General features: G+C 71.6%; 50 protein-coding genes (2 of these 50 only partly in view). 20 read left to right on the top strand and 30 right to left on the bottom strand.

The features are described from left to right. The 5 genes from IE267_RS05995 to IE267_RS40615 form a co-directional block, all read left to right on the top strand. Positions 1-1,186: the 3' portion of an oxidoreductase gene (locus IE267_RS05995; RefSeq protein WP_167153847.1), read on the top strand. 419 nt of this gene lie to the left of the window's left edge; 1,186 of the gene's 1,605 nt are visible here — the last part of the coding sequence; the start codon falls outside the window, past its left edge; its stop codon occupies positions 1,184-1,186. A 224-nt stretch (positions 1,187-1,410) separates the two neighbouring features. Next, the gene (locus IE267_RS05990) at positions 1,411-2,448 is read left to right on the top strand and encodes a hypothetical protein (RefSeq protein WP_167153845.1); all 1,038 of its coding nucleotides are present in this window, start codon (positions 1,411-1,413) and stop codon (positions 2,446-2,448) included. 5 nt (positions 2,449-2,453) lie between these two features. After that, on the top strand, positions 2,454-3,227 hold the full coding sequence (locus IE267_RS05985; protein WP_161254750.1) for an LON peptidase substrate-binding domain-containing protein: 774 nt from the start codon (positions 2,454-2,456) through the stop codon (positions 3,225-3,227). Between the two features lie 17 nt (positions 3,228-3,244). Further along, complete coding sequence (gene ybaK / locus IE267_RS05980) at positions 3,245-3,769, top strand: Cys-tRNA(Pro) deacylase (protein WP_167153841.1); 525 nt, start codon at positions 3,245-3,247, stop codon at positions 3,767-3,769. Positions 3,770-3,793: 24 nt separating this feature from the next. Continuing rightward, positions 3,794-3,868, top strand: a complete 75-nt coding sequence (locus tag IE267_RS40615) for a hypothetical protein (RefSeq protein ID WP_465270266.1) — start codon at positions 3,794-3,796, stop codon at positions 3,866-3,868. Positions 3,869-3,952: 84 nt separating this feature from the next. Here IE267_RS40615 and IE267_RS05975 read toward each other — a convergent pair whose 3' ends face one another. The 4 genes from IE267_RS05975 to IE267_RS05960 form a co-directional block, all read right to left on the bottom strand. Next, positions 3,953-4,606, bottom strand: coding sequence for a hypothetical protein (locus IE267_RS05975; protein ID WP_189762341.1), 654 nt, complete (start codon positions 4,604-4,606; stop codon positions 3,953-3,955). Positions 4,607-4,640: 34 nt separating this feature from the next. Further along, positions 4,641-5,459 carry an ABC transporter permease gene (locus tag IE267_RS05970; RefSeq protein WP_189762502.1) on the bottom strand — a complete coding sequence of 273 codons (819 nt, stop codon included), beginning with the start codon at positions 5,457-5,459 and terminating at the stop codon, positions 4,641-4,643. A gap of 23 nt (positions 5,460-5,482) precedes the next feature. Further along, positions 5,483-6,490, bottom strand: a complete 1,008-nt coding sequence (locus IE267_RS05965) for an ABC transporter ATP-binding protein (protein WP_167153835.1) — start codon at positions 6,488-6,490, stop codon at positions 5,483-5,485. Between the two features lie 84 nt (positions 6,491-6,574). Then, positions 6,575-7,825, bottom strand: a complete 1,251-nt coding sequence (locus IE267_RS05960; protein WP_189762340.1) for an NYN domain-containing protein — start codon at positions 7,823-7,825, stop codon at positions 6,575-6,577. 264 nt (positions 7,826-8,089) lie between these two features. Here IE267_RS05960 and IE267_RS05955 point away from each other — a divergent pair, with 264 nt between their 5' ends. After that, the gene (locus IE267_RS05955; RefSeq protein ID WP_161254085.1) at positions 8,090-8,269 is read left to right on the top strand and encodes a hypothetical protein; all 180 of its coding nucleotides are present in this window, start codon (positions 8,090-8,092) and stop codon (positions 8,267-8,269) included. 82 nt (positions 8,270-8,351) lie between these two features. On the opposite strand, the gene dnaE is transcribed toward IE267_RS05955, so the two are convergent. Further along, positions 8,352-11,897, bottom strand: a complete 3,546-nt coding sequence (gene dnaE, locus IE267_RS05950; protein ID WP_189762339.1) for a DNA polymerase III subunit alpha — start codon at positions 11,895-11,897, stop codon at positions 8,352-8,354. A gap of 225 nt (positions 11,898-12,122) precedes the next feature. On the opposite strand from dnaE, the gene IE267_RS05945 reads away from it, so the two are divergent. The 3 genes from IE267_RS05945 (at position 12,123) to IE267_RS05935 (ending at position 15,107) form a co-directional block, all read left to right on the top strand. Continuing rightward, positions 12,123-13,451 (top strand): DUF2252 domain-containing protein, encoded by a 1,329-nt coding sequence (locus IE267_RS05945; RefSeq protein WP_161254088.1) that lies wholly within the window; start codon positions 12,123-12,125, stop codon positions 13,449-13,451. 113 nt (positions 13,452-13,564) lie between these two features. Continuing rightward, positions 13,565-14,239: a hypothetical protein gene (locus IE267_RS05940; RefSeq protein WP_167153833.1), complete on the top strand. Its 675-nt coding sequence runs from the start codon at positions 13,565-13,567 to the stop codon at positions 14,237-14,239. A 58-nt stretch (positions 14,240-14,297) separates the two neighbouring features. Then, positions 14,298-15,107, top strand: coding sequence for a thioredoxin domain-containing protein (locus IE267_RS05935; protein ID WP_161254095.1), 810 nt, complete (start codon positions 14,298-14,300; stop codon positions 15,105-15,107). A gap of 83 nt (positions 15,108-15,190) precedes the next feature. Here the strand turns inward: IE267_RS05935 and IE267_RS05930 are convergent, their stop codons facing one another. Continuing rightward, entirely contained in the window at positions 15,191-15,772 is a 582-nt protein-coding gene (locus IE267_RS05930) for a dienelactone hydrolase family protein (protein ID WP_189762338.1), read from the bottom strand. Positions 15,773-15,802: 30 nt separating this feature from the next. Between IE267_RS05930 and IE267_RS05925 the strand changes: the two genes are divergently transcribed. After that, entirely contained in the window at positions 15,803-16,900 is a 1,098-nt protein-coding gene (locus IE267_RS05925) for a mechanosensitive ion channel family protein (RefSeq protein WP_167153829.1), read from the top strand. A gap of 36 nt (positions 16,901-16,936) precedes the next feature. Here IE267_RS05925 and IE267_RS05920 read toward each other — a convergent pair whose 3' ends face one another. From IE267_RS05920 to IE267_RS05900, 5 genes are all read right to left on the bottom strand, one after another. Beyond that, a complete protein-coding gene (locus IE267_RS05920) occupies positions 16,937-18,523 on the bottom strand; it encodes a Na+/H+ antiporter (RefSeq protein ID WP_161254104.1) in 1,587 nt (528 codons plus the stop codon). 101 nt (positions 18,524-18,624) lie between these two features. Continuing rightward, a complete protein-coding gene (locus tag IE267_RS05915) occupies positions 18,625-19,122 on the bottom strand; it encodes a GNAT family N-acetyltransferase (RefSeq protein WP_189762337.1) in 498 nt (165 codons plus the stop codon). Further along, on the bottom strand, positions 19,119-20,060 hold the full coding sequence (locus tag IE267_RS05910; protein WP_189762336.1) for an RluA family pseudouridine synthase: 942 nt from the start codon (positions 20,058-20,060) through the stop codon (positions 19,119-19,121). Before IE267_RS05910 ends, IE267_RS05915 begins: the two co-directional genes overlap by 4 nt. A 76-nt stretch (positions 20,061-20,136) precedes the next feature. After that, positions 20,137-20,703, bottom strand: a complete 567-nt coding sequence (gene lspA / locus IE267_RS05905; protein WP_161254113.1) for a signal peptidase II — start codon at positions 20,701-20,703, stop codon at positions 20,137-20,139. 62 nt (positions 20,704-20,765) lie between these two features. Further along, positions 20,766-21,695: a TraR/DksA family transcriptional regulator gene (locus IE267_RS05900; RefSeq protein WP_189762335.1), complete on the bottom strand. Its 930-nt coding sequence runs from the start codon at positions 21,693-21,695 to the stop codon at positions 20,766-20,768. A 568-nt stretch (positions 21,696-22,263) separates the two neighbouring features. Between IE267_RS05900 and ileS the strand changes: the two genes are divergently transcribed. Next, on the top strand, positions 22,264-25,404 hold the full coding sequence (ileS, locus tag IE267_RS05895; protein WP_189762334.1) for an isoleucine--tRNA ligase: 3,141 nt from the start codon (positions 22,264-22,266) through the stop codon (positions 25,402-25,404). 452 nt (positions 25,405-25,856) lie between these two features. Here the strand turns inward: ileS and IE267_RS05890 are convergent, their stop codons facing one another. The 16 genes from IE267_RS05890 to rsmH all read right to left on the bottom strand — a co-directional run bounded on the left by IE267_RS05890 (position 25,857) and on the right by rsmH (position 43,529). Further along, positions 25,857-27,047: a DivIVA domain-containing protein gene (locus IE267_RS05890; protein WP_161254122.1), complete on the bottom strand. Its 1,191-nt coding sequence runs from the start codon at positions 27,045-27,047 to the stop codon at positions 25,857-25,859. 49 nt (positions 27,048-27,096) lie between these two features. After that, a complete protein-coding gene (locus IE267_RS05885; RefSeq protein WP_114035728.1) occupies positions 27,097-27,381 on the bottom strand; it encodes a YggT family protein in 285 nt (94 codons plus the stop codon). Between the two features lie 71 nt (positions 27,382-27,452). Continuing rightward, on the bottom strand, positions 27,453-28,070 hold the full coding sequence (locus tag IE267_RS05880; RefSeq protein ID WP_161254125.1) for a cell division protein SepF: 618 nt from the start codon (positions 28,068-28,070) through the stop codon (positions 27,453-27,455). A gap of 140 nt (positions 28,071-28,210) precedes the next feature. Continuing rightward, positions 28,211-28,930 carry a YggS family pyridoxal phosphate-dependent enzyme gene (locus IE267_RS05875; RefSeq protein WP_161254128.1) on the bottom strand — a complete coding sequence of 240 codons (720 nt, stop codon included), beginning with the start codon at positions 28,928-28,930 and terminating at the stop codon, positions 28,211-28,213. 6 nt (positions 28,931-28,936) lie between these two features. After that, a complete protein-coding gene (gene pgeF, locus IE267_RS05870) occupies positions 28,937-29,644 on the bottom strand; it encodes a peptidoglycan editing factor PgeF (RefSeq protein WP_167153820.1) in 708 nt (235 codons plus the stop codon). Positions 29,645-29,693: 49 nt separating this feature from the next. Further along, the gene (ftsZ, locus tag IE267_RS05865) at positions 29,694-30,905 is read right to left on the bottom strand and encodes a cell division protein FtsZ (protein ID WP_161254133.1); all 1,212 of its coding nucleotides are present in this window, start codon (positions 30,903-30,905) and stop codon (positions 29,694-29,696) included. 277 nt (positions 30,906-31,182) lie between these two features. Beyond that, positions 31,183-31,989, bottom strand: a complete 807-nt coding sequence (locus IE267_RS05860) for a cell division protein FtsQ/DivIB (RefSeq protein WP_167153818.1) — start codon at positions 31,987-31,989, stop codon at positions 31,183-31,185. A gap of 23 nt (positions 31,990-32,012) precedes the next feature. After that, positions 32,013-33,098 (bottom strand): undecaprenyldiphospho-muramoylpentapeptide beta-N-acetylglucosaminyltransferase, encoded by a 1,086-nt coding sequence (gene murG, locus IE267_RS05855; RefSeq protein ID WP_100574587.1) that lies wholly within the window; start codon positions 33,096-33,098, stop codon positions 32,013-32,015. 6 nt (positions 33,099-33,104) lie between these two features. Further along, positions 33,105-34,487 (bottom strand): putative lipid II flippase FtsW, encoded by a 1,383-nt coding sequence (gene ftsW / locus IE267_RS05850; protein WP_161254137.1) that lies wholly within the window; start codon positions 34,485-34,487, stop codon positions 33,105-33,107. A gap of 59 nt (positions 34,488-34,546) precedes the next feature. Continuing rightward, a complete protein-coding gene (gene murD, locus IE267_RS05845) occupies positions 34,547-35,986 on the bottom strand; it encodes a UDP-N-acetylmuramoyl-L-alanine--D-glutamate ligase (protein WP_167153816.1) in 1,440 nt (479 codons plus the stop codon). Continuing rightward, entirely contained in the window at positions 35,968-37,038 is a 1,071-nt protein-coding gene (gene mraY, locus IE267_RS05840; RefSeq protein WP_100574590.1) for a phospho-N-acetylmuramoyl-pentapeptide-transferase, read from the bottom strand. Before mraY ends, murD begins: the two co-directional genes overlap by 19 nt. Beyond that, entirely contained in the window at positions 37,035-38,456 is a 1,422-nt protein-coding gene (locus tag IE267_RS05835; protein ID WP_189762333.1) for a UDP-N-acetylmuramoyl-tripeptide--D-alanyl-D-alanine ligase, read from the bottom strand. Before IE267_RS05835 ends, mraY begins: the two co-directional genes overlap by 4 nt. Before the next feature lie 4 nt (positions 38,457-38,460). Beyond that, the gene (locus IE267_RS05830; RefSeq protein WP_167153812.1) at positions 38,461-40,128 is read right to left on the bottom strand and encodes a UDP-N-acetylmuramoyl-L-alanyl-D-glutamate--2,6-diaminopimelate ligase; all 1,668 of its coding nucleotides are present in this window, start codon (positions 40,126-40,128) and stop codon (positions 38,461-38,463) included. Positions 40,129-40,142: 14 nt separating this feature from the next. Then, positions 40,143-42,062, bottom strand: a complete 1,920-nt coding sequence (locus tag IE267_RS05825) for a peptidoglycan D,D-transpeptidase FtsI family protein (protein WP_189762332.1) — start codon at positions 42,060-42,062, stop codon at positions 40,143-40,145. 4 nt (positions 42,063-42,066) lie between these two features. Beyond that, on the bottom strand, positions 42,067-42,582 hold the full coding sequence (gene ftsL, locus IE267_RS05820) for a cell division protein FtsL (RefSeq protein ID WP_229860762.1): 516 nt from the start codon (positions 42,580-42,582) through the stop codon (positions 42,067-42,069). Further along, positions 42,579-43,529 carry a 16S rRNA (cytosine(1402)-N(4))-methyltransferase RsmH gene (gene rsmH / locus IE267_RS05815; protein ID WP_167153810.1) on the bottom strand — a complete coding sequence of 317 codons (951 nt, stop codon included), beginning with the start codon at positions 43,527-43,529 and terminating at the stop codon, positions 42,579-42,581. Before rsmH ends, ftsL begins: the two co-directional genes overlap by 4 nt. A 420-nt stretch (positions 43,530-43,949) precedes the next feature. Here rsmH and IE267_RS05810 point away from each other — a divergent pair, with 420 nt between their 5' ends. The 4 genes from IE267_RS05810 to IE267_RS05795 all read left to right on the top strand — a co-directional run bounded on the left by IE267_RS05810 (position 43,950) and on the right by IE267_RS05795 (position 49,529). Then, positions 43,950-44,516, top strand: a complete 567-nt coding sequence (locus IE267_RS05810) for a beta-class carbonic anhydrase (protein WP_167153808.1) — start codon at positions 43,950-43,952, stop codon at positions 44,514-44,516. Positions 44,517-44,716: 200 nt separating this feature from the next. Then, on the top strand, positions 44,717-45,727 hold the full coding sequence (locus IE267_RS05805) for an AAA family ATPase (RefSeq protein WP_100574596.1): 1,011 nt from the start codon (positions 44,717-44,719) through the stop codon (positions 45,725-45,727). After that, positions 45,727-47,097: a DUF58 domain-containing protein gene (locus IE267_RS05800; protein ID WP_167153806.1), complete on the top strand. Its 1,371-nt coding sequence runs from the start codon at positions 45,727-45,729 to the stop codon at positions 47,095-47,097. Before IE267_RS05805 ends, IE267_RS05800 begins: the two co-directional genes overlap by 1 nt. After that, positions 47,094-49,529 (top strand): transglutaminase TgpA family protein, encoded by a 2,436-nt coding sequence (locus IE267_RS05795; protein WP_189762331.1) that lies wholly within the window; start codon positions 47,094-47,096, stop codon positions 49,527-49,529. Before IE267_RS05800 ends, IE267_RS05795 begins: the two co-directional genes overlap by 4 nt. Positions 49,530-50,040: 511 nt before the next feature. Here IE267_RS05795 and IE267_RS05790 read toward each other — a convergent pair. The 3 genes from IE267_RS05790 to IE267_RS05780 all read right to left on the bottom strand — a co-directional run bounded on the left by IE267_RS05790 (position 50,041) and on the right by IE267_RS05780 (position 52,181). Continuing rightward, a complete protein-coding gene (locus tag IE267_RS05790) occupies positions 50,041-50,427 on the bottom strand; it encodes an SCO2097 family morphological protein (protein WP_100574598.1) in 387 nt (128 codons plus the stop codon). A 276-nt stretch (positions 50,428-50,703) separates the two neighbouring features. Beyond that, positions 50,704-51,462, bottom strand: a complete 759-nt coding sequence (locus IE267_RS05785) for a class I SAM-dependent methyltransferase (RefSeq protein WP_189762330.1) — start codon at positions 51,460-51,462, stop codon at positions 50,704-50,706. Between the two features lie 167 nt (positions 51,463-51,629). Beyond that, positions 51,630-52,181: an SAV_6107 family HEPN domain-containing protein gene (locus IE267_RS05780; protein ID WP_161255110.1), complete on the bottom strand. Its 552-nt coding sequence runs from the start codon at positions 52,179-52,181 to the stop codon at positions 51,630-51,632. A gap of 213 nt (positions 52,182-52,394) precedes the next feature. Between IE267_RS05780 and IE267_RS05775 the strand changes: the two genes are divergently transcribed. The 5 genes from IE267_RS05775 to IE267_RS05755 all read left to right on the top strand — a co-directional run. Next, positions 52,395-53,171, top strand: a complete 777-nt coding sequence (locus tag IE267_RS05775; RefSeq protein WP_167153800.1) for an ATP-binding cassette domain-containing protein — start codon at positions 52,395-52,397, stop codon at positions 53,169-53,171. Continuing rightward, entirely contained in the window at positions 53,143-55,227 is a 2,085-nt protein-coding gene (locus tag IE267_RS05770; protein WP_167153798.1) for a YhgE/Pip domain-containing protein, read from the top strand. Before IE267_RS05775 ends, IE267_RS05770 begins: the two co-directional genes overlap by 29 nt. 11 nt (positions 55,228-55,238) lie before the next feature. Next, the gene (locus IE267_RS05765; protein ID WP_100574603.1) at positions 55,239-55,847 is read left to right on the top strand and encodes a TetR/AcrR family transcriptional regulator; all 609 of its coding nucleotides are present in this window, start codon (positions 55,239-55,241) and stop codon (positions 55,845-55,847) included. 300 nt (positions 55,848-56,147) lie between these two features. Next, positions 56,148-56,762 (top strand): DUF4126 domain-containing protein, encoded by a 615-nt coding sequence (locus IE267_RS05760; protein WP_167153795.1) that lies wholly within the window; start codon positions 56,148-56,150, stop codon positions 56,760-56,762. Between the two features lie 31 nt (positions 56,763-56,793). After that, a protein-coding gene (locus IE267_RS05755; protein WP_189762329.1) for a phytoene desaturase family protein crosses the window boundary here: on the top strand, positions 56,794-57,671 show its 5' portion. It continues 634 nt past the right edge of the window; 878 of the gene's 1,512 nt are visible here — the first part of the coding sequence; its start codon is at positions 56,794-56,796; the stop codon falls past the right edge of the window.

Here is a 57,671-nt window from a genome sequence, read left to right as displayed (position 1 = left end):
CGATCTGCACCTGCCGCGCTGCCGGGTCGCGGGCGGCATCCGTCTGACCGACGCGCACATCGGCACCGACCTGCTGCTCAGCCAGGTCGTGGTGCACGCCGACCGCAACGGCCGCTCGATCGCCGCGGACGGGCTCTCGGTCGCCCAGGACCTCCAGGCCGACCTCATCGAGTCCTACGGGGAGCTGAGCCTGCGGGCCGCGAAGGTCGGGGTGACGCTGAGCCTGCGCGGCAGCCGGCTGATCAACCCGGACGGCCAGCGCGCGCTCAACGCCCCGCAGCTGACCGTGGAGCGCACCCTGTACCTGACCTCGGCGGCGGTCTACCCCGGCGGCAACCAGGCGGGCACCACTCCCCCGTACGGGACGAACTACACCAACACGCCCGTGCGGGGCACCCTGATCCAGCCGTTCGAGTGCCGGGGCGGGCTGCGCCTGGACGACGGACGGTTCGGGGACGCGGTGGACCTGGCGCAGTCCCGGGTGGTGATGACCGACACGCAGGAGCTGTCGCTGCGCCGCATCCAGACGCCGGAGCTGCGCTTCACCGGCCAGCGCCCCGAGCGCGGCAAGGTCGTCCTCTCCGGGGCCCGGGTGGTCAACCTGGTGGACATGGCGGCCAGTTGGCCCGGCCCCGGGCATCTGACGATGAACGGCTTCGCCTACGAGAACCTCATCCCGATCGGCACCTTCACGCTCGCGCAGCGCCTCGGCTGGGTGACCGCGGCGACCCCCGAGTACGCGCCCGAGCCGTACGAGCGCCTCGCCGCGGTGCTGCGGGGCAGCGGCGAGGACGCGGACGCCCGCGAGGTGCTGCTCGCCAAGCAGCGCAGGCGCCGCGAGACACTGCCGCTGGCCGCGAAGGCGTGGGGCGTGCTCCAGGACCTGACGGTGGCGTACGGGTACCGGCCGGGCCGGGCCGCGCTGTGGATGGCGGTCCTGTGGGCGGCGGGCACCCTCGCCTTCTCGCACTACGATCCCCGGCCGATCAAGGCCGACGAGCACCCGGACTGGAACGCGGCCCTCTACGCGCTCGACCTCCTCATCCCGGTGGTCAACCTGGGCCAGGACGGCTACTGGAGGCTCTCCGGCAGCTGGCAGTGGGCGGCGGCGCTGCTGATCATGCTGGGTTGGATTCTGGCGACGACCGTGGCGGCGGGCGCCTCCCGGCTGCTGCGCCGGGGCTGACCCGCACCGAAGGTGCCTTCCCCGCGGATGCGTGCCCGCGACCCGCCCCGGGGCGGGTCCGGCCGCAGCGTTTTCGCGAGCTCCGCGCGAGGTCTTCACCAGCTCCTCGCGAGGCCGTCGACGGCTGAATTTGCCGGGCCTTGACCCCGGGTCGTACAACCCTCACCACCGATACGAAAGCTTCACAGTGGACCCCCTGGCGCCGCCCCCACCTGCGGATTTCAATGGTCCACACCATGACATTCGTATCCGCGCTGATCCGCACCGCACGGCGGGCCAGGCATACGCCGCTTCTCGCCACGGGTCTGCCCGATGGCCGAGAAGTGCTGTTGGATGCCCCCGATGCCCGGCTCGCCCCCGCGCTGGTCTCGGCCGCGCTCGGCGAGTACGAAGTGGCGGCGAAACTGCTCGCCACCACCCGCGAGCTGGCCGAGTGGGAGAACCGCGACCGCTACACGGTCCGCCTCGCCGCCTTCGCGGTGAGCAGACCGGAGTGGCTCGCCAACTGGCTGGCCGCATGCCCCCGGGACCCGGACGCGCTGCTCGTCAAGGCCGAGCTGGCGATCGTGCGGGCCTGGGGTTCACCCGCCCGGGCCGAGCGGCTGCGTGAGGTGGCCCCGCTGATCCACTCGGCGGCCGAGGGCGACCCCGCCGACCCGGTGCCGTGGCGGATCGCTCTGGACCACGCCCGTGGCACCCATGCGCCGCACACCGTTTTCGAGGAGTTGTGGGGCGAGGCCATACACCGCTCCTCGCACCACTACGGGTGCCATGTGGCGGCGCTCCAGTACCTGTCCGCCCAGTGGTACGGCTCGCACCGCGAGTGCTTCGACTTCGCCGAGCGGGCCGCCGAGGACTCCCTGCCGGGCTCCCTGATCCGGGCGCTCCCGGCCCGCGCGGCCTTCGCCTACCTGGTGGGCGGCGGCGGCCACGCCATCCCCTACGAGCGGATCGACGCGGCGGCCGATCTCGGCATCGAGCTGTCCGCCGCCTACGAGCCGGGCGACCCGTGGCCGGCCGAGGTCCGCAATCTCCTGGCCTACGTGCTCGTCATGCGCCGGCGCTGGCCGGAGACGCTGGAGGAGTTCCGGCGCATCGGGCCGTACGCGACGTCCTTCCCCTGGCTGCATCTGGCCGCCGATCCGCTGGGCCAGTACCTCGAACTACGCGAGTTCGTCCGAACCGAGGTCGCCGCAGGCACCCCGTGGGGGCGCGACCGCCACAAGCCAGGCCGAGCCCGCTCCGGCGGCCATTACGCTTGAGCGTTGTGACCACCGCACGCCTCCCACTCTTCCCGCTCAACTCGGTCCTGTTCCCCGGCCTCGTCCTGCCGCTGAACATCTTCGAGGAGCGCTATCGCGCCATGATGCGCGATCTGCTGAAGACCGGCACCGACGCATCAGGCCCCTCCGAGGGCGAGGACGGCGACGAGCCGCGCCGCTTCGCCGTCGTGGCGATCCGGGACGGCCGCGAGGTCGCACCGACCGCGCCCGGCCTTCCCGACCCGACCGCCACGGCCGAGAAGGGGCCCGCGGCGGGCTTCGGCGCCGATCCCGCCCAGGCCTTCCACCGGGTGGGCTGCGTCGCGGACGCGGCCACGATCCGGGAGCGCTCGGACGGCAGCTTCGAGGTGCTGGCCACCGGCACGACCCGGATTCGCATCCTCTCGGTGGACGCGAGCGGGCCGTATCTGACGGCCGAGGTCGAGGAGATCCCGGAGGAGCCGGGCGAGGAGGCGGGCGCGCTCGCCGAGGGCGTCCTTCGCGCGTTCCGCTCGTACCAGAAGCGGCTCGCGGGTGCCCGGGAGCGCTCGCTCGCGGGCACCGCCGACCTCCCCGACGAGCCCTCGGTGGTGTCCTATCTGGTCGCCGCGGCCGCGGTCCTGGACGTCCCGGCCAAGCAGCGGTTGCTCCAGGCCCCGGACACGGCGACCCGGCTGCGCGAGGAACTGCAGCTGCTGCGTACGGAGACCGCGGTCATCCGCCATCTGCCTTCGCTGCCGGCGGTGGATCTGACGCGCTCCCCGACCAGCCCCAACTGACCGACCGGAGGGCCGCCTTGGCCAAGAAGAAGCAGCAGAGCGGGGGCACTCCGGCGACGGTGGCCCTGACGGCGGCGGGCACCGCCTTCACCGTCCACGCCTACGAGCACGACCCGGCCGCCGCCTCCTACGGCGAGGAGGCGGCGCAGGCACTCGGGGTGAGCGCGGAGCGGGTGTTCAAGACGCTGGTGGCCGACGTGGACGGCGAGCTGACGGTGGCAGTGGTTCCGGTGGCCGGATCGCTCGACCTCAAGGCGCTGGCCTCGGCGGTCGGCGGCAAGCGGGCCGCGATGGCCGACCCGGCGGCCGCCGAGCGCACCACCGGCTATGTGCGGGGCGGCATCTCACCGCTCGGCCAGCGCAAGAGGCTGCGCACGGTGCTGGACGACTCGGCGTCCGGGTACGCGACGATCTGCGTCTCGGCGGGCCGCCGGGGCCTGGAGGTCGAGCTGTCCCCCACCGACCTGGCGGCCCTCACCGGGGCCCTGCTGGCTCCGATCGGGCGTGTTCAGCACCTCGACGTACCTCCCGTACTCGACTAGAACCCGAGGGCGGGAGGTACGCCCATGTCGAAGCGGACCCGCAAGCGGAAGTGGCGCATCAAGAAGGGCCGGGCCAACCACGGAAGGCGCCCGGCCTGAGCCGTTCCCGAAAGCCCGGCCCGTCCGGTCCAGAGGCCGGACGGGCCCGGCCGAAGGAGTCTGGCCAGAGGCCGGAAGGACGGGCTAGAGGCCGGAGGAGTCCGGCTTTCCCGGTCCCGGGTCCAGTGTCGGCACCTGCCACACGGGGTCCGGGTCCCGGGGCCCGAACAGCGCCATGAGGCCCAGGTGGACGGCCATCGCGGCGATCGGCCAGGCGAGCAGCGCACCCTTGGCGTCGAGCTTCAGCGGGGCGTCGAAGGTGACGCCCTGGCCTGCCGCCTTCGCGGCGGCCACCACGTCCTGGTTCGGGCCGAGCCAGATGCCCAGGCGCCAGGCGAGCACCGAGCCCAGCAGGCTGCCGATCGCGAGCCCGGCGACCAGGGCGATGCCCCCCTTGCGGCGGAACAGGAAGACCGCGGCGGCGCAGAGCGCGCCGAGCCCGAGCGCCAGCAAGATGAACGTTCCGTCACCGCCGATCGCCTCCTCCCCCTCGGTGTCCTTGAGGAAGACGGCCTTGTCGTCGGCGATCAGCGGCACGCGCGGGGCGAGCCACAGCCACAGCAGTCCGAGCGCCACTCCGGCCACCGTCACGGCGACGGCGACGATCACCGCGTCCCGCAGGTCCTTCCGCATGGCCAACGCCCCCTCACTGGGTTCGGGGTGGGAGCCCCCGGCGTACGTCTGCCACGGGTCGTTGCCCGGGGGCTGCTCATGGGGCGGTGTCAGAGGTGCGGTCACCCTGACATCGTGCCAGGCGTGTCTGTGCCCTGCCTCACCGGACCGCCGCCCGGCGGTAGGCCCACGCCGCCACGGCCAGCGAGACGACGCCGACGGCCGCGCACACCCCGAGGTCGAGCCCGATCAGGGCCCAGTCGGGGTGGGCGTCGAAGCCCCGCGCGAAGGCCTCCACGCCGTAGGTGGAGGGCAGCAGATCACGTGCGTACGCGATCGGTTCCGGCATCCGGGACGCCGGCAGGACGCCGAGCAGCAGCGCCGCCGACATGCCCAACTGGCCGAACAGCGTGGCGAGTTCCTGCCGGGGGGCGAGGAGCCCGAGGGCCGCGCCGAGTCCGGAGAGCGCGGCGCCGGCGAGCGGGATCACCGCGGCCAGGAGCCACAGGTGCGCCATCGGGAGCCCGAACAGGACGCAGCCGAAGACCGCGGTGACGAACGTGCCGGGCACGGTGAAGGAGGCATACGCGGCGGCGGTGCCGAGGACCACGGAGGCGGGCGGCACGGGCAGCGTCGCGTAGTGGTCGAGGCCGCCGTCGGCCCGGAGCCGGCCGAAGTACTGGGCGAGCAGGTTGAGCGCGACGAAGGCGACGACGAGCACGCTGGAGCCGGCCACCACCGAACGGGCCTCGCTGCCGCCGTCCACCACGCCCCGCATCAGGATCATGATGCCGACGGACTGGAAGGTCGCGACGAAGAGGAGCGGGATGCGGGCCACCCGGGCGCGTGAGAGCTGGGCGCGGTAGACCGCGGCGAGCGCGGGCAGCAGCCGGGCGCGGGGGGCGAGCGGAGCCGCGTGAGATGCGCCCGGACGCCCGGTGGCGCCGCTCGCCGGGGCCCGGCCGGCCGCCGCTTCCACGCTGCTCTCCAGCGGAATGGCGCTCACGCCTTCACCAGCCCTTCCGTGCGGCCGCCGAGGGCGAGGTAGACGTCTTCGAGGCTCGGCGTGGCCAGGGTGAAGTCGTCGAGGGCGGCGAAGGCGGGGCCGCCGGTGACGGTGGCGACGGCGGCCCGGGCCCGCTCGGGGCTGAGCCGCAGCGTCCAGCGCCGGCCGGCCTCCTGGGCCTCGGCGCGCAGCGCCGCGACCTCGGGGACCTCGACGGGGGCGCGGTCGCGCCACACGAGCTCGACCCGCACCTCGTCGGCGACGCGGGCCTTGAGCCCCGCGGGGGTGTCGCAGGCGATGACCCGGCCGCGTTCGATGACGGCGACCCGGTCGAGCACGGTCTCGGCCTCGATGACGTTGTGGGTGACGAGCAGGACGGTCGCGCCGCGCTCGGCCCGCCTTCGGTCGACGGCGGCCCACACCGCGCGCCGGGCCACCGGGTCCATGCCGGTGGTGGGCTCGTCCAGGACGAGGACGGGGCGCTCGCCGACGAGGGCGGTGGCGAAGCAGGCCAGGCGCCGCTGTCCGCCGGAGAGCTTCTTGAGCGGGCGCCCCGCGATCTCGTCGAGGCCCAGCTCGTCGAGGACGGCGTCGCGTTCGGCACGGGCCTCGCGCAGGGGGAGCCCGCGCAGCCGGCCGGTGGTCTCGACGGCGAGCGAGACGGTGAGTTCGTCCAGCGCGGTGGACTCCTGGCCGAGGTAGGCGATGAGCCGGGCCGCCCGTTCGGGGTGGCGCACCAGGTCGTGGCCGAGGACGTCGACCGAGCCGGCGTCGGGCCGCATGAGCCCGGTCAGCTGGCGCACCAGGGTGGACTTGCCGGCGCCGTTGGGCCCGAGCAGCCCGAAGATCTCGCCGCGCTGCACATCGAGGCTGATCCCGTCGGTGGCCCGCACCTCGGGCGTACCGGGCGCACCGCGCCTGCCCCGGGTCGCGGGGTACGTCTTGACCAGGCCCCGCACCGCGCAAACGGTGCCGGCCCGCGCCGCTGCTGTGCCGGTACTCACGGGGAACGAGCCTAAGGGGTCGAAGGACCCGCCCGGCCCCTGGGGCGGCTTAGCGGACCCGCCGAGCCGCCCCGGGCCGCCGTGCTACTCGCCGGCCGGCTGGCGTTCGGCGGCGGCCCGGACGTCGATCTCGCGCCAGAAGCCGGCCCGGATCGCGTACCGGTCGTGCTCGTCGATCTGGTCGTCCTTGTGCGCGAGGAGGCCGAACCGGGCGGCGTAGCGCAGGAGTTCACCGTCGATGCGGTGCGGGATGCGCGGGTACATGGTGGACAGCTTCTGGACGTGCGAGGGCTCGGGGAGGCGTTCCATCCAGCGCCGCGCGAAGACCTGGCCCACCTCGTAGGGGTCGCCGCCGACCGTGGTGATGTCCTCCTCGCGGTCGGCCCAGCGCTGCTCGGCACTGGTGAGCTGGGCCAGTGTCGGCAGCGAGGCGGTCTCGGGCGATTCGCCGAGCGCGGACCCGGGCCGCTCCACCCAGCCCTTGTCCGAGGACCAGCGCAGGGTCGCCGAGGCCGGCGGGGCGGGGGCGGCCGGGGTGGTGCCCGGGCCGCGCAGGGACGCCAGGTCCTTCGGGGTGGGTACGCCCTTGGCGCCGGCCGGGGCGGGCACCGCTGCGCCGTTCTCGCTGGGGGCCTCCGGGGGCGCGGTGCCGTTGCGGACCGCGGCGGCCTGGGCCTCGGCGGCCCGCTCGGCGGACGCGGCGAGCGCGGACTCGGGCAGCGGCGCGGAGAGGATCGCGGCGATCTCGGGCCGGGGCGCGGGCGCGGGGGCGCAGATCCCGGTGAGGTCGCGGGCGCGGACGGCCTGGGTGATCCAGGCCCGGTCCAGCACCCGGCGCTCGTCGGCCTCGGCGACCAGGTCCTCGGACTGGTTGTAGTCGCCGTCGGCGGCCTGGACGGCCCACAGGTGGACGGCCACGCCGTGTTCCTTGGCGGACATCAGGCCCGGCAGCAGATCGCCGTCGCCGGTCACCAGGACGACGTCCGAGCAGGCGCGGTTGCGGGCCAGTTCGGTCAGCTCGGCGTGCATGGCCGCGTCCACGCCCTTCTGCGCCCAGCGGCCGTCGCTGCGGGTCAGGGCGCCCAGGCGGACCGTCACCCTGGGCATCACGCGCAACCGCCGGTGTTCGGGCTGGGGCACCCGGTCGGGGGCGCCGTCGAACCAGTAGATGCGCAGGAGGGGCTGTTGGGTATCGGCCTCAGCCCGCTCGCGGAGCCCCTGGATCAGGGCGGCGTGATCGACCGTGATGCGGGAACGGGCCGGTTCTCCGGCCAGCAGACTCGCGGCGGCACCGAGCAGGTACCCGGCATCCACCAGGACGACGCAGCGGTCCATGCGTTCCACCCTCTTTCGGGAACGGAAAAGCCGAAGAAATAAAGAAATCAGGAGCGGGGTGCGGGAGATCACCGAATGAACTTCGGGTTTCCTTCGAGTCTGCCCGACCGCGCAAGGGTTGAGCACCGGAACTCGATCATCGGCGTGGCGGATTGGCCGTCACAGCCCGCTCACACACGGTAATGATCCGAAATGCGCGCTTTGTCCTTCTGTGTGAGTCTGACAGCGGCCCTGGCCCCGAGTTCCCCCACAGGAGGCAGCACCATGGCCAAGAACAAGAACCGCAAGTCCGGCAGTCAGCAGGAGCGTTCCGAGGCCGCCGAGCGCGGCCAGGAGCAGTCGAAGTCGACCGCCTTCGAGTCCCAGGCCGTGCCCCAGTCGCAGGCCCAGGGCAGCCCGGCGGATGTTGCCCGTAAGCACCAGCGTCGCTTCGGTCATAACTAGCCGTCATTGAGAAAAAAGGGGCGCACCCGATGGGTGCGCCCCTTTCTCGTGCGATGCCGTACCGGAAAGGACTCCGCGCGGCTCAGCCGGCCAGGCAGGAGGGGCCGAGCAGCACCTTCAGGTCGCCGAAGAGGGCCGGATCCGGCTGGACCCGGTGCCGGTCGAGCCGCAGCACGGTGGTCGAGCGCGGGCCCTGGAGTTTGATCCGCACCTCGGTGTTGCCCCGGTGGTGCCCCAGGATCTCGCCGAGCCGGCTGACCATCGGCGGGGTGACCTTCACGGTGGGGATGGTCAGCACGACCGGCGCGTTGGTGCCCGCCGACGACAGGTCGGGGACCATCAGCTCCATCGCGACCAGGCGCGGGATGTCCTCGCGCTTGTCGAGCCGGCCCTTGACGAACACCACGGCGTCCTCGACGAGCTGGGTCGACACCAGCTGGTACGTCGCCGGGAAGAACATGCACTCGATGGAGCCGGCCAGGTCCTCGACGGTGGCGATCGCCCAGGCGTTGCCCTGCTTGGTCATCTTGCGCTGGAGGCCCGAGATGATGCCGCCGATGGTGACGATCGAGCCGTCCGAGTAGTCCCCGCCGGTGAGCTGGCCGATGCCCGCGTCCGCCTTGTCGGACAGGACGTGCTCCAGGCCGAACAGCGGGTGGTCGGAGACGTACAGGCCGAGCATCTCGCGCTCTTGGGCGAGCAGATAGGACTTCTCCCACTCCACGTCGCCGAACTCGACGTCGAGGCCGAAGCCCGGCTCGCTGCTGTCCTCGTCCATGCCTCCGAAGAGGTCGAACTGGCCCTCGGCCTCCTTGCGCTTGACCTGCACCACGTTGTCGATCATGGGCTCGAACTGGGCGGTCAGGCCCTTGCGGGTGTGGCCCATGGTGTCGAAGGCGCCCGCCTTGATCAGCGATTCCGTGGTGCGCTTGTTGCAGGCGGCGGCCTCGACCTTGTCGAGGTAGTCGGGGAAGGAGGCGAACTTCCCCTTGGCCTTGCGGGAGCGGATGATCGAATCGACCACGTTGGTGCCGACGTTGCGCACCGCCTCCAGGCCGAACAGGATCACGTCGTCGCCCTGCGCCGCGAAGTTGTGCACCGACTCGTTGACGTTCGGCGGCAGCACCTTGATGCGCATGCGCCGGCACTCGTTGAGGTAGATGGCCGACTTGTCCTTGTCGTCCTTCACCGAGGTGAGCAGCGCCGCCATGTACTCGGCCGGGTAGTTGGCCTTGAGGTAGGCGGTCCAGTAGGTGACCAGGCCGTACGCCGAGGAGTGCGCCTTGTTGAACGCGTATCCGGCGAACGGGACCAGGACGTCCCACAGGGCCTGGATCGCCGCGTCCGAGTAGCCCTTCTCCTTGGCGCCGCCCTGGAAGAGGACGAAGTTCTTCGCCAGCTCCTCGGGCTTCTTCTTGCCCATCACGCGGCGCAGGATGTCGGCCTCGCCCAGCGAGTAGCCCGCGATGATCTGGGCGGCCTTCTGCACCTGCTCCTGGTACACGATGAGGCCGTAGGTGAGGCCCAGGGTCTCCTTGAGCGGCTCCTCCAGCTCCGGGTGGATCGGAGTGATCTCCTGGCGGCCGTTCTTGCGCTCGGCGTAGTTCGTGTGCGAGTTCATGCCCATCGGGCCCGGCCGGTACAGGGCCGAGACGGCGGAAATGTCCTCGAAGTTGTCGGGCTGCATCTGGCGCAGCAGCGAACGCATCGGCCCGCCGTCGAACTGGAAGACGCCGAGGGTGTCACCGCGGCAGAGCAGTTCGAAGGTCTTGGGGTCGTCGAGCGGGAGCGAGAGCATCTCCAGGTCGATGCCCTTGTTGGCCTTCACCATCTTGACGGCGTCGTCCATGATGGTCAGGTTGCGCAGACCCAGGAAGTCCATCTTCAGCAGGCCGAGCGACTCGCACTGCGGGTAGTCCCACTGCGTGATGGTGACGCCGTCGGTGTGCCGGACCCAGATCGGCGCGTGGTCGACGATCGGCTCGCTGGACATGATGACGCCGGCCGCGTGCACGCCCATCTGCCGGACCAGGCCCTCGACGCCCTTGGCGGTGTCGATGACCTTCTTCACGTCCGGCTCGTTCTCGTACATCCCCCGGATCTCGCCCGCCTCGCTGTAGCGCGGGTGCTTGGGGTCGGTGATGCCGGAGAGGTCGATGCCCTTGCCGAGGACGTCGGCGGGCATCGCCTTGGTGAGACGGTCGCCCATCGCGTACGGGTAGCCGAGGACGCGCGCCGAGTCCTTGATGGCGTTCTTCGCCTTGATCTTTCCGTAGGTGCCGATCATGGCGACCTTGTCGGAGCCGTACTTCTCCGTCACGTACCGGATCACCTCGACGCGCCTGCGCTCGTCGAAGTCGATGTCGACATCGGGCATGGAGACGCGCTCGGGGTTGAGGAACCGCTCGAAGATCAGGCCGTGCGTGATCGGGTCGAGGTCGGTGATGCCCATGGCGTACGCGACGATCGAGCCGGCCGCCGATCCACGGCCGGGGCCGACCGCGATGCCGTTGTTCTTGGCCCACATGATGAAGTCGGCGACGACCAGGAAGTATCCCGGGAACCCCATCTGGATGATGATGTCCATCTCGTACTCCGCCTGCTTCTGGCGGTCGTCGGGGACACCTCCCGGATAGCGGCGCTCCATGCCGACCCGGACTTCCTCCTGGAACCAGGTGACCTCGGTGTAGCCCTCGGGGATCTCGAACTTCGGCATGAGGTTCTTGGCCTCGAACATGCCGGTCGTGTCGATCTGCTCGGCCACCAGCAGGGTGTTGGCGCAGCCCTGCTGCCAGGCGTCCGAGGAGTCGATCGCGTACATCTCGTCGGTGGACTTGAGGTAGTAGCCCGTGCCGTCGAAGCGGAAGCGGTCCGGGTCCGAGAGGTTCTTGCCGGTCTGGATGCAGAGCAGGGCGTCGTGCGCGGTCGCCTCGTGGGCGTAGGTGTAGTGCGAGTCGTTGGTGACCAGCGGCGGGATGCCGAGCTTCTTGCCGATCTCCAACAGGCCGTCGCGCACCCGGCGTTCGATCTCGATGCCGTGGTCCATCAGCTCCAGGAAGTACCGGCCCTCGCCGAAGATGTCCTTGTAGTCGGAGGCCGCCTGCACCGCCTCGTCGAACTGGCCGAGCCGCAGCCGGGTCTGGACCTCGCCGGACGGGCAGCCGGTGGAGGCGATGAGCCCCTCCGACCACTGCGAGATCGTCTCCTTGTCCATCCGGGGCCACTTCTGCAGCCAGCCCTCGGCGTACGCGTCCGAGGAGAGCCGGAAGAGGTTGTGCAGACCGGTCTTGTTGGCCGCCCAGATCGTCTTGTGCGTATAACCACCCGAACCGGACACGTCGTCGCGCTTCTGGTGCGGCTGGCCCCACTGGATCTTGCGCTTGTTGCGCCGCGACTCGGGGGCCACGTATGCCTCGATGCCGATGATCGGCGTGACGCCCGCCTTCTTCGCCGAATGGAAGAAGTCGTAGGCGCCGTGGAGGTTGCCGTGGTCGGACATGGCGATGTGCGACATGCCCATTTCATTGCAGGCATCGAACATGTCCTTGAGCCGCGCGGCACCGTCCAGCAGCGAGTACTGGGTGTGGACGTGAAGGTGCGTGAACGGTGTCTTGGACGTGCCAGTCACGGCTGTGGCCTCCAGCGGCAAGGGGGGTTCGCAGAGCGAGGGGGACAGCCTCGGAGTCTACGTCGCCCCGCTGACAGCCGACGGTGAACCGCGGCGCGGGGCGCCTTCGCGAGGGGCGGCGGGTCCGGTCGGATGGCGGGCACTCCGGGGTACCTTCGCGCGTTGGAACGGGCATACCCTGCCCTGATCGTGACGCAGGCAGTACGCACCAGGAGGCACCCAGCGATGTCGGCCCCGCAGCCCAGCGCCCAGACGCGCGGCGAAGAGATACTCGCCGTTTTCGAGACGGCGTTCGGCCGGCTCCTGGCCGCCGACCCGGCCGCCTTCCGGGTCAAGTTCCGCAAGATGGCGGCCTCCGCGTTCGCCTTCTACCGGGGCACGGCCTGCCTGTTCTACTCGGACCTGGAGAAGGAGCGGCACGGCGGTCCCTACCTGGACGAGCGCACCGGCCGCGTCTGGATCCACGGCGACCTGCACGCCGAGAACTTCGGCACGTACATGGACGCCAACGGCCGGCTGATCTTCAACGTCAACGACTTCGACGAGGCGTACGTCGGCCCCTTCACCTGGGACCTGAAGCGGCTCGCCGCCTCGCTCGCGCTGATCGGCTACACCAAGGCGTTCAGCGACGAGCAGATCACCGACCTGGTGCGCACCTACGCGGCCGCCTACCGCGAGCGCATCCACGCGCTCGCCTCCGGCGCCAAGGACGACGAGGTCCCGCCCTTCACCCTGGACACGGCCGAGGGCCCGCTGCTCGGCGCGCTGCGCGACGCCCGCGCCCGCACCCGGTTCGCGCTGCTCGACTCCATGACCGAGATCCGCGAGTACGAGCGCCGGTTCACCGAGGGCGACGGCTCGATCGAGCTGGACGCGGCGACGCGCTACAAGGTCCTCGCGGCCTTCGACGGCTATCTGGAGACGCTGCCCGAGGAGAGCCTCGTGCGGCCGGACTCCTACCGCGTGAAGGACGTGGTCGGACGGCGCGGCATCGGCATCGGCTCGGCCGGTCTGCCCTCGTACAACATCCTGCTCGAAGGGCACAGCGACGCCCTGGAGAACGACGTGGTGATCTACATCAAGCAGGCGCAGACCCCGGCCGTGTCCCGGCACATCACCGACCCGGCGGTGCGCGGCTACTTCGAGCACGAGGGGCACCGCACGGTGATCTCGCAGCGCGCGCTGCAGGCGGCCGCCGACCCGTGGCTGGGCTGGACCGAGCTGGACGGCGCGGGCCAGCTGGTCGCCGAGGTCTCGCCGTACGCGGTGGACCTGGACTGGTCGGACATCGACGACCCCGACGAGATCACGGCGGTCGTCGCCGACCTCGGCCGGGCCACCGCCACGATGCACGCGGCGGCGGACGACGAGAGCGGTCACTCGGAGCTGGTCCCGTTCTCCACCGAGCGTGCCATCGACGCGGCGATCGCGGCCGACGAGGAGGGCTTCGCCACCCTGCTCGTCGACTTCGCCCACTCCTACGGGTCGCGGGCCCGGGCCGACCACCAGATCTTCGTCGACCTGTTCCGCAACGGCCGGATTCCGGGCCTGTAGGCCTTCGGCGGCGGGCCGGGACCGGGTGTTCCGGCCACGGCCGGCCGGGCCGCTCCCGGTCTCACCGAACCTTTGGGCACGGCTGACAGCCGGACATGGCACACTCACCCGCGATGGACATATCGAGGACGCAGCTCAGGGCGGCACGCGCGGCGCTTTTCACAGCGCTCGTCGTGACGCTCTCGGCCGCGTCCCACGTGCTGCTCTCCCAGGTCCCGCTGCCGCTCTCGCTGGTGGCCGCCGCGGCCGGCGCGGTGTTCGTCATCGCGTACGCCCTCGCCGGGCGCGAGCGCGGCTTCTGGGCGATCGCGGGGGCGCTCGTCCCGCTGGAGCTGGCCGCCGACACCCTGTTCACCACCGGCCAGCACGTCTGTTACGGCCCGGCGGGCGGGCCCGTCGCGGGCGCCCTGCGCGCGGTCGGCTTCGACCTGCTGTGCGGCGGCGGCACGCTGGGGGCCGTGCACACCCCGGCCGGCGCGGCGACGCTGCTCACCCACCCGGGACCGGCCATGCCCTGGCTGCTGCTCGGCGCCCACCTGGCCGTCGGGCTGCTCGCGGCCCTGTGGCTGCGGCGCGGCGAGGCGGCGCTGGCCCGGCTGCTGCGCGCGGTCGGAGCGTTCGCCTTCCGGCCGCTGCTGATCGCGGTCGCCGTGGTCCGGGCCGCCGTCGACCACGGCCGCCCGCTCGCGCGCCCGGCGCACCCCGGGCCGGGCGGCTCGCGCACCCGCCTGCTGGTGCACTCCGTGGCACGAAGGGGACCGCCCCGCCCGGCGCTCGGTCTCCGCTGAGCTCCGAGCGCCACGGTCGCCCCCACCTTCCCCACCTGCCATCCGGAGAGAAAAGATCATGAGTTCCCGCAACAGCCAGGCCAACAAGGCTGCCGCCCGCGAGCGGCTGCGAGCGGAGCGCGAGCGCGAGGCCAAGAAGGCCAAGACCCGCCGCCAGATCATCGTGGCCGCGTCCATCGTCGGCGTCCTCGCCATCGCGGGCGGCGCGAGCTACGGGATCATGCAGGCCATGAAGCCCAGCGCGTGGGACGCCGCCAAGGACAAGGCCCTGGTGAAGCCCGCCAACTCGGGCAGCGACGGCACGACCGTCGTCATCGGCAAGGCGGACGCGAAGAAGACCCTCGAGATGTACGAGGACCCGCGCTGCCCGATCTGCTCGCAGTTCGAGCAGGCCGTCGGTCCGACGATCAAGAAGGACGTCGACGCGGGCAAGTACAAGATCCAGTTCATCGGCGCCACGTTCATCGACAAGGGCAGCCCGGGCACGGGCTCGAAGACCGCCCTGAGCGCCCTCGGCGCGGCCCTGAACGTCAGCCCCGAGGCCTTCCTGGAGTACAAGTCGGCGCTCTACTCGGCGAAGTACCACCCCGAGGAGACGACGGACAAGTTCAAGGACCGCGACTACCTGATCACGATCGCGGACACCGTGCCCGCGCTCAAGGGCAACGCGGCCTTCGACAAGGCGGTCAAGGACGGCACCTACGACAAGTGGGCGCTCGTCATGTCGGACAAGTTCGACAAGAGCGGTGTCCAGGGCACGCCCACCCTGAAGATGGACGGCAAGAAGATCACCGCGGACGGTTCGGACAACGCTCCCTCCGACCCGGCCTCCTTCACGGCCGCGATCGACAAGGCGCTCAAGGGCTGAGCCCCCGGCGGGCCGCTGCCCGGCGCCCGTGAACGGGCGGTCCGGACCTCCGGGTCCGGGCCGCCCGTTCGGTGCTCCACGGCCTACGCCCCGGCGTCGAGCCCTTCGAGGAATCCGAGCGCGGTGCGCCAGGTCAGCTCCGCCGCGGCCTCGTCGTAGTCCGGCAGGCCCGGGTCGGTGTAGAGGTGGCCGGCGCCCGGGTAGCGGTAGATCTCCACGTCCGCCCCGGCCCGCTGCATCTGCAGGTACCAGGAGTTGAGCCAGTCGCCCGACTCGAACGGGTCCGGGTCGGCGACGTGCAGCTGGACGGGGAGCTCGTCCACGGACGCGTTCTCCGCCATGTCCGAGGTGCCGTGGAGGAGCAGCAGCCCGCGCGCCTTGCTGTCGCCCAGCGCCAGGTTCTGCGCGATGGAACCGCCGAGCGAGAACCCGGCGTAGACGAGACCGCTATCCGAGTGCGGGGCGGCCGCGAGAACGGCTCGTTTCAGGAGCTCGTCGGCGCCGATCTCGTCCTTGACCTCGCTGCCCTCCTCGACGGTCTCCGCGGTGCGTCCCTCGTACAGGTCGGGGACGTGCACCTGGTGTCCTGCGGCCCGCAGCCGCTCGGCCGCCTCCTGCACGGCGGGACGCAGACCGTAGACCGAATGGAAAAGCATGATGTTCATGGGGCCATCGTGCCAGTTACGGTCGAGGGCATGGAGAACGTACTGCGTCCGTTGATCGTCATCGGCGGCTCGGTCGTGCTCACACTGGTTGTGGGGTGGCTGGCCGACCGACTGCTGCGCAGGGAGGACTCGCGTCACCGCGAGACACCGCTGTGGGGACTGCTGCGCCGGTGCCGCGTCCCACTGAACCTCGTCCTGCTCACCGCGATACTGCGCGGCTCCTTCGGCAACATCAAGTGGAAGCCGGTCCAGGAGCACGAGGCGGGCTTGGGCCAGACCCTGACGCTGGTCCTGATCGGCGCGAGTTCCTGGCTCGTGGTGCGGATCGCGACGGCCGTCGTGGAGTCCTCGTACGCCCGCTACGCCGCCTCGACGCGCGATCCCGCCCGGGTCCGCCGGGTCCGTACCCAGGTCGCGCTCATCCAGCGGGTGGTGAGCGCGATCGTCATCGTGGTGGCCGTCGCCGCGATGCTGCTGACCTTCCCCGCGATGCGGGCGGCGGGGGCGTCCCTGCTGGCCTCGGCGGGCATCGTGGGCATCGTCGCCGGTGTGGCCGCCCAGTCCACCCTCGGCAACCTCTTCGCCGGGCTCCAGATCGCCTTCGGCGACATGGTGCGGATCGGCGACACGGTCGTCGTGGACGGGGAGTGGGGCGTCGTCGAGGAGATCACGCTCACCTTCCTCGCGGTCCGCACCTGGGACGAGCGCCGCCTGACCATGCCGGTGTCGTACTTCACCAGCAAGCCGTTCCAGAACTGGTCGCGCGGCGGCGTCCAGATGACCGGCACGGTCTTCTTCCACCTGGACCACTCGGCGCCGCTCCCGCTGATGCGCGAACGGCTCGCCATGATCCTCAAGGAGTGCCCGGCCTGGGACGGCCGCGACTTCTCGCTCGCGGTCACCGACACGACCCCGTCCACGATCCAGGTCCGGGCGGTCGTCACGGCCAAGGACGCGGACGACATCTGGACGGTCCGGGTGACGGTCCGCGAACAACTGGTGGCCTGGCTGTACGAGGAGCACCCCTACGCCCTGCCGAGGATCGTCACCGGCGCGGCCCAGTCGCCGACTCCCCGCACCGGTGCGGCGATCGAGGACGAGCGCCGCGTCGAGGACGAACGCCGCTGAGCCGCGCGGGACCGGGGCGCGGTGCGGGGGCCGCGCTCACTTCAGACTGCGGACGTCCAGCTGGCGCAGCACCCGGTCGACGATCTCGGGGTCGGCCCCCGGCTCACTGCGTGCCGAGAGCACCTCGTGCCGGGCGGCCGACATCATCTCCCGCTGGATGCGCTGCACCGCCCGGATCCGCTCCACCCGCTTCGCGTAGGACTCCCTGCGCTCCTCGTCGACCATGTCGGGGCTGATCCGCGCGCCCACGTCGTAGGCCCGGCGGTGCAGCTGCTCCATGACCTCCTCGGGCAGCTCCTCGACGTCCTCGATCTCCTTCAGACGCCGCTTGGCGGCCTTGGCGGCCCGGATCGCCAGGTCCCGCTCCAGGTTGCGCTCCGCGTCCGTGTCGGCCCGTACGCCCAGCTTCCTGACCAGCCAGGGCAGGGTGAGCCCCTGGAAGACCAGGGTGGTCATGATCACGGCGAAGGCGATGAAGACGACCTCGTCGCGGCCGGGGAAGGGCGTCCCGTCGTCCGTCTTGAGCGGGATGGCGAGGGCGAGGGCCACCGAGGCCACGCCGCGCATGCCGGCCCACCACATGACGATGGTCTCCCGCCAGGACGTCGGGATCTCCTCGTCGTAGTCGCGCAGGGTGTGCAGCCGCTTGGCGAGCCACGTCGCCGGGAGCAGCCACAGCAGCCGTACGCCCACGACGACCCCCACCACGGCTCCCGCCCAGCCGAACATGTGCAGCTCCCGGCCGGTCGCGGTGCCGAAGACGTTGTGGAGTTCGAGCCCGATGAGGCCGAACGCGACGCCGGTGACCAGGGTGTCGACGATCTGCCAGAACGTGGCCCCCGCCAGGCGGCCCTGGACGTCGTCGGCGTCCATCGTGTGCTCGGCCAGGAACAGCGCCACGGTCAGTACGGCGAGGACGCCCGAGCCGTGGAACTCCTCGGCCAGCACGTAGGCCACGAACGGCACGAGGAGGGTGAGGCCGATCTGGAGGGTGGGGTCGCCCAGCAGGCTCATCAGCTTGTTCGCGGCCCAGCCGAGCGCGACGCCGACCGCGACGGCGACCACGGCCGAGAGCACCAGCTGACCGGCCGCCTCGGCCCAGGAGAAGGTGCCGCTCACGGCGGCGGCGATCGCCACGTGGTAGAGCACGATCGCGGTCACGTCGTTGAAGAGGCCCTCCCCCTCCAGGATCGACACCAGGCGGCGCGGAAGCCCGAGGGAGCCCGCGACCGCGGTGGCGGCGACCGGGTCGGGCGGGGCGACGAGCGCGCCGAGTGCGACGGCGGCGGCGAGCGGCAGGCCGGGCACGAGGGAGTTCGCGACGGCCGCCACCGCGGCCGTGGTCACGAAGACGAGCGCGACCGCGAGCAGGAAGATCGGCCGCACATTGGCCGTGAACTGCCGCCAGGAGGTGCGCTGTACGGAGGCGTAGAGCAGCGGGGGCAGGACCAGCGGCAGGATGAGCTCCGGCTCGATGTCCACGTTGGGCACGAACGGCAGCAGCGCCATCACGATCCCGCCGAGCGTCATGAGCACCGGCGCGGGCAGGCCGAGCCGCTCCCCCAACGGGACCGTCACCACCGCCCCGAGCAGGAGCACGAGCAACAGGGCGAGCTGGTCCACGGGATGCCCTCCGGGCGGTGCGGGCCTGGACGGCCTTGAGGATCAAGACCTCAAGCGTGCCACGCACCTCGCCCCAACCGCCCATCGGGGGGCAAAAGGGTTCAGTTCGAACGTTCGGGGTATCCGGCAACGGTGCTCCGGGCCAGCGCCCGTCGCATCGCCCGGTGCGGGATGCCCGCGTCCGGGAACTCCGGCCCGTACGCCACGTACCCGAGCCGCTCGTAGAAGCCCAGCGCGTGCGTCTGGGCGTGCAGGTCGACCGCGCTCAGGCCGCGCTCGCGGGCGGCCTCCTCGATCGCGCGCACCAGGGCCGCGCCGACCCCGAGCCCGCGGGCCGCCGCGGTGACGGCGAGCCGGCCGAGCGAGCCGATGTCCTCGCCGCCGGTCCTGGCCAGCGCCTCGGGGCCGTACAGGAGCCGCCCGGTGCCGAGCGGGCCCTCGGCGCCGATGGCCAGCACGTGCAGGGCGCCGGCGTCGTACGCGTCGTACTCGATCTCCTCGGGCACCAGCTGCTCGACCACGAACACCTGCTTGCGCACGGCGAAGCAGGCCGCCAGGTCGGCCTCGCCGCCGGCGACGCGAACCTGGTACCCGGTCATTCGCTCTCGGCCCGGATGGTGTCGAGGGCGTGCTGGAGGTCGGCCGGGTAGACGCTCTCGAACTCGACCCACCGGCCGTCCGAGGGGTGCTCGAAGCCGAGCTTCACCGCGTGCAGCCACTGGCGGGTGAGGCCCAGGCGCTTGGCGATGGTGGGGTCGGCGCCGTAGGTGATGTCGCCGACGCAGGGGTGGCGGTGGGCCGACATGTGGACGCGGATCTGGTGGGTGCGCCCGGTCTCCAGCTTGATGTCGAGCAGCGAGGCCGCGCGGAACGCCTCGATCAGGTCGTAGTGCGTGACCGACGGCTTGCCCTCGGCGATCACGGCCCACTTGTAGTCGTGGTTGGGGTGGCGCCCGATCGGGGCGTCGATGGTGCCGCTCATCGGGTCCGGGTGGCCCTGGACCAGGGCGTGGTAGCGCTTGTCGACGACGCGCTCGCGGAACTGCTGCTTGAGCGAGGTGTACGCCCGCTCGGACTTGGCGACGACCATCAGGCCCGAGGTGCCGACGTCGAGGCGGTGCACGATGCCCTGGCGCTCGGCGGCACCGGAGGTGGAGATGCGGTAGCCGGCCGCGGCGAGGCCGCCGATGACGGTGGTGCCGGTCCAGCCGGGGCTCGGGTGGGCGGCGACGCCCACCGGCTTCATGATCACGACGATGTCGTCGTCGTCGTGCACGATCTCCATGCCGGCGACGGGCTCGGCGACGATCTGCACGGGAGCCGGCGCCTGGGGCATCTCGACCTCCAGCCAGGCCCCGCCGTGCACCCGCTCGGACTTGCCGACCACGGCGCCGTCGACCTGGACCTTCCCCGCCGCGGCGAGCTCGGCCGCCTTGGTCCGGGAAAACCCGAACATGCGGGAGATGGCGGCGTCGACGCGCTCGCCTTCGAGGCCGTCGGGAACGGGCAGGGTGCGGATCTCGGGAATCGTGCTCACCCGTCGAGTATGCCTTGCCCCACCGACATCGCCCGCCGCGCGTCCGGCGGGGGGCCCCGGCCGCCCCCTCGCGGGCTCAGTCCTTGTGGACGGTGCCGTCCGGGTCGAGGCCGCGGAAGGAGAGGATCACGATCAGGATGCCGCCGCAGACGATCGCCGAGTCCGCGAGGTTGAAGACCGCGAAGCCCTTGGGGGCGATGAAGTCGACGACCGCGCCCTCGAAGATCCCGGGCGAGCGGAAGATCCGGTCGGTGAGGTTGCCGAGCGCGCCGCCGAGCAGCAGGCCGAGCGCGATGGCCCAGGGGAGGCTGTAGAGCTTGCGGGCGAGCCGCGCGATCACCACGATCACGGTCGCCGCGATGATCGTGAAGATCACCGTGAAGGCCTCGCCGATCCCGAAGGCGGCGCCCGCGTTGCGGATCGCGTTCAACTGGAGCAGGTCACCGATGACCTCGATGGGCTCGTGGTGCTCCAGCCTGGCCACCACGAGCATCTTGCTGCCGAGGTCGAGAAGGTAGGCGACGACCGCCACCGTGAACAGCACGGCGATCTTCCGCTTGCCCTTCGGCTGCTCGGCAGGGGCCGCCTGCTCGTCGGCCCCTTCCACATCCGGCGTACCGATGACGCTCTCCGCCTCTGCCACGTGAGTCCCTCGACCGTCTAGGTTCCTGACTGAGCACGAGAGTACGGCACACCTGTGCGGACTCAGCCCCGCCGTTCCTGCTTCTGCTTGTCCTCCACGCAGAGGGTGGCGCGCGGGAACGCCTGCATCCGGGCCTTGCCGATCGGGTTGCCGCAGATCTCGCAGTACCCGTACGTCCCGGCGTCGAGGCGCTCCAGGGCGTGCTCGGTCTGCTCCAGGGTCTCGCGGGCGTTGGCGGCGAGCGACATCTCGTGTTCCCGGGTGATGTTCTTGGTGCCGGTGTCGGCGTCGTCGTCGCCCGCGCCGTCGCCGGAGTCGCGCATCAGGCCGGCCAGGGCCGCCTCCGACGACTCGATCTCGCTGCGCAGCCGCAGCACCTCGCTCGACAGCTCGTTGCGCGCCTCGGCGACCTCCTCCGGAGTCCAGGGGTCCTCGCCCGGGCGGACCGGAAGCTCCCCCGGGGCGGCCGTGGCGACGGCACGGGCCGCCGGCACCGCCGACGCGGTCCCGGCCGCCGTCGCCCTTGCCGCGGTCTTCTTCGCAACCACCTTGTTGGCTCCCGTCTCTTCCGCGGCCGCAGCCGCCCCCTGGGCCGCGTTCGCGGCCTTCTTGGCGCGCGCCCCGGCGGATACCGCCGGAGCCGTCGTGCCGGTCGCCCTGTCCTTGTCGGTCGCCTTGTCGGACGCGGCCCGCGCCGTCCCGGTTGCCTTGCCGGCCGCGGTCTTCTTGGCGGCCGTCTTCTTCGCGGCGGCCTTCCTGGGGGTGGCCGCCTTTTTGGCCGACGCCTTCTCGCTCCCCGCGGCCTTCGCCGAGGCGGTCTTCGTGGCGGTCCCGGAAGCGGCCTCGGCCGGGGTCGTCCTCTTGGCCGCCGCCTTCTTGGCAACGGTGCTCCTCGTCGTCGCCGCCCCGCCCGCCGAGCCCGTGGTGGCACTCGTGGCATCGGGTCTCGCGGACGCCGTTGTGGTCTCTACGGCGGTCTTCTTCGCCACCATGGCCGCGGCCCCTTCACATATTGTGATCTTGCACGCGAATCGTGCTGGGACGATAAATCGACCCCAGGCCCGCGGCAACGGGGCACGCCGCCGGTTCGCCCCGCCCCGGACCGGCGGCAAGACGAACCTGCATCGGTTGTGCCCAGCTCCCGCCCCGGCGAATCCGCCGGACGGACGGCGCCCGGAGCCCGCCGGGGCCCGTATGGCCATTCGGGTCACGGACGCGCTCCGCGGGAGGGCCGCCGTAAACCGGTCGGCCGTGCTTCTTCGGGCCCCGTACACTGGCCGCAGCGAGAGGCGTGGACGGGACGAGTAGCGGCGTACGCAGCCAAGAGCGATCCGGGGACGGTGTGAGCCCGGAGGCGAGCGCGCGGTGAAGATCACCCCCGAGCCGCCGGAAGAAAGACCCCGGGGTCCCCGGGGTCCGGTAGAACCGGCTTCGCGACCCCAATGAGGGGGCGGTGTTCCGCACACCGCCAAGGAGGGTGGTACCGCGGGAAGCGCCCCACGAGGGCCGCCTCTCGTCCCTCCGACGGAACCGCACGACGATCCGCCGGAGGATGACCGGATGTCGCAGTACCGCCAGGTGCCCGCCCAGGTAGACCTGCCCGCCCTAGAGCACGCCGTGCTCGACTTCTGGGAGCAGTCCAAGGTCTTCGCCAAGAGCCTCGAACAGTCCGAGGGCCGCCCGGAGTGGGTCTTCTACGAGGGCCCGCCCACCGCCAACGGCATGCCCGGCGCCCACCACATCGAGGCCCGCGTCTTCAAGGACGTCTTCCCCCGATTCCGCACGATGCAGGGCTACCACGTGGCTCGCAAGGCCGGCTGGGACTGCCACGGCCTGCCGGTCGAGCTCGCGGTCGAGAAGGAGCTGGGCTTCAACGGCAAGAAGGACATCGAGGCGTACGGCATCGCCGAGTTCAACGCCAAGTGCCGCGAGTCCGTGACCCGGCACACCGACGCCTTCGCCGACCTCACGACCCGCATGGGCTACTGGGTCGACCTGGACGACGCGTACCGCACCATGGACCCGCAGTACGTCGAGTCCGTGTGGTGGTCCCTGAAGGAGATCTTCAACAAGGGCCTGCTCACCCAGGACCACCGCGTCGCCCCCTGGTGCCCGCGCTGCGGCACCGGTCTCTCGGACCACGAGCTGGCCCAGGGCTACGAGACGGTCGTCGACCCCTCGGTCTTCGTCCGCTTCCCGCTCACCGGCGGCCCGCTCGCGGGCGAGGCGGCCCTCCTGGTGTGGACGACGACCCCCTGGACCCTGGTGTCCAACACGGCGGTCGCGGCCCACCCCGAGGTCACCTACGTCGTGGCGACGAACGGCGAGGAGAAGCTCGTCGTCGCCGAGCCCCTCCTGGAGAAGGCCCTCGGCGAGGGCTGGGAGGCCACCGGCCGGTCGTTCACCGGCGCCGAGATGGAGCGCTGGACCTACCAGCGCCCCTTCGAGCTGGTGGAGTTCCCCGAGCCCGCGCACTACGTGGTGAACGCCGAGTACGTCACGACCGAGGACGGTACGGGTCTGGTCCACCAGTCACCCGCCTTCGGCGCCGACGACCTCCTGGTCTGCAAGGCGTACGGGCTTCCGGTCGTGAACCCGGTCCGCCCCGACGGCACCTTCGAGGAGGACGTCCCGCTGGTCGGCGGCGTCTTCTTCAAGAAGGCGGACGAGAAGCTCACGGAGAACCTCAAGGAGCGCGGCCTCCTCTTCCGGCACGTCCCCTACGAGCACAGCTACCCGCACTGCTGGCGCTGCCACACCGCGCTGCTCTACTACGCGCAGCCGTCCTGGTACATCCGCACCACCGCCGTCAAGGACGCGATGCTGCGGGAGAACGAGAAGACCAACTGGTTCCCGGAGTCGGTCAAGGAGGGCCGCTTCGGCGACTGGCTGAAGAACAACATCGACTGGGCGCTGTCCCGCAACCGCTACTGGGGCACCCCGCTGCCCATCTGGCGCTGCGAGGAGGGCCACCTGACCTGCGTGGGCTCGCGCGCCGAGCTCACCGAGCTGACCGGCACCGACCAGTCCGCCCTCGACCCGCACCGGCCGTACATCGACGAGGTGACCTTCACCTGCACCGCCGAGGGCTGCTCGCTGGAAGCGGTGCGCGTGCCCGAGGTCATCGACGCCTGGTACGACTCGGGCTCGATGCCGTTCGCGCAGTACGGCTACCCGCACCAGAACAAGGAGCTGTTCGAGAGCCGCTACCCGGCCCAGTTCATCTCCGAGGCCATCGACCAGACCCGCGGCTGGTTCTACACGCTGATGGCGGTCGGCACCCTGGTCTTCGACAAGTCGTCGTACGAGAACGTGGTCTGCCTCGGCCACATCCTCGCCGAGGACGGCCGCAAGATGTCCAAGCACCTGGGCAACACCCTGGACCCGATCCCGCTGATGGACCAGCACGGCGCGGACGCGGTGCGCTGGTTCATGGCGGCCGGCGGCTCCCCGTGGGCGGCCCGCCGGGTCGGCCACGGCACCATCCAGGAGGTGGTGCGCAAGACGCTGCTCACCTACTGGAACACCGTCGCCTTCCAGGCCCTCTACGCCCGTACGTCCGACTGGGCACCGAGCGCGGCGGACCCGGCCCCGGCCGACCGCACGATCCTGGACCGCTGGCTGCTCAGCGAGCTCAACTCGCTGGTGGCGCAGGTGACTTCGGCCCTGGAGTCGTATGACACCCAGCGGGCCGGCAAGGCACTGTCCTCGTTCGTCGACGACCTCTCCAACTGGTACGTGCGCCGCTCGCGCCGCCGCTTCTGGCAGGGTGACAAGGCGGCCCTGCGCACCCTGCACGACGTGGTCGAGACGATCACGCGCCTGATGGCGCCGCTGACGCCGTTCATCGCCGAGCGGGTCTGGCAGGACATGGTCGTGCCGGTGACCCCGGACGCCCCGGAGTCGGTGCACCTCTCGTCCTGGCCGGTAGCGGACGCCTCCGCGATCGACCCCGCGCTCTCGCAGCAGATGGCGCTGGTCCGCCGCCTGGTGGAGCTGGGCCGGGCGACGCGTGCGGAGTCGGGCGTCAAGACGCGCCAGCCGCTGTCCCGGGCGCTGGTCGCGGTGGCGGGCTTCGAGGCGCTCTCCCCCGAACTGCACGCGCAGATCACGGAGGAGCTGAACGTGTCGTCGCTCGCCTCGCTCTCCGAGGTGGGCGGCTCGCTGGTCGACACCACGGCGAAGGCCAACTTCCGGGCACTGGGCAAGCGGTTCGGCAAGGGCGTCCAGGACGTGGCGAAGGCCGTGGCCGCGGCGGACGCGGCGGCGCTCTCGGCCTCGCTGCGGGACACCGGCGCGGCGGCGGTGGAGGTGAACGGCGAGCAGGTCTCGCTGGCCCCCGACGAGGTCATCATCACCGAGACCCCGCGCGAGGGCTGGTCGGTGGCCTCCGACTCCGGTGCGACGGTCGCCCTCGACCTGGAGATCACTCCGGAGCTGCGGCTCGCGGGCCTGGCCCGGGACGCGATCCGGCTGATCCAGGAGGCGCGCAAGAACAGCGGGCTCGATGTGGCGGACCGGATCGCGGTGCGCTGGGAGTCCGCCGACCCGGAGGTCTCCTCGGCCCTGTCGGCCCACGCCTCCCTGATCGCGGACGAGGTCCTGGCCACGGACTACGCCCCGGGCGCCGCGGACGACTCCTACGGCGCGCCCTTCACGGACGAGCCCCTGTCCCTGACGTTCCGCCTCCGCAAGGTGTAATCCCGGCCAACGGTTGCGACGGCCCGCCCCCACGGTCGTGAGGGCGGGCCGTTGCTTTACCCCCACCCCGCCCCTTCCCGAGACCCTCCGGGGGAATAGTGCGTCGGCTGCGGACCGTACGTGGCTGGTCGCGCAGTTCCCCGCGGCCCTGAAAGCCTTGGCGCGGGCCCGCGTCGGGCATTTCAGCCCGTCCGGCGATTGAGGACGAGCGCCGTTCAGGCGCGATCGGGGGTCTGGGGCGGAGCCCCCGAAGACCGGCTCACCCACCCACACCCCCGGAGGCCACGCGGCGGAGCCGCGGAGTGTCACAGCAGGAAGGGGCGGGGTGGGGGATTCCGCCCGCCGCAGGCGACCCCCGCGCCGGGTACGGCGAAGGGCCGGTACCGGGGGAACCCGGTACCGGCCCTTGCAGCCTGCCGACGGCTACGCGCGGGGCACGCGCGTAGAGCCCGTCAGTTGTCGTCCTCGTCGATCAGGAAGCCCCGCATCGGAGAAGGCGCCTGCTGCATGGGCGAAGGCCCCTGCGGCCGCACCGGCGCCATCGGCTGGGTCATGGCCGGCGACATCTGCTGCTGGCCACCGTAGGACGGCCCGCTCGGCATGGACGGCTGCCCGCCCATGGACGGCTGGCCACCCATCGGGTGTCCCATCGCACCGGCACCGGCCGACGCCATGGAACCGCTCATCTGCGGAGCCGGCGGCAGCGACGCGGTCGCCGGGGTACGCGGCGGCGCGAGCGAGTCGTCGGCCTGGGTCTCCAGCTGACGCAGCTGCGACTCCAGGTAGGACTTCAGACGCGTGCGGTACTCGCGCTCGAAGCCCCGCAGGTCCTCGACCTTGCGCTCAAGGGTGGCGCGGGCGGACTCCAGGGAGCCCATCGCGACGCGGTGCTTCTCCTGCGCGTCCCGCTCCAGGGCGTCCGCCTTGGCACGGGCGTCGCGCTCCAGCCCCTCGGCGCGGGACCGGGCCTCGCCGACGATCTTGTTGGCCTCGGAACGGGCCTCCGCGATCGCCTGGTCGGCGGTCTGCTGCGCGAGGGAGAGCACACGGGCGGCGCTGTCGCCACCGGGCGCCTGGGCCGGCTGTCCCATCTGCGGACCGTGGCCGCCCATGGGGCCGCCCATCTGCTGGCCCATGGGGCCCTGGCCGAGCTGGTTCTGACCCATGGGGCCCTGACCCAGCTGGTTCTGGGGGTGGTTCTGCTGGCCCATCGGACCCTGACCCATGGGGCCCTGGCCCATCGGACCCTGACCCATCGAACCCTGGCCGTGCTGGCCCTGCGGGCCGTGGCCACCGGGTCCGGCGGGCAGCTGCGGCGCACCGCTGGGCAGCTGGGGCGGGCCCATCTGCGGCTGCTGCTGCTGGACCTGCGGCGGACCGGATATGGCGGCGGGTACGGGCGCGCCCGGGCCTCGGCCGTCCTGCGGCTCCTGCTTGCGCATGCCCTGCTGCTGCTGGTTCTGCGCGGCGGCGCGAGTGGCGGCGGCCAGCTTGGCGCGCAGATCCTCGTTCTCGCGCAGCAGTCGCGTCAGCTCCGACTCGACCTCGTCGAGGAAGGCATCGACCTCGTCCTCGTCATAGCCTTCTCGGAGGCGGACGGTCGTGAACTGCTTGTTCCGCACGTCCTCGGGGGTCAGCGGCATCTCTTCTTCACCTCTACGTAGTCGTCGGCAGTCGGCAGGACCGAATCGTTCACAACCTGACCACGATGCTGATCAGGATGTAGACGATGATCATCAGAACGAAGAAGGACAGGTCGAGTGCCACGCCCCCGAGACGCAGCGGCGGAATGAACCGCCGCAGAAGCTTGAGCGGTGGATCGGTGACAGTGTAGGTGGCCTCAAGAACGACCACCATCGCCTTGCCGGGTTGCCATGAACGGGCGAACTGGAAGACGTAGTCCATGACGAGCCGGAAGATCAGCACGATGAGGAAGCACATCAGCGCGATGTAGACCACCTGTAGTGCGACGCCCATCTCGCGCTTCCCTCTCCCCTTGCATCAAAGCTCCGGCCTGATGCGGCCGGTTCGTTCCCGGTGTCGTGTTCTCAGCTCTGGTTGAAGAATCCGCCCTCTGCGATGCGGGCCTTGTCCTCCGCCGTGACATCGACGTTAGCAGGAGACAGCAGGAACACCTTCTGCGTCACCCGTTCAATGCTGCCGTGCAGACCGAAGACCAGACCGGCGGCAAAGTCGACAAGTCGCTTCGCGTCGGTGTCGTCCATCTCGGTGAGATTCATGATCACCGGAGTGCCCTCGCGGAAGTGTTCCCCGATGGTACGGGCCTCGTTGTAGGTCCGCGGGTGCAGCGTGGTGATGCGGTACGGCTCCCGCTCGGACACAACCTTGGGCATGATCACCGGCGCGTTCTTCTCCAGGCTCGGACGTTCAGGTGTGATGGACGCCACGGGTGCAATTCGCGCCGGACGTCCGCTTTCTACCGATAGCTGAACCGGTTCTCTCGGCGCTGGAGGCTGAGTTACTCGTACCGGTTCGTCCCGTTCGTCCTGGAGCGGGGACTGGTGCGGGGGCTGGTGCCGCCGACGGTCGCGCTCCGGTTCGGGCTCGGGTTCGAAATCGTCGTCGGGGTCGAACCCCCGGCCGTCGTACCCATCGTCCTCCACGAGGCCGAGGTAGACCGCCATCTTGCGCATCGCGCCGGCCATGCTCAGATTCCTCCGCTCTGTGGTGGATCGCTCCTGTCGCCAAGTGGCAGCGTCACCAAGGGCCCACGATCCACGCGGTCTGCCCACCGAAGAGTGGGAATGACCATATTTTCTGCTGTGGTCCGACTTGCTTCGCGACGTTACCCGAGCCGGGGTCGGTCTCCGAGCACCGCCGTTCCGACGCGTACATGTGTCGCTCCGGCCGCGACGGCCTCTTCGAGGTCCGCACTCATCCCTGCTGACACCATGTTCGCAGCCGGATGGTCCGCGCGCAGGCGGGATGAGAATTCCAGCAGCCGCTCGAAAGCCGCCCGTTGCCGGCCGGCGTACTCACCGGCCAGCGGTGCCACGGTCATCAGACCGTCGAGCCGCAGCCCCGGCGCTTCGGCGACGAGCGCGGCCAACTCCCCGATCCCGTCCGGGGCGACGCCTCCGCGCTCACCCCGCTCGCCGGACTCCGCGTCGAGCGCGACCTGGATCAGACAGCCCAGCTCGCGCTCGGCCCGTACGGCGGCGGTGGAGAGCGGGCCGATCAGCCGGGCCCGGTCGACCGACTGCACGGTGTCGGCGTAACTGGCCACCGAACGCACCTTGTTCGTCTGGAGCTGGCCCACGAAGTGCCAGGTCAGATCGAGGTCGGCGCAGTCGGCGGCCTTGGGGGCGGCATCCTGGTCGCGGTTCTCCGCGACTTCGCGCACACCCAGTTCGTGCAGCAGCCGTACATCGCTCGCGGGGTAGGTCTTGGTGACCACGATGAGGGTCACGTCCGCCCGCGCGCGCCCGGCCGCGGCACAGGCGGAGGCGATTCGCTCCTCCACCCGGGCCAGGTTCTCGGCGAGTTCGGTCTTGCGATCCGTCATGAGTCGTCAGTCCAGCCAGACATATCCGGCGAGCCGCCCAGTGGTGCGGTCGCGGCGGTACGAGAAGTGGTCGAGCGATTCGAGCGTGCAGACCGGCGAGGCCTCGATGTCGGTGACGCCGAGGGCGGCGAGTTGTGCGTGCACCCCCGCGGTCACGTCCACAGCGGGTGTCCCCCAGCTGGTCTCGGACCAAGCGGCGGGCTCGGCCTCGGCGACCTCGGCCCGCATGGGCTCGGGCACTTCGTAGCAGCGGCCGCAGACGGCGGGCCCGGTGCGGGCGACGATCCGGGCCGGGTCCGCGCCGAGCGAGACCATCGCCCCGACCGCGGCGGGCACCACGCCCGCGACCATTCCGGGCCGGCCCGCGTGGGCCGCGCCGGCGACCCCCGCCACCGGATCGGCGAGCAGTACCGGGGTGCAGTCGGCGGTGAGTACGGCGAGCGCGGTTCCCCGGCGGCCCGTCACCACCGCGTCCACGGCGGCCGGGTCACCCGGTGCGAAGGGGCCGTCGACGACGGCCACCTCGCGTCCGTGCACCTGGTTCATCCAGACCACCCGGGCCGGGTCGAGCCCGAGCTTCCCGGCGGCGAGCTCACGGTTGGTGCGTACCGAGGCGGGGTCGTCGCCGACCGCACCGCCGAGGTTGAGCTCCTCGTACGGAACGGCGCTCACCCCACCCCACCGGTCGGTGAAGGCGAAGTGCGCGCCGCTCACATTGCCCTGCTCTCGTATCACTTCAAGTGGTCGCTTCGAAACGCTTCGCTCACTTGAGGAAGTCCGGAACGTCCAGCTCCTCGGCCTGGCTGTCCGGGTAGGGACGGGCCGTCGGAACGTGCGGCGGAGCCGCGGGGGCCTCGTTGACCGGGGCGGGCTCGACCGGAGCCGGCGCCGGGGCCGGGGTCTCCTCGCGGGTGCCGACGGTGCCGAGTCCGCCGAGCGGGCGGGATGCCTCGGACGGACGCGAAGGGGCCGGCTCGTCGCGCTTGTTGGAGGCGCTGCCGAGGACCGTGTCCCGGCGCGCCGGCGGCTGACCGCCGTCGAAGCCGGCCGCGATGACGGTGACGCGCACCTCGTCGCCGAGGGCGTCGTCGATGACCGCACCGAAGATGATGTTCGCCTCGGGGTGGGCGGCCTCGCTCACCAGTTGGGCGGCTTCGTTGATCTCGAACAGGCCGAGGTCCGAGCCACCGGAGATGGAGAGCAGCACGCCGCGGGCGCCGTCGATGGACGCCTCCAGGAGCGGCGAGGAGATCGCCATCTCGGCGGCGGCCACCGCGCGGTCGTCGCCGCGGGCCGAGCCGATGCCCATGAGGGCCGAACCGGCTTCCGACATGACCGACTTGACGTCGGCGAAGTCGAGGTTGATGAGACCCGGCGTGGTGATCAGGTCCGTGATGCCCTGGACACCGCTGAGCAGCACCTGGTCCGCGGACTTGAACGCGTCCAGGACGCTGACCTGGCGGTCGGAGATGGAGAGCAGCCGGTCGTTGGGGATGACGATGAGGGTGTCGACCTCTTCGCGGAGCTCGGCGATGCCGTCCTCCGCCTGGTTGGCGCGGCGCCGGCCCTCGAAGGTGAACGGGCGGGTGACCACGCCGATCGTCAGGGCGCCGAGCGAACGCGCGATGTTGGCGACGACGGGGGCGCCGCCGGTGCCGGTGCCGCCGCCTTCGCCTGCGGTGACGAAGACCATGTCGGCCCCCTTGAGGACCTCCTCGATCTCCTCACGGTGGTCCTCTGCCGCCTTGCGTCCGACTGCCGGGTTGGCTCCGGCCCCGAGGCCGCGGGTGAGTTCACGGCCGACGTCGAGCTTGACGTCGGCGTCGCTCATCAACAGTGCTTGTGCGTCAGTGTTGATCGCGATGAACTCGACGCCCTTGAGACCGACCTCGATCATTCGGTTGATGGCATTGACACCACCGCCGCCGACACCGATGACCTTGATGACTGCGAGGTAGTTCTGCGGTGCTGCCACGTCGAAGGCCTCTCGCCTCGAGTTACGGGTCGTCACTTCGCGGTTGCCGCAAGGTGACGACGAATGCCGATTGGGACGGTCCGTATCGCCGACCCGAACCCTAACGTTGAAGTTTAGGGTTACCAGTGTGTCTGTTCGCTGGACTCTTCCGAACAGGACACTAAGTCGACAAGTGGCGCGCGTTCAACGAACACGCCGAACCTCCCGTTTTTCTTTTCACCCTATGTGATCACCCGTGTCGCTGACCAACCAGGGTGCTGGCCAGCGCATATGTCCGTCAACTACCCGATACCGCAGGGGCGGTGGGGGCACTCACATCGAAGCGGACCGACTTCGGCCGCGCTTTCATCAGTGCACTGAGGGTACGTCCCTTCAGCTCACCTTCCTCGTCACTTCCCCATCGGACGGTGCGTCCGCCGGTCAACTCGAGGGTGACCGAGTCGTACGAGGAAATCTTGACGGACCGCGTCTCCTTGGCGACGGCGGACGGGAGTTCGCCCGTGATGCGCACCGCTTCGAGGACCAGCCGGTCGGCGCCGAAGCGCCGTAGGCTCGGGGACTGCGAGACCGTCAATTCGAGCTGGGGGATGCCCTTCAGGGGCTGCGCGACCGTGGCGAAACGCACACCCTTCGCGTCCACTTCGTCGAACTTCGCGCCGTTCTTCATGACCAGGACGGGCTTGCGTTCCGTCACCTTCAGACCGATCCCGTGCGGCCATGAACGAACGACTTCGACGGAGTCGATGCGCGGCAGCTTCTGACGCAATCGCTCCCCGATCGCGTCCGTGTCGACGGAAATCAGCGGCGATCCGATCGGCACCGCGGCGACCGTTTCGACCTCATCGGTCGTCAGAACCCGTGTCCCCGTGGTCTTCACGTGCTCCACGCGCAGCCAGGTCGAGCCGTACAACAGCCAGATGACGCCCGCCCCGAGCAGCACCGCGGCGACGCCGAGCACGAGGAGGCCGCGCCTGCGGGGCAGCCGGAAGCGGCGCCCGCGGGCGGGACGGGGGCCGGACCGGCCGGACTTCGCGGACTTGTCGGTCCCTTTGCCACCGCGCTGGGCGGTCGCCTGTCCGGCCACGGTCCCTGCCTTCCGTCAGTTGATCAGCGTCCTGCGATGGCCTCGTACACCATCTGCACGAGGAGTTGGTCGGCGTCGCGCCGGCCGAACTCGGCCGCGGAGCGCGACATCTCGTACAGCCGGTGCGGGTCGGCGAGTACCGGGAGGACGTTGCCCTGCACCCATTCCGGGGTGAGTTCGGCGTCGTCGACGAGGAGGCCGCCACCCGCCTTGACCACCGGCTGGGCGTTCAGCCGCTGTTCGCCGTTGCCGATCGGCAACGGGACGTAGGCGGCGGGCAGCCCGACGGCGGAGAGTTCGGCGACGGTCATCGCGCCCGCGCGGCACAGCATCATGTCGGCCGCGGCGTACGCGAGATCCATCCGGTCCACGTACGGTACCGGGACGTACGGCGGCATCCCGGGCATGTTGTCGACACGCGGCAATTCGTTCTTCGGGCCGACCGCGTGCAGGATCTGGATGCCGGAGCGCTGGAGCACCGGGGCGACCTGCTGGATCACCTCGTTGAGGCGGCGGGCGCCCTGCGAGCCGCCCGAGACGAGCAGCGTCGGCAGGCCGGGGTCGAGCCCGAACGCGGCGCGCGCCTCGGGGCGCACCCGGGCCCGGTCGAGGGTCGCGATCGAGTAGCGCAGCGGGATGCCGATGTAGCGGGAGTTGCGCAGCTTGCTGTCCGGCGTCGCGACGGCCACGCCGGCCGCGTACCGCGAGCCGATCTTGTTGGCGAGGCCCGGCCGGGCATTGGCCTCGTGGACCACGATCGGCACCCCGAGCCGCTTGGCGGCCAGGTAGCCGGGCAGCGCCACGTAGCCGCCGAAGCCGACGACACAGTCGGCCTTGGTGCGCTCCAGGATCTGCTCGGCGGCCTTGATGGTGCCGCGCAGCCGCCCGGGGACGGTGATCAGTTCGGGGGTGGGCCTGCGGGGCAGCGGGACGGCAGGGATGAGCGCGAGCTCATAGCCGCGCTCGGGCACGAGCCGGGTCTCCAGACCCTTCTCCGTGCCGAGTGCCGTGATCCCCACGGTGGGGTCCTGCCTGCGCAGGGCGTCCGCGAGGGCGAGCGCGGGCTCGATGTGGCCGGCGGTCCCCCCACCGGCGAGTACGACATGCACCGAAATTCACCGCTCTCCGGACGGACGCTTCTTGACGCGCCGTCTCATCGACTTCCAACTCACCCGAGGCTGCCGCATGGCAAGGGCCGCCCGCGCAGCGGGGTCGTCCCGCGCGAACGCGATCAGGAGCCCCACGGCGAACATGGTCGGCAGCAGCGCGGACCCTCCGTAGGAGAACAGCGGGAGCGGGACACCGGCGATCGGCAGCAGGCCGAGCACCGCACCGATGTTGATCACGGCCTGCGCCACGATCCAGGTGGTCACACCTCCCGCGGCGTACCTCACGAAGGGGTCCTCCGTGCGTCCGGCCACGCGGATACCCGCATAGCCTAGAGCCGCGAAGAGGGCGACGACCGACAGCGTCCCCGCCAGACCCAGCTCCTCGCCGGTCACGGCGAAGATGAAGTCCGTGTGGGGCTCGGGGAGTTGGCCCCATTTCTCCACACTCGCACCCAGGCCGGATCCGAACCAGCCGCCCGAGGCGAGCGCGTAGATTCCGTGCACGGCCTGCCAGCACTGGTCCTGCGGGCCGGGATCGGTGGCGCCGATGCAGTTGAGCCGGCCCATCCGGTGCGGGCTGATCTTGATGAAGAGCGCGGCGAGCGTGCCCGCGACGGCGAGCACCCCCGCGAACAGCCGGGTCGGGGCCCCGGCCAGCCAGAGCAGGCCGAACAGGATGGCGGTCAGGATGATCGTCGTGCCCATGTCGCCGCCGAGCATGATGAGCCCGAGCAGCACGAACGCGACCGGCACGAGCGGCACGAGCATGTGCTTCCACTCGCTCAGGAGCCGTTTGTCCTGCTTGCGCGCGAGCAGGTCGGCGCCCCACAGGAGCAGCGCCAGCTTGGCGAACTCGCTGGGCTGGAGCTGGAAGGGGCCGCCGAGGTAGATCCAGTTCTGGTTGCCGTTGACGGATTTCCCTATCCCGGGGACCTGCACCAGGATCAGCAGGAAGACCGTGCCGGCCAGTATCGGGTAGGCGAGCGCCCGGTGGAGCTTGGCGGGCATCCGGGCGGCGGCGATCATCAGGCCCCCGCCGATGAGCGCCGCGAGGAACTGTTTGCGGAAGAAGTACGAGCCCGGCAGCGACAGTTCGAGCGCCTTGATCATCGAGGCGGAGTAGACCATCACGAGGCCGAGCACGGTGATGAGCAGGGCGCTGCCGAGGATCAGGTAGTACGCCGTCAGAGGCCGGTCCCAGGCCCTCCTCGCCTGTTCCACCAGGCGCCGGGGGCCGCGCGGACCGGGCCGCCGGGGCGATCCGGTGCCGCCGCCGCGGACGGCCGGGCCGCGCACGGCTCCGGCGGTGCGGCTGCGCAGGAGGAGACCGGCGAGTGCGGACACCCCGCGCGGGCGGTCCCCGGAGCCGCCAAGAACATCGGCCGCCATGTGTGCTGTCCCCTCCAGTCGTGCCCGGCGCCGGCCGGTCCGTGGAACGGGTGGTCCGGCTAGGCGCGCCCTGCGGCGAGTTCGCGGACCGCTTCCGCGAAGGCCTCGCCGCGCTTGTTGTAGTTCGCGAACATGTCCATCGAGGCGCAGGCCGGGGCCAACAGGACGGTGTCCCCCGGCCGGGCGAGCCCCGCCGCCTCGCGGACCGCCGCCGACATCGCCCCAGTGTCGGTCCGGTCGAGGTCCACCACCGGGACCTCGGGGGCGTGTCGCGCCAGGGCTTCGGCGATGAGGTGGCGCTCGGCACCGATGAGGACGACGCCGCGCAGCCGCTGGGCCGAGCGCTGGACGAGCTCGTCGAAGGAGGCACCCTTGGCCAGTCCCCCGGCGATCCAGACGATCGGGTCGTACGCCGCCAAGGAGGCCTCGGTGGCATGGGTGTTGGTGGCCTTGGAGTCGTCGACGTAGGCGACCTCGGCGACGTCCGCGACGTGCTCGATGCGGTGGGCGTCGGGCCGGAAGGCGCGCAGTCCGTCACGGACCGCCTTGGGCTCGACGCCGAAGGCGCGCGCCAGGGCCGCGGCCGCGAGGGCGTTGGCGATGTTGTGCGGGGCCGGCGGGTCGACGTCGGCGACCTCGGCGAGCTCCTGGGCGTTCTTCTGGCGGTTCTGCACGAAGGCCCGGTCGACGAGGATGCCGTCGACCACGCCCAGCTGGGAGGGGCCCGGGGTGGCGAGCGTGAAGCCGATCGCCCGGCAGCCCTCCTCCACGTCGGCCTCGCGCACCAGGTGCTCGGTCGCGGCGTCCTGCGCGTTGTAGACGCAGGCGATGTGGTTGCCCTCGTAGATACGGCCCTTGTCGGCGGCGTACGCCTCCATGGTGCCGTGCCAGTCGAGGTGGTCCGGCGCCAGGTTGAGCACGGCCGCGGAGTGGGCGCGCAGCGAGGGCGCCCAGTGCAGCTGGTAGCTGGAGAGCTCGACGGCCAGGACGTCGTACTCCGTCTCGCCGAGGACCACGTCGAGCAGCGAGACGCCGATGTTGCCGACGGCGGCGGTGCGCAGGCCCGCCGCCTCCAGGATCGAGGCGAGCATCCGGGTGGTGGTGGTCTTGCCGTTGGTGCCGGTGACCGCGAGCCAGGGGGCCGGCTTGCGGCCGTCCAGCTCGCGCAGCCGCCAGGCCAGCTCGACGTCTCCCCACACCGGCACGCCCGCCTCTGCGGCGGCCGCGAACAGCGGCTTGTCGGGCCGCCAGCCCGGCGTGGTGACGACGAGCTCGGTGCCCTCCGGCAGGGTGGCGCCGTCGCCGAGGCGCACGGTGATGCCCTGCGCCTCCAGCTCCGCCGCCTGGGCGCGCGAGCGCTCGTCGGCGCCCTCGCTGACGGCCGTGACGACGGCGCCGAGCCCGTTCAGGACCCGGGCCACCGGCATCCCGGAGACGCCGAGACCGGCCACCGTCACGCGCTTGCCCTGCCAGGTGGTGCTCACTTGTCGGCTGCCCATCCCGCGTAGAAGAGTCCGAGTCCCACGATCACGCACATGCCCTGGATGATCCAGAACCGGACCACGACAAGGACTTCGGACCACCCCTTGAGTTCGAAGTGGTGCTGGAGCGGCGCCATCCGGAAGACCCGCTTGCCGGTCATCTTGAACGAGCCGACCTGGATGACCACGGACATCGTGATCAGCACGAACAGGCCGCCGAGCAGGGCGATCAGGAACTCCGTGCGGGAGCAGATCGCCAGGCCCGCGAGCGCGCCGCCGAGGGCGAGCGAGCCGGTGTCGCCCATGAAGATCTTGGCGGGCGAGGTGTTCCACCACAGGAAGCCGAAGCAGGAGCCCATCAGGGCGGATGCGACGACCGCGAGGTCGAGCGGATCGCGCACCTCGAAGCAGGCGTTGGGGTTGGTCAGGGTCTGCGCGTTGGCGCAGGACTCCTGGAACTGCCACAGGCCGATGAAGGTGTACGCGCCGAAGACCATCACCGACGCGCCGGTGGCCAGGCCGTCCAGACCGTCCGTCAGGTTCACGCCGTTCGACATGGCGAGGATCATGAACAGCGCCCAGACCACGAAGATGACCGGCCCGACCGACCAGCCGAAGTCGTTGATGAACGACAGCTTGGTGGAGGCCGGCGTGTTGCCACGGGCGTCGGCGAACTGCAGGGCGAGCACCGCGAAGGCGATGCCGACGATCAGCTGTCCGGCCATCTTCGCCTTGGCCCGCAGGCCGAGCGAGCGCTGCTTGACGATCTTGATGTAGTCGTCGAGGAAGCCGACCATGCCCATGCCGGCCGTCAGGAAGAGCACCAACAGGCCCGAGAACGTCGGATCCTCACTGGTGATCACCTTGGTCAGCGCGTACGCGATCAGCGTGGCCAGGATGAAGGCGATGCCACCCATGGTGGGTGTGCCCTTCTTCCCGGCGTGGCCGCGCGGGCCGTCGTCACGGATGAACTGGCCGTAGCCCTTGCGGGCGAGCAGCTTGATGAGCAGCGGGGTCCCGACCAGGGTCAGGAAGAGACCGATGGCTCCCGCGAAGAGGATCTGCCTCATCGGGCGGCGACCTCACCCTCGGCAGCGCCTTCGAGCAGCGCCAGTGCCACCCGCTCCAGGCCGATCGACCTGGATGCCTTCACCAGCACGACGTCTCCCGGCCGCAGTTCACTGCGCAGCAGGTCGACGGCCGCCTGTGCGTCGGACACGTGCACCGACTCCTCACCCCACGAACCCTCGTTATATGCGCCCAGTTGCAGCCAGGACGCCTCCCGGCCCCCGACTGCCACGAGCTTGCTGACGTTGAGCCGGACGGCGAGCCGTCCGACCGCGTCGTGCTCGGCCAGCGAGTCGTCGCCGAGCTCGGCCATCGGGCCGAGCACCGCCCACGTGCGTCCCCCCCGGGCCCGTGAGGCCTCGCCCATTGCCGCGAGCGCGCGGAGGGCGGCTCGCATGGATTCGGGGTTCGCGTTGTAGGCGTCGTTGACGACGGTCACACCGTCCGGACGCTCGGTGACCTCCATACGCCAGCGGGAGAGGGAGCCCGCCTCGGAGAGCGCGCGGGCGATCTCGTCTGCGGACATGCCCAGCTCATGGGCGACGGCGGCCGCGGCGAGCGCGTTCGACACGTGGTGCTCACCGTACAGGCGCAACGTCACATCACCGCACCCGGAGGGTGTGAGAAGGCTGAAGGAGGGCTGTCCGGCATCTGTGAGCCGGACGTTCTCGGCCCGTACGTCCGCGTCCGCGGCTTCTCCGAAGAGCAGCACGCGCGCCTTGGTGCGGGACGCCATGGCCCGTACCAGCGGGTCGTCCGCGTTCAGCACCGCGCAGCCCGACTCGGGCAGCGACTCGACCAACTCCCCCTTGGCCAGAGCGATCTGCTCCTTGCCGCCGAACTCGCCGATGTGGGCGGACCCGACGTTCAGGACGAGACCGATGGTGGGCGGGGTCAGCCCGGTGAGGTAGCGGATGTGGCCGACGCCGCGCGCGCCCATCTCCAGGACCAGGTGTCTGGTCTCCGCGGTCGCGGTGAGCGCGGTCAGCGGCAGGCCGATCTCGTTGTTGAGGGAGCCCGGCGTGAACACTGTCGGCGCGTGGCGCTGGAGCACCTGCGCGATCAGGTCCTTGGTGGACGTCTTGCCGGACGAGCCGGTGAGGGCGACGACTTCGGTGCCGAGCCGGCCCACGACGTCCCGGGCGAGCGCCCCGAGGGCGGCCTGCACGTCGTCCACGACGATCGCGGGCACGCCGACCGGGCGGGCCGCGAGGACCGCCACCGCGCCCGCCTCGAAGGCGCGCTGCGCGTAGTCGTGGCCGTCGACGTTCTCGCCGGCGAAGGCCACGAAGAGCGAACCGGCCGCCACCTGGCGGGAGTCGATGACGACGGGGCCGGTGACCTGGACGGACGGATCCGGTATGTCGTGCGGCTGCCCGCCGACGATTTCGGCGATCTCGGCGAGGGAGAGGGCGATCACTACTTCATCCCTGACTTTTCTGGATGGCGGCGCGGAGGACCAGGCGGTCGTCGAACGGACGGACCACTCCGTGGATGTCCTGGCCCTGTTCATGACCCTTGCCCGCGACGAGCACGGTGTCGCCGGGCTCCGCGAGGGCGACGGCCGACGCGATGGCGGCGGCACGGTCCTCGAAGACCTGGACCTCACCGCGCTCGTGGGCCGGCACCTCGGCGGCGCCCGCCAGCATCGCGGCGAGGATTCCGAGCGGGTCCTCGGATCGGGGGTTGTCGGAGGTCAGTACGGCGGTGTCGGCGAGCCGGGCCGCCGCGGCGCCCATCGGGCCCCGCTTGGTCTTGTCCCGGTCGCCGCCGCAGCCGAGCACGATGTGCAGCCTGCCCTCGGTGACCTTGCGCAGCGAGCGCAGGACCGATTCGACGGCGTCCGTCTTGTGGGCGTAGTCGACGACGGCCAGATAGGGCTGGCCGGCGTCCACCCGCTCCAGACGGCCGGGCACGCCGGGTACGGCGGCCACTCCGTCGGCTGCGGTCTGCGGGTCGACGCCCGCGATGGCGAGCGTGACGATGGCGGCGAGGGTGTTCGCCACGTTGAACGGGCCGGGCAGCGGGGCGGTGGCGGAGATCCGCTCGCCGCCCGGGGCGACCACGGTGAAGGTGCTGCTGTCCTGGCGCACCTGGACGTCCTCGGCCCGCCAGTCGGCCTCGGGGTGGCCCTCGGCGGAGAAGGTGGTGATCTCGATGCCGGCCTCCTTCACGAGGCGGCGGCCGTACTCGTCGTCGTAGTTCACCACGCCGCGCTTGGCCCGCTGCGGCGTGAACAGCTGCGCCTTGGCCTGGAAGTAGTCCTCCATGCCGGAGTGGAACTCCATGTGCTCCGGGCTGAGGTTGTTGAAGACGGCGACGTCGAAGACGCAGCCGTCGACCCGGCCGAGCACCAGGGCGTGGCTGGAGACCTCCATGGCGACCGAGTCGACCCCGCGCTCGCGCATGACCGCGAACAGGGCCTGCAGATCGGTGGCTTCGGGGGTGGTGCGCTCGGACTTGATGCGCTCGTCGCCGATGCGCATCTCGACCGTGCCGATCAGGCCGGTCGCGTGTCCGGCGCCGCGCAGGCCGCCCTCGACGAGGTAGGCGGTCGTGGTCTTGCCGGAGGTTCCGGTGATGCCGAGCTGGAGCAGATCGCGGCCGGGGTGGCCGTAGATCTCGGCGGCGAGCTCGCCCATCCGGCCCCGCGGGTCTCCGGCGACCAGCACCGGAAGACCGGTCGCGGCGGCCCGCTCGCGGCCCGCCGGGTCGGTGAGGACGGCGACCGCGCCGAGGCTCGCGGCCTGGGCGGCGAAGTCGGCGCCGTGCGTGTTGGCGCCCGGCAGCGCGGCGTACAGGTCTCCGGGGCGCACCGCCCGGGAGTCGTGCGTGATGCCGGTGACCTCTCCCGGTCCTGGGCTGTTCGTCCCCAGTCGCGCGGCCAGTTCGCCGAGCGGGGTCGGACGGGCCTGTTCCGGTCGGGGCGCTCCCGGCTGTTTCGCGGGGGCGTCCTGCTGGGCGGTTCGGTACTGATCAGCGTGTGGCACGGCGGTGAGCGTACCGGGCGTACCGGCCGGGTCGCCAAAAGAGGGGGGCACGTCGTCCTGGGTCCCGTCCTGGTTCCCAGGACCCTGGGTGATGGTTGTCACTGAGGCTTCCGGATTCAGTCGTTGCCGCCGAAGGTGACGGGCAGGTTGGGAGGCTGGGCTCCGCTCGGCGGGATCTGGAGGGTCTTGAGGGCGAACTCCATGACCTGCTTGTAGATGGGTCCGCAGATCTGGCCACCGAAATAGCTGCCCTTCGTCGGGTTCTGGATGGCGCAGTAGACGGTGATCTTGGGGTTGTCGGCCGGGGCGAAGCCCGCGAAGGAGGCGGTGTAGCCCTTGTAGGTGCCGGTCTTGGGGTCGACCCGGTTGGCGGTGCCGGTCTTGCCCGCGACGCGGTAGCCGGGGATGGCGGCCTTGGTTCCGGTGCCCTCGGCGTCGCCGACGACCGATTCGAGCATCTGGGCCAGCGTCTTGGCGGTCTTCTCGCTGACCACCCGGGTCTGCTGGGGCGCGGGCGCCGGGGTGAACCGCCCGTCCGGGCCCTTGGTGCCGCGCACCAGGGTCGGCTGGACGCGTACGCCGCCGTTGGCGATGGTCGAGTACACCGAGGCCGCCTGCATCGCGTTGAGCGAGAGGCCCTGGCCGAACCGGACGGTGTACTGCTGCGAGGTGGACCACTTGTTCGCGGGGGCGAGGATGCCCGGCGTCTCACCGGGGAAGTCGAGCCCGCTGGGCTTGCCGATGCCGAACTTGCGCAGGTAGGAGTACAGGACGTTGTCGGCCTGGGCGTCGGTCTTGCCGAGCTGCTCGACGGCGAGGATGGTGCCGATGTTGCTGGACTTGGCGAGCACGCCGTTGAGCGTCAGGTTCCAGGTCGCGTGGTCGACGTCGTCCTTGAAGAGCCGGTCGCCGCGCTGGAGCCGGTTGGGCACCACCACATGGGTGTCGGGCGTGGCGACGCCCTCCTCAAGCACCGCGGCCATGGACATGACCTTGGCGGTGGAGCCCGGCTCGAAGGCGTCCTGGAGCGCCGCGTTGCCCATGGCGGCGGAGTTGGCCTGGGCGATGTTGTTGGGGTCGAAGCCCGGCGCGTTCGCCATGGCCAGGACCTCGCCGGTGTCGGACCGCTGCACTATGACGTACCCGCGGTCGGCGTGGGACTCGGCGACCTGGTCGGAGATCGCCTTCTGGGCCATCCACTGGATGTCCCGGTCGATGGTCAGCTCGACGTCGGAGCCGGGCACGGCCGGCGTCTCGTGGGTGCCGGCCGTGGGGACCCTGCGGCCGCCGGACTGGGCGTAGGAGATCTTGCCGTCGGTGCCGGCCAACTCCTTGTTCAGGGACGACTCCAGGCCCCCGCCGCCCTTGCCCTCGGCGTTGACGTAACCCAGTATCCCGGCGGCGAGGTCGCCGTTGGGGTACACCCGCTTGGTGCTGGACTCGTTGAGGACGCCGGCCAGCACGTTGGCGCCGGGGCCGCCCTTGGCCCTGTCGGCGGACGCCTTCTCGCCGAGGACCTTCTTCAGGTCCTTGATCTGGTTCCACACCTGCGGGGTCTGCCGGCGAGCGAGCACCACGTACCGGGTTCTGGGCGTCTTGAGCTTCTTGGCGAGCTCCGCCTGGTCCTTGCCGATGAGCGGCGCGAGCAGCGCGGCCGCCTGCTCCGCGGCGTCCGGGATCTTGGTGGACTCGGGGGTGAACAGCGTCGGGTCGGCGGTGATGTCGTACGCGTCGACGCTGGTGGCGAGCGCGATGCCGGCCCGGTCGGTGATCCGGCCGCGCTCGGCGGGCAGCGCGTAGCTGGCGTACCGGTTCTTGTCGGCCTTGGCGGCGTACGCGCTGGCGTCGACGGCCTGCACCTGGAGCAGCCGTACGACGAAGGCCAGCATGACCAGGGTGAGTCCGAGGCTGACCAGGCGCAGCCGGGGCCGGTGGCTGCCGAGCTTGATCTTCTTGGCGGCCGCGGGGCGGCGGGCCTGCGGCCGGGAGCGCGCGGGCGGGGGCACCCGGCGGCGCGGGGGTTCCTTGGGGCTCACTGCGTCACCTGCCGGGGTTCGGGGAGGTCTTCGCGGGCGGGCGGGGCTGCTTGGGGGCCGGGGCGTGGTGCTGCTTGGGGTGCGGAGCGGGGGCCTGGCTCTGTGCCGCGGGCAGCGGCGAGGGCTCTGCGGCCTCGGCGGGCGAGGGGTCGCCGGCCGAGGCGGGGACGCCCTTGACGGTGCCGTCGGGGCCGAGGAAGACGGGGTTGCCGCCGGGGACCATGCCGAGGTCGCCGGCCCGGCGGGACAGCGCGTCGGGGGCGGACAGGTCGTCCACGTCGCGCTGCAGCGCCTGTTGTTCGTCGGTGAGTTCGGTGGTCTGCCTGCGGTACTCGCTGAGCTTGAACGAGCCCGCGTTGAGCGCCGAGTTGAGCACCAGGAGCGCGATGAGCCCCCCGCCGAGGAGGGCCACGACGAGGAGTACGAACGGGGTGCGGGCGGCACTGTTGGCCCCCTGCGAAGGCATCAGCCTGCCGAGCCGCGCGGCCGTGCCGCGCAGCTGCCTGGCCGGTTTGCTCACACGTCCTCCCTGATCCGCTGGGCCCCCCGGAGCCGGGCGGGGGCCGCGCGCCGGTTCTCGGCGACCTCCTCCTCCGTGGGGAGTTCGGCACCGCGGGTGAGGAGCTTGAGCCGCGGCTGGTAGCGCTCGGGCACCACCGGGAGCCCGGGCGGCGCGGTGTTGGCGGCGCCGGCCGCGAACACCTGCTTGACGATGCGGTCCTCCAGGGACTGGTAGGAGAGCACCGCGACCCGGCCGCCGACCGCGATGGCCTCGACGGCCGCGGGGATCGCCCGCTCCACGCTGGCGAGTTCGCCGTTGACCTCGATGCGCAGGGCCTGGAAGGTGCGCTTGGACGGGTTGCCGCCGGTGCGCTTGGCGGCCTGCGGCAGCGAGTCGCGGATCAGTTCGACGAGGCGTGCGCTGTTGGTGAAGGGCTCCTTCTCGCGTTCGCGCACGACCGCCGAGACGATCCGCTTGGCCTGCTTCTCCTCGCCGTACGCCCGCAGGATCCGCACGAGTTCGCCGGGCGGGTAGGTGTTGAGCACCTCGGCGGCGCTCATCCCGGTCGACTGGTCCATGCGCATGTCCAGGGGCGCGTCCTGCGCGTAGGCGAAGCCGCGGTCGGCCTCGTCGAGCTGCATGGAGGAGACGCCGAGGTCGAACAGGACGCCCTGGACGCGCGGGGTGCCGAGCCGGGCGAGCACGTCGGGGAGCTCGTCGTAGACGGCGTGCACCAGTGTGGCGCGCTCCCCGAAGGGGGCGAGGCGCTCGCCGGACAGGCGCAGCGCCTCCTTGTCGCGGTCGAGGGCGATCAGGCGCGCCTCGGGGAACCGGGTGAGCAGGGCCTCGCTGTGGCCGCCGAGGCCGAGGGTGCAGTCGACGACGACCGCTCCGGGTTCGGTCAGGGCCGGGGCCAACATGTCCAAGCATCGCTGGAGCATCACCGGGACGTGTCGCTGGCTCAAAGCCGCCCTCTCAAGGATCCGGCGCACCGCCGCGCATACGTACCCGGTCCCCGCTCCCCCTGGAACGGGGGGCGAACGGCTGGCGCCGGGGAAGGGGCGTCAGCCGACCGGAGGGCGGGAGGAGGCCGAGCCGTACGTGCGCCGCGCACGCGGGTAAACGTAGGTCCGGGAGGCCGTGCTTCCCGGAAGCTGGGAGTTCCGTCAAGGGGGAGAACGTGTGTCACGCCTCCCGCTTCGCGCCACTTTAGTCCACTCGTCCTTCGGGTCAATCAACCCTCCAGCGCGGCGCCGGGCACTTTTTTCACCCGTTCGGGTGAGCCCGCGTGAGGCCTGTGGGTTAGCTCACAGACGCCCGAGTTGACGGTCTTTTTCCGCCCGCACGACGCGACCGGGCGATCGGCGGCGGCTACCGTCATATACATGTCGACTCCTGCGCACATACCCGCAGAGCCTCCCGCCTCCCGGCCGCACCTGACCGTGAGGAGCGGCGGCACCGTGACCGACCGCCTGGTGGAGGCGAACCACCGGTACGCCGACGCCTTCCGCGACCCCGGCATGGACGCCAGGCCCGTGCTGCACGTGGCCGTGGTGGCCTGCATGGACGCCCGGCTCGACCTGCACGCGGCCCTCGGCCTCGATCTGGGCGACTGCCACACCATCCGCAACGCGGGCGGCGTGGTCACCGACGACGTGATCCGCTCGCTCACCATCAGCCAGCGCGCGCTCGGCACCACCAGCGTCATGCTGGTGCACCACACGGGCTGCGGCATGGAGACGCTCACCGAGGACTTCCGGCACACCCTGGAGGACGAGGTGGGCCAGCGCCCGGCCTGGGCCGTCGAGGCGTTCCGGGACGCCGACCAGGACGTGCGGCAGTCGATGCAGCGGGTGCGGACCTCTCCGTTCCTGCCGCACACCGACGACGTCCGCGGCTTCGTCTTCGACGTCACGACGGGTCTGCTGCGGGAGATCGATCCGGCCGACTGACCGAGCAGGAACGGAAATAGGGGGACAACTCACAATGAATCCCCCTCAGTTGTCCACAGGCGAGTGACACGACCTGGCAACGGCAACAAGAATGCGGATGTGACACCGGGTCGAACCGTTCGGCCGCGCTGTCCGTATTCCGGGGTGGGCCGGGCCGCTGACAGTGCATCGGCCCGTATGAAAGGGCCGAGGAGGGCCGGGTGACGACCTATGACGATCGAGCGAGCCTCAGCGATCTGACCGCCACAGCGGAGCGAGTCCGCGGGTCGGTGGAAAGCGTGATCGAGGGCAAGCCCGAGGTCGTACGGCTTTCGCTGACCGTACTGCTCGCCGAAGGGCACCTCCTGATCGAGGACGTGCCGGGCGTGGGCAAGACCATGCTGGCCAAGACCCTGGCCAGGTCCATCGACTGCTCGGTGCGGCGCATCCAGTTCACGCCGGACCTGCTGCCCTCGGACATCACCGGGGTGTCGATCTACGACCAGCAGCGGCGCGACTTCGAGTTCAAGCCCGGCGCGATCTTCGCCCAGATCGTGATCGGCGACGAGATCAACCGCGCCTCGCCCAAGACGCAGTCGGCGCTCCTGGAGTCCATGGAGGAGCGGCAGGTCACCATCGACGGGCAGACCTACGAACTGCCCAGCCCCTTCATGGTCGTGGCCACCCAGAACCCGGTGGAGATGGAGGGCACCTACCCGCTGCCCGAGGCCCAGCGCGACCGCTTCATGGCCCGGGTGTCGATGGGCTACCCGACGCCCGAGGCCGAGCTCCAGATGCTCGACGTGCACGGCGCGGTCTCCCCGCTCGACGACCTCCAGCCGGTGGCGCACGCCCATGACATCGTCAAACTGATCGACGCGGTCCGCGGGGTGCACGTCGCCGACGCGGTACGGCGCTACGCGGTCCAGCTGGTCGGCGCCACGCGCAACCACCCGGACCTCAGACTCGGCGCCTCACCGCGCGCCACGCTCCATCTGCTGCGCGCGGCGAAGGCGTCGGCGGCCCTCAGCGGCCGGGACTACGCGCTGCCCGACGACGTGCAGGCCCTGGCCGTCGCGGTGCTGGCCCACCGGCTGCTGCCCACGGCACAGGCCCAGCTCAACCGGCGCACCGCCGAGCAGGTCGTCCTGGAGATCCTCCAGCGCACCCCCGTTCCGCAGGCCGGGAACCCGCTGTACGGCCAGCAGCCGCCCGGCGCCCGGCGGCTGTGATGGCGGCGGCCGGGGGGCTCCCCGCCGAATCCGCCGACGAGCGGGGCCGGGGCGGCCTCTGGGCCGCCCTGGCCGGCCTGACCACCCGCGGCCGGTCCTTCCTCGCGGCCGGCGTCGCCGCCGCGATCTGCGCCTTCGTCCTCGGCCAGGAGGACCTCCTGCGGGTCGGGCTGCTCCTCGCCGTGCTGCCCCTGGTCTGCACGGTGGTGCTCTACCGCACCCGCTACCGCGTCGCGGGCAGCCGCCGACTCGAACCGGGCCGGGTCCCGGCCGGCTCCGAGGCCCGCGTCCAGCTGCGCATCGACAACGTCTCGCGGCTGCACACCGGCCTGCTCATGCTCCAGGACCGGGTGCCGTACGTGCTCGGCCCGCGCCCCCGCTTCGTACTGGACCGGGTCGAGGCGGGCGGCAAGCGCGAGGTGTCCTACCGGGTCCGCTCCGACCTGCGCGGACGCTATCCGCTCGGCCCGCTCCAGCTGCGCCTCACCGACCCGTTCGGCATGTGCGAGCTGACCCGGGCCTTCAGCGCGTACGACACCCTGACCGTGATCCCGCGGACCGAGCCGCTGCCGCCGGTGCGGCTTTCCGGCGAGGCCGCCGGATACGGCGACGGGCGGCACCGCTCCCTCGCGCTCGCCGGAGAGGACGACGTCATCCCGCGCGGCTACCGGCACGGCGACGACCTGCGCCGGGTGCACTGGCGCTCCACCGCCCGCTACGGCGAGCTGATGGTGCGCCGCGAGGAGCAGCCGCAGCGGGCCAGGTGCACGGTCCTGCTCGACACCCGGGACATCGCGTACGCGGGCGCGGGCCCCGACTCGGCCTTCGAATGGGCCGTATCGGGCGCGGCCTCCGCCCTGGTGCACATGCTGGAACGGGGCTTCTCCGTACGCCTGTTGACCGATACCGGCAGTTCCGTGCCCGGCGAGGGCGCGGGCGGGTTCGCCGGCACCACCCAGGACTCCTCGGACTCGGCGGGCCTGATGATGGACACCCTCGCGGTCGTCGACCACTCCGACGGCGGCGGCCTCTCGCGCGCCTACGACGTGCTGCGCGGCGGCAACGAAGGGCTGCTCATCGGGTTCTTCGGCGACCTCGACGAGGAACAGGCCGCGGTCGCGGCCAAGATGCGGCGGCGCAGCGGGGCCGCGGTGGCGTTCGTGCTCGACAGCGGTCTGTGGACGCAAGGCGGCCCCGAACACGGCCCGGTCGAGGAGCGGCTGCGGCTGCTGCGCGAGGCGGGCTGGACGGCGCTCGCGGTGCCGCCCGGCGCCGCGCTGCCCGACCTGTGGCGCCAGGCGGGCCGGGAACGTACCAACGCGGGGGCGGCGTCCGGTGGCGCGGCCGGCACGGCAGGGGGATGGTCATGAGCGGGCGCGGACGGCTGGCGCTGTGCGCCTATCTGGCCACGGTGATGGCGGCCTGCTCGATGCTGCCGCTGGTCGCCCCGGCGAGCTGGCTGCTCCAGGCCGCGTTCCTGCTCGCGATCCTGACCGGGGTCGGCGCGCTGGCCCGGCGGGTGCCGCTGGCCCGGCCGCTGACCGTGCTCGCCCAGGCCGTGGTGGCCCTGCTGCTGCTGACCCTCGTCTTCGCGCGCCACCAGGCGCTCGGCGGGGTGCTGCCGGGACCCGACGCCCTCGTACAGCTCAATTCCCTGCTCCAGCAGGGCGCGACGGACGTCGGGCAGTACGCGATCCCGGCACCCGCGACCTCGGGCATCCGGCTGATGATGGTCGGCGGAGTGCTGGTCATCGGCCTCGCGGTGGACGCGCTCGCGGTGACGTTCCGCAGCGCGGCCCCGGCCGGCCTGCCGCTGCTCGCGCTGTACTCGGTGGCCGCGGGGCTCTCCTCGGGCGGCGCGAGCTGGCTGTGGTTCGTGCTCGCCGCGACCGGCTACCTGCTGCTCCTGCTCGCCGAGGGCCGCGACCGGCTCTCCCAGTGGGGGCGGGTCTTCGGCGGATCGGCACGGGCGCCCGGCCGGGCCCAGCAGAGCGTGTTCGAGCACTCGGCGCCGCTCGCCCCGGTGCGTACCGGACGGCGGATCGGCGCGCTGGCGCTCGGCATCGCGCTGGTGATCCCGGCGATGCTGCCGGCCCTGGACAGTGGGCTGCTCGGCAACGCCGGTACCGGTGGGGACGGCGACGGCACGGGCGGGACCATCTCGGCGGTCAACCCCTTGGTGTCGCTGCAGAACAGCCTGAACCAGCCCGAGGACCGCGAGGTGATGCGGTACAACACCAATGCCCAGGACACCAAGGAGATGTATCTGCGGATCGTCGCGCTCGACGAGTTCGACGGGGCGTCCTGGAAGTCCTCGGAGCGGCACATCAAAGACGTGCCCGACCCCCTGCCGAGGCCCGACGGGCTCAGCCCCTCGGTCGTCACCACCGATGTGCAGACCAGCATCTCGGCGGCCGGCTGGTACGCCCAGAGCTGGCTGCCGATGCCGTTCCCCGCGACCCAGGTGAACATCAAGGGCGACTGGCGGTTCGAGCCGGTCGGGCGGACGCTGGTCGGCGACCGCAAGCAGACGACCCGGGGTGCGCAGTACACGGTCTCCAGCCTCCTGGTGCGGCCGACGGCGGCCCAGTTGGCGCAGGCGGCGGCCCCGTCGGCCGCCCTCGTCAAGGAGTACACCCGCGTCCCCGACTCGCTGCCCTCGGTGGTGAGCGCCACCGCACGGCAGGTCACCAGCGGCGCCGCGAACAACTACGAGAGGGCCGTCAAGCTCCAGGACTGGTTCTCCACCAGCGGCGGCTTCAGCTACAACACCCACGTCCAGTCGGGCAGCGGGACCGAGGCGATCGCCAACTTCCTCAAGGAGAAGGAGGGCTTCTGCGTCCACTTCTCCTTCTCGATGGCCGCGATGGCCCGCACCCTCGGCATCCCGGCCCGGGTCGCGGTGGGCTTCACGCCCGGCACCCCGCGGCCGGACGGCACGATGTCGGTGGGCCTGCGCGACGCGCACGCCTGGCCCGAGCTGTACTTCGAAGGTGTGGGCTGGACCCGTTTCGAGCCGACGCCGACGCGGGGTACGGCCCCCGACTACACCCGGCAGCAGACTCCGGTGGACAGCCCGAGCAGTCCGGCCGAACCGTCGAAGCGCGCCTCGGCCGAGCCCTCGGCGGCCCCGTCCGCCGCCGACTCCTGCCCGCCCGGCGACCGCCGCCTGGGCGACTGCGGCCCCTCGGCCGCGGCGGGCGTCGCGGGCCCGACGAACAGCGGCCCGTCGGCCCCGGCCCTCATCGGTACGGTCCTGGGGGTGGCGGCGCTGCTGGTGCTGCCGCTGCTGCCCCTGCTGTGGCGCAGGCGGGTACGGGCCCGGCGGCTCGGCTCCGGCGGGCGCACCCCGGCGGACGCGGTGGCCCGCACGCTCGCCGCCTGGCAGGAGATCACCGACACCGCCTGGGACCACGGCATTCCGCCCGACGAGTCGCAGACGCCCCGCAAGGCGGCGGCACGGATGGTCGCGCTGGGCCGCCTCGACGGCCCGGCGGCCGAGTCCGTCCACCGCGCGGCGAGCGCGGTGGAGCAGGTCCTGTACGCCCCCGAGCCCCGGCCGGCCTCCGGTCTGGCGGACGACGTGGCCCGCGTGACGGCCGGTCTGCACGCGGCAGCGGGCCGCAAGCAGGCGTGGCGCGCGATTCTCGCGCCCCGCTCAGCTGTCCGGGTGATCTGGTCCCTCTCCCTGCGCTGGGAACGTGCCGGGGCGGCGGTGACGGGTCGCATGCGCGGCTTGGCGGAGCGTCTGCGGCCCCGCGCCCGCAAGGCGGCCCCGCCGGAATCAGCCCCGGGCAGGTAACACCCCCTGGGGCTCCGCCCCAGACCCCGAGCGCCATCTGCCCACCGCCCGCCCGTCCCCGGGGGTTGATTCGTACCGGGTCCCCCCGGGACTCCGCCCCAGACCCCGTTCGCGCCTTGAGGGCGCTCGTCCTCAAACGCCGGACGGGCTGAGGATGCCCCCGCACCCAGCGTTTTCGGAGGCGTGGGGCTGTGACCTTGCGCGGCTCCGGTCCACCTACAGGGGCGCGAGGAACTGCGCGACCAGCCACACACGGCGCGAAGACGAAAACGGGTTGGGGGGCGCGGGGAACTGCGCGACCAGCCCCCACCGCGCGAGGACGAAAACGGGTTGGGGGCGCGAGGAACTGCGCGCACGGCCCCCACCGGGCCGCAGACGAAGACGGGAACAGGAACGGGGCGAAGCCCCAGGGGGTCGGGGGCAGAGCCCCGGAAGGGGCCGGGTACGCCACAGGGGCAGCCACCTCGCGAAAGGTGACCGCCCCTGGGGTTCAGGTCAGAACGGGGCGGGGCTAGCGCCCCTCATCGCGGCGCCGCTGCCACCGCTGCTCGATCCGGTCCATCATCGAGCGCCGCTGACGAGCCTGCCGCGGCGCGGCGGAACCACCGGAACGCACCTCACCGGGACGCGGCGCCTTGCGCCATCCGGTGACCGCGAGCACCGCACATCCGAGCATGACGAGGAATCCCACCACACTGATCCAGATCTGCTGCGCGACCATTCCTGCCATGAGGAGCGCGATACCCACCAGGAAGCCTGCGACCGCCTGGTAGACCCGTCGCCGGGTGTACGTACGCAGCCCGCTTCCCTCAAGCGCTGTCGCGAACTTGGGATCTTCGGCGTACAGCGCTCGCTCCATCTGCTCGAGCATGCGCTGCTCGTGCTCCGAGAGCGGCACGGAGTCCTCCTACTCGTCGGTCGCGGGGGGCGACCGGATGCGGCCCCTTCAGGATAGGCAGGGAATCGCCCCCGTGAAACCCGCCCTCTACGCCAAATCGCCAGCCGGGCCGCCACGGCGGCTCGGCTGTGGAGATTCAATTCCCCAAGAGTCGATCCGTCATGCCGGACGGTGTGCCTCGATCATACGGGGCGAAGCCGCCGATCGGGGGGCCTGTGGCGTACTCCATGCGGCACAGCGTCGCTGATCAGCCCGCCGGGGGCCACCGGAGCCGGGTCAGCCGCGCTTCTCGCCCAGTACGTGCAGTTGGGTGGCGACGGCGTGGAAGGCGGGGAGCTCGGCGGCGGCGGCCTCCAGCTTGAGGAGCGCGTCCAGGGCACCCGGCTCGGTGTCCACCAGGACGCCGGGCACCAGGTCGGCGAAGACCCGCACGCCGTGCACCGCTCCGGCCGTGGCTCCGGCGGCGCCGACGAGCTCGATGAGCTGCTCCGCGGTGAACCGGTGCGGCACCGGGTCGCCGTCGCCCCAGCGGCCCGCCGGGTCGGAGAGCGCGTGCCGGGCCTCGGTGAAGTGCCCGGCCAGCGCGCGGGAGAGCACCGCGCCGCCGAGACCCGCGGCGAGCAGGCTGAGCGCACCCTCGGGGCGCAGCGCGTCCACCGCGTTGCGGACGCCTTCCGCCGGGCCCTCGACGTACTCCAGGACGCCGTGGCACAGCACCGCGTCGTAGCCGCCGCGCTCGACCACGTCGAAGAGGCCGAGCACATCGCCCTGGACACCGTGCACCCGCTCGGCGACGCCGGCCTCGGCCGCCCTGCGCTCCAGCGCGAACAGCGCGTTGGGGCTGGGGTCGACCACGGTGACCCGGTGACCGAGGGCGGCCACCGGGACCGCGAAGTTGCCGGAGCCGCCGCCGGTGTCCAGGACGTCCAGGGCCTCGCGTCCGGTCACCTTGACCCGACGGTCGAGCGCTTCCTTGAGGACCTCCCAGACCACGGCGGTACGAAGGGAGGCGCGGGGGCGCATGGGGTCCGACACGGCAGTTGACTCCTCGGCGCGGTGCCGCCGCGGACGCGGCGTGGGAAGGGTGAAGACCCGTCCACCCTATTGCCTACCCGGCCCGCTCCGGATCAGCCGTGGGGACGCCGTGCCCGGCCCACGTCCAGGGGCCTCGCCCACCTGCCCCGCCGCATCGGCCCGCCCGGTCAGCCCGCCCCCCGTTCCGCCTCCGCCTCGCGGGGCCTCGGCTGGGGCAGTACGGGCTGGAGGACGAGCAGGCGCTCGACCAGGCGCAGGAACATCGCGACGTCGCGGAGCAGATCGTCCGCGTCCCGGGTGGAGGCGGCGCCCTGGATGCCGGCCTCGGCGCGGGCACGCCGGTCCGCCCCCGAGGCGAACAGGGCGCTCCACTCGGCCAGTTCGGGCGCTATCTCCGGCAGCACCTCCCAGGCGCTGCGGATGCGCTGACGGCGGCGCGGGCCGGTCTCGGGCCGGCCGCGGGCGGCGAGGACGGCGGCGGCAGTGCGCAGCGCGGCCAGGTGGGCCGTCGCGTACCGCTCGTTGGGGGCGTCGAGGGCGGCCGCCTCGTCCAGGCCGCCGCGGGCCTGGGCGAGCAGGTCGAGGGCGGCGGGCGGTGCGCCCTCGCGGCGCAGCACCGGATGGACGTCGTTCGCGGGGCCTCCCGCAGGACCGTTCAGTGAGGGTGCAGGGCTGCTTGCGCGGCGCCGGGGTACAGCTGCTGCGTGGGAGCTGGCCATGACGAACCTCCTGTCGTCGTGTGACGGCACTGTGGCCGTATGTGTCCATCGTGACGGGCACCACTGACAATCTGCCCCGACTGGGCCCTGACCAGCCCCTTTGCCTCGCATGAGGGTTCGGGCTATCTTTTGTACTGACCAGTCAGTTCAATAGGAGTGGTTCGGCGAAGGGGCCGGGGTTCCGGTCCGGGGACGCGCAGAGCAGGGGGGAATGTGGACAGCCCGCACTCGGAAGTGACCGGCGCGGCGATCCGTGCCGAGGGCTTCGGGCTCAAGGGGCCGCGCGGCTGGGCCTTCCGGGGGGTGTCCGTGGACGCCGCCCCCGGCTCGCTCGTGGCCGTCGCGGGCCCTTCCGGCTCCGGCCGGACGTGTCTGCTGCTCGCCCTCACCGGCCGGATGAAGCCCGCCGAGGGCTGGGCGCGGGTGGCCGACCACCAGCTGCCCCGCAGGATGGCCGCCGTGCGACGGATCAGCGCGCTCGGCCAGGTGCCCGGCGTCAGCGAGCTCGACCCCGCCTTCACCGTCGCCGAGCACCTGCGCGAGCGCGTGATGCTGCGGCGCCGCTACGACGGCTCGCTGCGGGCGCTGCTGCGCTCCCCCGCCCGGCGCCGGGCCGAGTCCCGCACCCTGATCGACGAGGCGCTGGCCGGGGCGGGGCTGGATCTCGGCTCGCTGCCCAAGGCCGGCCGCACCTCCGTACGCGATCTCGAACGTCTGGAGGCGCTGCGGCTGAGCGTGGCCCTCGCGCTGATCCAGCAGCCACGGCTGCTCGCCGTCGACGACACCGACATGAAGCTGTCGGACGGCGAACGCAAGGCCGCCTGGGCGCTGCTGCGCTCGCTCGCGGACGCGGGCACCACGGTCCTGGCGGTGTGCAGCGAGGCACCCGCGGAGGCCGACATCACCGTGACGACGGAACCCGGCGCCGAGGACGGGGCCACGAACGAGGAGGGGGCGGCGGATGCGTTCGCCACGACTGGCAGCGCTTGAGCTGAAGCGGTTCGGCAGGGGGAAGCTGCCGAGGGCGGCCCTGGTCGCGCTGCTTCTGCTGCCGCTTCTGTACGGCGCGCTCTACCTGTGCTCGTTCTGGGACCCCTACAGCCGTCTCGACCGCATACCCGTGGCGCTCGTCAACGACGACCGGGGGGCCGAGGCCGCCGGGCAGAAGCTCCGGGTCGGCGACGAGCTCAGCAAGAAGCTGCTCGACAGCAAGACCTTCGAATGGCACCAGGTCAGTGACGCCGAGGCGCGCAAGGGCCTCGAAAAGGGCACGTACTACCTGTCGTTGACGATGCCCGCCGACTTCAGCGAGCGGATCGCGTCCAGCTCCGGCCAGTCCCCGGAGACGGGCGCGCTCCAGGTGCACACCAACGACGCCAACAACTACATCGTGGGGTCGATCTCGCGGACGGTGTTCGCCGAGGTGCGTGCCGCCGCGTCCACCAAGGCGTCCCGGTCCTTCCTCGACAAGATCTTCATCTCGTTCGGCGACCTCCACGACCAGACCGAGAAGGCCGCCAAGGGCGCGGGCGACCTCAAGGACGGGCTCGGCAAGGCCAAGGACGGCTCCAAGGAGCTGGCCGACGGCCTCAAGGACGCCAAGGACGGCAGCGGCAAGCTGGCCGGCGGCATAGCCAAGCTCGACTCCGGCGCGGCCACCCTCGCCGGCGGCGCCCAGCAGGTCGCCGACGGCACCCAGCAGCTCGCCGACCAGGTCAACGCGGTGGCCGGGCAGGCGCGTCCGTACCTGAAGGACAACGGCAAGGCGGTCGGCGACGCGGCGAAGCTGCTCGCGGACTCGATCCAGCCGGTGCGCGACCAGCTCACGCACATCATCGACCTCGCGCCCGCCGCGGCGGCCGGCACCCGCAAGGCCTCCCAGGACCTGGACACCCTCTACCAGCAGCTCTGTGTGGACACGTCCACCGAGGGACAGGTCTGCCCGAAGCTGAAGGAGGCCAAGAAGGCGATGGCCACCGGCGCGACCCTTACCGCGGACGTGAACAACCTCGTCAAGGACCAGGGCGGTGATTTCAAGAAGCTCGACAAGAGCCTCCAGGATCTCCAGACCAAGGCCCGGGACCTGGCCGCGAAGGCACCGCACCTCTCGACCGACCTCGACCAGAAGGTCGCCGACGTCAACCGGCTCAACAAGGGCGCGCACGACGTGGCCAAGGGGGCGGGCGCCCTCCACACCGGTCTCGGTACCGCGCGGACGGGCTCCACCGACCTCGACTCGGGCGTCGGCAAGCTGGAGAAGGGCGCGGGTGCCCTGGACGGCGGGATCGTCAAGCTCTCCGACGGTTCGGTGCAGCTGTCCAACGGTCTGCACGACGGCGTCGGGAAGATCCCGGACTACGACAAGCAGCAGCGCGACCAGCGCACCGAGGTGATGGCCGACCCGGTCAAGCTGGCCTCGCAGGCGATGCACAAGGCGCCCAACTACGGCACCGGCTTCGCCCCGTACTTCATCCCGCTCTCCCTGTGGGTCGGCGCGATGGTCGCGTACATGCTGATCCAGCCGCTCAACCGGCGCGCTCTCGCGGCCGGGGCCTCGGCCTGGCGGATCGCGTTCGCGGGCTGGCTGCCGGTGGCGGCCATCGGTCTCGCGCAGATCGCCGCGCTGATGGCGGTGCTGCACTTCGGGCTCGGCCTCGAAATGCAGCGCACGGCCGGGACGCTGGGCTATCTGGCGCTCACCGCCTGCTGCTTCACGGCGATCGTGCAGTGGCTGAACGCCAAGTTCGGGGCGGCCGGACGCATCCTGGTGCTGGCCGTTCTGATGCTCCAGCTGACGTCGGCGGGCGGCACCTACCCCGTCCAGACCAGCCCGGCCTTCTTCAACGCCATCCACCCGTACCTGCCCATGAGTTACGTCGTGGACGGGCTGCGCAGGCTGATCAGCGGCGGCGATCTGGGCGTGGTGTGGCAGGGCTGCGCGGTCCTGACCGCCTTCACCGTGGGCGCCCTCGCCCTGACCGCGCTGTCCGCCCGGCAGAAGCAGGTGTGGTCGCTCGACCGGCTGCACCCCGAGCTGAGCCTGTGAGAATCGACGCCATGGAGAGCAGCAGCACCAGACGGCAGGCGACCCGGCAGAAGTTGTACGAGGCCGCCGTGACGCTCATCGCCGAACAGGGCTTCTCGGCCACCACGGTCGACGAGATCGCCGAGCGGGCCGGGGTCGCCAAGGGCACGGTCTACTACAACTTCAAGAGCAAGACCGAGCTGTTCGAGGAGTTGCTGCGGCACGGCGTGGGTCTCCTGACCGCGTCCTTGCAGGCGGCCGCGGACGAGACCGACGAGCGGGGCGGCACCAAGGTCGAGGCCCTGGACGCGATGATCCGGGCCGGCCTGGACTTCATCCACCGCTACCCGGCCTTCACCCAGCTCTACGTGGCCGAGCTGTGGCGCACCAACCGCGCCTGGCAGTCCACCCTCCTGGTGGTGCGCCGCGAGGCGGTCGCCGTGGTGGAGACGGTGCTGCGGGACGCGGTCGGCGCGGGCGAGCTGAGCGAGGAGATCGACATCCCGCTCACCGCCGCGGCCCTGGTCGGCATGGTCCTGGTGGCCGCCCTGGACTGGCAGGCCTTCCAGAGCGAGCGGTCCCTCGACGACGTCCACGCGGCGCTTTCGAGACTGCTGCACGGCCGGGTCAGCGGGCGCTAGCGGCGCCGCCGGAGAGCACAGCACGCCGGGCCGGTGCGGTTCATTCCCCCATGAACCGCACCGGCCCGGCGCTTCCCCCGTACGTCCCCCCGTACCTCGTCACGTCCAGGGAGCCGCGCCGGTTCCGCCACCCCGTGTCGGCGGTACCGGCGCCGCGCCCCTTCCGTGACCTCCACCTTCCCGTCCGCGCAGGTGGGAGCCCATCCGCTCGGGTACTCATCTCACCTCCTGAGTACGGATACTCAGACGTCCGCGCTCAAGCTCATTCGGGGGCGGCCGGATCTGGTTAACATCGCGACCGTGTCCGTACTCCCCCTCGTGTTCACCAGCGGCTGGGCGAGCGGGGTCAACGCGTACGCGGTGGTCCTGCTGCTCGGTATCTTCGGCGCCACCGGCCTCAGCGACGAGGTGCCCGCCGCCCTTGAGCGGCCCGACGTCCTGATCGCGGCCGGCGTGCTCTTCCTCTGCGAGGCCGTCGCCGACAAGATCCCGTACGTCGACTCGGTCTGGGACTCCGTGCACACGGTGATCCGGCCGATCGCGGGCGCGGTCGTCGGGGCGCTGCTCGCCGGGCAGAACGGGTCGCTGCCGGATCTCGCGGCCGGGGCGGTGGGCGGTTCGACGGCGCTGATGAGCCATCTGGTCAAGGCGGGCACGCGGATGGCGGTGAACACCTCGCCCGAGCCGTTCAGCAACATCGCGCTGAGCACGGCGGAGGACCTGGGAGTCGCCGGGATCATGAGTTTCGCGCTCTTCCATCCGCTGGCGGCGGCCGTGATCGCGGGCACCCTGCTGCTCATCGGCATCGTGATACTGGTCGTCCTGTGGCGGAAGATCCGCCGGTTCCGGCGGCGCAGGGCGCAGCGCCGGGAGGAGAAGCGGCTGGCGGCGGGGGTTCCGCGCCCGCCGGAGTGAGCTGTCGGTGACGGCGGATAAAGTCGCCCGCATGGCACGGATTGCGGTGATCGGCGCCGGTGTGGGCGCCATGGCGGCTGCTGCCCGGCTGGCCGTGGCAGGCCACCGGGTGACGGTGTACGAGCGCTCGTCCACATACGGCGGCGCGTTGGGACGGTTCGAGCGGGACGGTTTCGTGTTCGACACCGGCCCCGGTCTGCTGCGGCTGCCCGCCGTCTACCGCGACCTGTTCGTGAAGACCGGCAAGGAGCCGCTGGAGAGCGTCGTGGAGCTGGCCCCGGTCGACCCCGCCGCGCGCCACCTCTTCGCCGACGGCACTGCGGTCTCGCTGCCCAACGCCTCGCGCGCGGGCGTGCTTTCCGCGCTCGACGACGCCTTCGGCGAGGGCGCGGGCGAGCGCTGGGGGGCCTTCCTCATCCGCGCCCGCGAGGCCTGGGACCGCACGCGCAGGCCCCTCCTGGAGGAGCCGCTGTGGCCCAACTGGGAGGTGCTGGCCCGCGAGCCCTACCCCGCGCCGAAGCAGCGCCGGCTGCTTCGCGCGCCCCGGCAGGCGGCCACGCTCGGCGAGGTCGCCGCGTGGGAGCTGGGCGGCGGCCGGCTCGGCGCGCTCCTGGAGGGCTACGCCCTGGAACACGGCCTCGATCCGGGGACGGCTCCGGCCGCCGCGGCCGTGCTGCCGTACATGGAGCAGACCTTCGGCAGTTGGTATGTCCGCGGCGGCATGCGGGAGTTGGCGCGTGCGGTGCACGAGCGGTGTCTGGCCCGGAAGGTCGCGTTCGTCTTCGGCGCCGAGGTGCGGCGGGTCGTCGAGCAGGACGGCCGGGCGGCCGGGGTCGAGCTGGCCGACGGAACGGTGTCCGAGGCGGACCACGTGGTGTGCGGCGCCGATCCGCGCGGCCTCGAACGGAT

The organism is Streptomyces xanthochromogenes (genome assembly GCF_014650455.1).
GTDB classification, from domain to species: domain Bacteria; phylum Actinomycetota; class Actinomycetes; order Streptomycetales; family Streptomycetaceae; genus Streptomyces; species Streptomyces xanthochromogenes.
Note: the sequence above shows the minus strand (reverse complement) of the source record. Positions and strands in the feature narration are given on the sequence as shown.

What these genes read in the sequence shown, in the direction of transcription:
- IE267_RS05990 (WP_167153845.1), top strand. Translation starts at nt 1,411, where the DNA reads ATGGTCCACACCATGACATTCGTATCCGCGCTGATCCGCACCGCACGG.
- IE267_RS05960 (WP_189762340.1), bottom strand. Translation starts at nt 7,825, where the DNA reads ATGGACCGCTGCGTCGTCCTGGTGGATGCCGGGTACCTGCTCGGTGCC.
- IE267_RS05955 (WP_161254085.1), top strand. Translation starts at nt 8,090, where the DNA reads ATGGCCAAGAACAAGAACCGCAAGTCCGGCAGTCAGCAGGAGCGTTCC.
- IE267_RS05945 (WP_161254088.1), top strand. Translation starts at nt 12,123, where the DNA reads ATGTCGGCCCCGCAGCCCAGCGCCCAGACGCGCGGCGAAGAGATACTC.
- IE267_RS05940 (WP_167153833.1), top strand. Translation starts at nt 13,565, where the DNA reads ATGGACATATCGAGGACGCAGCTCAGGGCGGCACGCGCGGCGCTTTTC.
- IE267_RS05935 (WP_161254095.1), top strand. Translation starts at nt 14,298, where the DNA reads ATGAGTTCCCGCAACAGCCAGGCCAACAAGGCTGCCGCCCGCGAGCGG.
- IE267_RS05930 (WP_189762338.1), bottom strand. Translation starts at nt 15,772, where the DNA reads ATGAACATCATGCTTTTCCATTCGGTCTACGGTCTGCGTCCCGCCGTG.
- IE267_RS05925 (WP_167153829.1), top strand. Translation starts at nt 15,803, where the DNA reads ATGGAGAACGTACTGCGTCCGTTGATCGTCATCGGCGGCTCGGTCGTG.
- IE267_RS05915 (WP_189762337.1), bottom strand. Translation starts at nt 19,122, where the DNA reads ATGACCGGGTACCAGGTTCGCGTCGCCGGCGGCGAGGCCGACCTGGCG.
- IE267_RS05900 (WP_189762335.1), bottom strand. Translation starts at nt 21,695, where the DNA reads ATGGTGGCGAAGAAGACCGCCGTAGAGACCACAACGGCGTCCGCGAGA.
- ileS (WP_189762334.1), top strand. Translation starts at nt 22,264, where the DNA reads ATGTCGCAGTACCGCCAGGTGCCCGCCCAGGTAGACCTGCCCGCCCTA.
- IE267_RS05890 (WP_161254122.1), bottom strand. Translation starts at nt 27,047, where the DNA reads ATGCCGCTGACCCCCGAGGACGTGCGGAACAAGCAGTTCACGACCGTC.
- IE267_RS05885 (WP_114035728.1), bottom strand. Translation starts at nt 27,381, where the DNA reads ATGGGCGTCGCACTACAGGTGGTCTACATCGCGCTGATGTGCTTCCTC.
- IE267_RS05880 (WP_161254125.1), bottom strand. Translation starts at nt 28,070, where the DNA reads ATGGCCGGCGCGATGCGCAAGATGGCGGTCTACCTCGGCCTCGTGGAG.
- IE267_RS05875 (WP_161254128.1), bottom strand. Translation starts at nt 28,930, where the DNA reads ATGACGGATCGCAAGACCGAACTCGCCGAGAACCTGGCCCGGGTGGAG.
- ftsW (WP_161254137.1), bottom strand. Translation starts at nt 34,487, where the DNA reads ATGGCGGCCGATGTTCTTGGCGGCTCCGGGGACCGCCCGCGCGGGGTG.
- murD (WP_167153816.1), bottom strand. Translation starts at nt 35,986, where the DNA reads ATGGGCAGCCGACAAGTGAGCACCACCTGGCAGGGCAAGCGCGTGACG.
- mraY (WP_100574590.1), bottom strand. Translation starts at nt 37,038, where the DNA reads ATGAGGCAGATCCTCTTCGCGGGAGCCATCGGTCTCTTCCTGACCCTG.
- IE267_RS05810 (WP_167153808.1), top strand. Translation starts at nt 43,950, where the DNA reads ATGTCGACTCCTGCGCACATACCCGCAGAGCCTCCCGCCTCCCGGCCG.
- IE267_RS05800 (WP_167153806.1), top strand. Translation starts at nt 45,727, where the DNA reads ATGGCGGCGGCCGGGGGGCTCCCCGCCGAATCCGCCGACGAGCGGGGC.
- IE267_RS05795 (WP_189762331.1), top strand. Translation starts at nt 47,094, where the DNA reads ATGAGCGGGCGCGGACGGCTGGCGCTGTGCGCCTATCTGGCCACGGTG.
- IE267_RS05780 (WP_161255110.1), bottom strand. Translation starts at nt 52,181, where the DNA reads ATGGCCAGCTCCCACGCAGCAGCTGTACCCCGGCGCCGCGCAAGCAGC.
- IE267_RS05770 (WP_167153798.1), top strand. Translation starts at nt 53,143, where the DNA reads ATGCGTTCGCCACGACTGGCAGCGCTTGAGCTGAAGCGGTTCGGCAGG.
- IE267_RS05765 (WP_100574603.1), top strand. Translation starts at nt 55,239, where the DNA reads ATGGAGAGCAGCAGCACCAGACGGCAGGCGACCCGGCAGAAGTTGTAC.